This window comes from Paracidovorax cattleyae (assembly GCF_900104515.1).
Classification (GTDB): domain Bacteria; phylum Pseudomonadota; class Gammaproteobacteria; order Burkholderiales; family Burkholderiaceae_C; genus Paracidovorax; species Paracidovorax cattleyae.
The window spans coordinates 112232-166976 of sequence record NZ_FNJL01000009.1 but is presented as its reverse complement, the minus strand read 5'-3'; the positions used below and the strand labels follow the sequence as shown (position 1 = coordinate 166976).

Below are 54745 nucleotides of genomic sequence, written 5' to 3'. Positions count from 1 at the left end.
GCTGGCGAAGCGCTCGATGCCGATATCGGCCTCCAGCATCCTGTCCATTACCGACTGGAAGTGCCCGATGCCCGGCGCGACGATCTTCAGAAGGTAGTCGTACCCGCCACCGCCGCTCACGTTGTACGACTCGACGATTTCCCGGTAGCCGGCGACCGCCTCCTCGAACCTGCGGAAATCGTGCCGCCAGTGATTGCCAAGGGTGATCTCCGAAAACACGATGACGTGCTCGCCCAGCTTGTCCAGCGCGGTGTCCGCGCCGTAGCTGCGGATCACCCCGGCCTCCTGCAGCCTCTTCGTGCGCAGCAGGCAGCGACCGCCAGGGCGGCCGCGCACGACACGGCGTTGCCGGCGAAGGTGTTGAAGTAGCGCGAGTACCTGCCAAACTCCGCCAATGCGTCGGCCGTGGCGAGAACGCCCGCGATCGGCTGGCCGTTGCCCATTGGCTTGCCCAGGGTGACGGTGTCCGGCGAGAGGTCGAGGCGCTGGAATCCCCACAGGTACCCGCCGGTGCACCCGAAGCCGGGCTGTACCTCGTCGACAATGAACAGGCCGCCGGCCCTCCGGATCACATCCACGGCCTCCTTCAGGAAACCCGCCGGTCCGGGCAGGATGCCGTCGCGGGTGAACAGCGAATCGACGATCAGGGCCGCCGGGTGGATGCCGTGCCGCCGCAGGTCGGCCGCCGCCGCCTCGACGTCGCGCGTGAATCGCTCCGCCAGGTCGGTGCCTTCGGCGTGGTAGAGGCGCGGCGCCCACACAAGGCGCACGTGCGGACCGAGATCGACCGTCACGCCCCGCGACGGCGAGAACTGCGGCAATCAGTGCCGGGCACGGTAGCGAGCGTGCGCACCTGGCGGCAGATCGCGTCGGCCACGGCGGGATGGCAGTGCCCGAGCGAGGTCACGTTGTTGTAGGCGTCGAGCTAGCGGCGGCCTGCGGGGTCTTCCAGCCATGCATCCTCGCCGCGCACGATATGCAGCGGATGCTCGTACATCAGCCGATAGGCCGGGCCAAGCAGCGCATTCCGGCGAGCGATCATCGCCCCCGTGGCGGGCCCACATCGGCCGGGCCGGGGAAGTAGGCATTGGCCATGTTGGAGTCTTCGGTGGTTTTCATGGAAAGATGGCGGTGGGTGCGGGACTCAGCAGGCGGTCGCGCGCTGCGTTGAGGGAGATGTCCGCCATCTGCGACAGCGCCTCCCAGGCAGCGGGGTTGTGGCGCATGATGCAGGCGCGGTTTTCGGGATAGCGCACGGCGCGCCATTCCGATGCCAATGCCGTGCTTCGAGATAGTTCATACGCACCACGCTTTCTATGGTGCCTTGGAGAAGATCGCGGTGATCAATCGGACCACCGGGAAAATCTACGAACAGGCCGATCGATAGCAGGAAGCGGGGTTCCATTTCAGAACAGAAGCACGCCGGCGCAAATCAGCGCAGCGTGCTGTAAGTGCGGCCGTCCAGCTCGATCGAGACAACCCTGTCGCCGCAAGTCTGCGCGGAAATGGTATGCCCTACCCTGCTTTCCAGCAGTCCGCGGTACGGATAGGTCTTCGTGCATCGCTCACGACTCCTGGCCGCACACGCGAATCAATCGTTCTCCACTTTTCGTTGACCAGCATGAAGGAGCCCCCTGCCATACGCACCGTACCGGTCACCGATTGGAGCGAAGGGCCGCTGTTATCGCATTTCCAGCGAGGATCCTCCCTCTTGCTCAGGGTATGGATCATCGCCGCAAACCCTGGCACACACGCGAAGAGCAAGCCTCCCAGGACTTTCATTTCGATCGGAGTCTTGGCCTGAGGGGCCTCGGCAGTGGCGCGACTCATTGAAGTTCCGCCGAAGGACAGCGCCCCGTGCACCGGATTTTTCTGCGGTGCATTGGATCCAGGCCCTCGCACAAGAAAGTGAAGAACATGGATCCCCAAAAGTTCGCAACCAGCGTTTCTGGATGTGGAAAGGAAAAAGCCCCAAGCAGACAAACTGCTCGGGGCTTTTGTACCTGGCGGAAACGGAGGGATTCGAACCCTCGATGAGGCTCTACACCCCATACTCCCTTAGCAGGGGAGCACCTTCGGCCACTCGGTCACGTTTCCAATCCCGCCATTCTACCCCAGAACCGGGGCAGTTTTGGAAGTCAGGCGGCGGCCGCTGCGGGCTGGTCGAGCTCGAAGGCCTTGTGCAGGGTGCGCACGGCCAGTTCAACGTACTTCTCGTCGATGACGACGGAGGTCTTGATCTCGGAGGTGGAGATCATCTGGATGTTGATGCCCTCTTCGCTCAGCACGCGGAACATGCGGGCGGCCACGCCGACGTGGCTGCGCATGCCGATGCCGACGATGCTCACCTTGCAGATCTTGGCGTCGCCCACGACTTCCTGGGCGCCCAGGACGGGCACGACCTTTTCCTTGAGCAGATCGACGGTGCGCGCGAAGTCGTTGCGGTTCACCGTGAAGCTGAAGTCGGTCTTGCCGTCCTTGCTGAGGTTCTGGATGATGACGTCCACCTCGATGTTCGCGTCGGCCACCGCGCCCAGGATCTGGTAGGCGATGCCGGGCTTGTCGGGCACGCCCAGCACGGAGATCTTGGCTTCGTCGCGGTTGAAAGCGATGCCGGATACGACGGCTTGTTCCATTTTTTCGTCTTCCTCAAAAGTGATGAGCGTGCCGGAGCGGGCCTCTTCCTCGATGTCGATATCCCAGGGCGTGAAGCTGGAGAGCACGCGCAGCGGCACCTTGTACTTGCCGGCGAACTCCACGGAGCGGATCTGCAGCACCTTGCTGCCGAGGCTGGCCATCTCCAGCATTTCCTCGAAGCTCACGGTGTGCAGGCGGCGCGCCTCGGGCACGACGCGCGGGTCGGTGGTGTACACGCCGTCCACGTCGGTGTAGATCAGGCATTCGGCGGCCTTCATCGCCGCCGCCACGGCCACGGCCGAGGTGTCGGAGCCGCCGCGGCCCAGCGTGGTGATGTGGCCTTGCTCGTCGATGCCCTGGAAGCCGGTGACGATCACGACCTTGCCGGCGGCGAGATCCGCGCGCACGCGCTGGTCGTCAATGGATTCGATGCGGGCCTTGGTGTAGGCGCTGTCGGTGCGGATGGGCACCTGCCAGCCGGCATAGCTCACCGACTCCATGCCTTCGGCCTGCAGCGCGATGGCCAGCAGAGCGGAAGAAGCCTGTTCGCCGGTGGCGGCGAGCATGTCGAGTTCGCGGTGGTAGGCGGAGGAGGCGCGCGAGGGGGCGAGGTCCTTGGCCAGGCCGAGCAGGCGGTTGGTTTCGCCGCTCATGGCGCTGGGCACCACCACCATCTGGTGGCCCGCCCGTGCCCACTTGGCGACGCGCTTGGCGACATTGCGGATGCGCTCCGTGGAGCCCATCGATGTGCCGCCGTATTTGTGAACGATCAATGCCATTGGATATCCGGGGTGACGGTACGAAGGCCGCGGCGCGAAAGGAGGGAAAGGCACAGGAGCGGACCTGCGGGATGGAAGGCCCCCTGCGCCTCACAGGCCCCGGGACCTCGTAGGCACCCTATGCTCTGTGGCTGAGGTGTTTTGGCGCGCCGCCGTGTTTCGTGCGAATGAGAGAGAAGACCAAAACCTGTCAATTGTACCAACCGAGTTCGCCGCCCTGGCGCACCACGAAGCCCCGTCCCACTCTGATGCGGATGCGGTGCCCGCGCGTGGCGCAGGCGGCGATCTGGTCGAGCAGCTCACCGAGTTGCGCGGCCGTGGGCGTGGTGGCGTGCACCGTGCGCAGCCAGTGGCGCAGCGCATTGGCCTGGCGCTCGCGGCCGAGGGCGCGCAGCGCCGCGATCCGCGGCGGCTGCCCGATGGCTTGCAGATCGGCCTGGGCCAGTTCGCGCAACAGCACGGCAGCTTCCGCCGCATGCGAGGCGCTGCGCGCGAAGGTGTCGCGAAACTGCGGGAACGCGGCCTGCAGCACTGGCAGCAGCCGCGCGCGGATGCGGTTGCGGGTGTAGCGCTCGTCCGTATTGGTCGGATCCTCGACCCAGCTCCCGCCGCGTGCCGACAGCCAGGCGCGCACCTCGGCCCCGGCGACCTCCAGCAGCGGCCGGTGCCAATCGATGCCGCCGCGTCGCCAGAAGACCGGCATGGCGGCGAGTCCCGCCACCCCGGCACCGCGCGAGAGTGCGAGCAGCACGGTTTCCACCTGGTCGTCGGCATGCTGGGCCAGCGCGATGGCGGCCAGCGCGGGCCGCGCGACTGCGGGCCCGTCCCTCCCATCCTCACCCGATGGACCGCCCTGTCCCGCTTCCGTTGCCGGCATCACCCCGTCCGCACCTGCCTGATGGGTTGGATGGGTTCCCTGCAGGCCGCCGGCCAGGCCCCGCAGGGCGTCGTAGCGCCGCTGCCGGGCCGCATCCTCGGGGCTCTCACCGGAAGCATGGCGCGCATCCACCCGCGCAATGCGCAACGGCACGCCCAGCCGCCCGCACAGCGCGCGGCAGTGCTCCTCGAAACCATCCGCCGCGACCTGCAATCCATGGTGCACGTGCAGCGCATGCACCTGCCCCGGCCAGCGCTGTGCGCAGGCGTGCAGCAGCGCGGTCGAATCCGCCCCGCCACTCAGCGCCACGCCCAGGGGCAGCGCCGGCCGGAAACGATCCATGGCCGCATCGAATGCCCGCGTCATCGCGCCGCCCCTTGCCCAGGGAAAACGAAAACGGCCCCGAAGGGCCGCGCAGCAGGCATGGATACCGATGTCCCGGACATTTCAGTCAACCACGGCGCAACGCGCCAACCTCGCCGACCCGACGGAGGGAGCCGGAACGCTCGGCGGCCTCGAAGCTGGCCAACTGCGCAGGCAACCGCCTCGTTTCAACATCCCATGGGCGAGCGAAGATCCGCCCCCCTGAACGCCAAGCGGCCTCACCCGTCGCAAGGCCGCGGAGCAGGCCACGCCAGCAGACGCCGTGGAACCGGCTCCGCCGGGCCACGGGCGTCCAGCCCCTTGCCAGAGGCAAGGGGCGTTCGGCCCGTCCACGCCCGCGCAGGCGGGCGTGGAGCCGCGGCCCTCACTCCACCCTGCCCGCCGTGCGCAGCACGGCGAGAGCGGGGGGAAGGCCCGAAAGGCCTCAGGGGGGTGCCTCACCTTTCAGCGCGGGTATCGTTGAACCGGCCGTAGCTCTGCAGGCGCTCATAACGGCGGTCCAGCAGCTCGCGCGGCTTGAGGTCCGCCAGCTGGCGGTAGGCATCGCCCAGCGCGCGCTTGAGGAAGGCGGCCATCTGCTTGTGGTCGCGGTGCGCACCGCCCACGGGCTCGCTCACGATCTTGTCCACCAGGCCCAGGGCCTTGAGGCGGTGGGCGGTGATGCCCATGGCGTCGGCCGCGTCCTGGGCCTTGTCGCCGGTCTTCCAGAGGATGGAGGCGCAGCCCTCGGGGCTGATGACCGAATAAATCGAATACTGCAGCATGACGACCTGGTCGGCGACGCTGATGGCCAGCGCGCCGCCGGATCCGCCTTCGCCGATCACCGTGGTGATGATGGGTACTTCCAGCTGAGCCATCTCGAAGATGTTGCGGCCGATGGCTTCGGACTGGCCGCGCTCCTCGGCGTCGATGCCGGGGTAGGCGCCGGGCGTGTCCACGAAGGTGAACACGGGCAGCCGGAATTTCTCGGCGGTCTTCATGAGGCGCAGGGCCTTGCGGTAGCCCTCGGGGCGGCTCATGCCGAAGTTGCGCGCGGCGCGCTCCTTGGTGTCGCGCCCCTTCTGGTGGCCGAGCACCATGCAGGCATGGCCATTGAAGCGCGCGAGGCCGCCGATGATGGAGAGATCGTCGGCGAAGTGCCGGTCACCGTGCATCTCGACGAAGTCGGTGAAGATCTCGCGCACGTAGTCGAGGGTGTAGGGCCGCTCGGGGTGGCGGGCGATCTTGGTGATCTGCCAGGGAGACAGTTCACTGTAGATGTCCTTGGTGAGCTGCTGGCTCTTGCGGCTGAGCTGGTCGATTTCCTCGGAAATATCCACCGCGCTTTCGGTCTGCACGTAGCGCAGTTCCTCGATCTTCGACTCCAGCTCGGCGATGGGCTGCTCGAAGTCCAGAAAAGTCTTTTTCGCCAATTGTTTTCTCCTTGGGCTGTAGCCTCGGCCCACGCGGAACGCGCGGCACGCAGTGTCCTGGCGGACGGTCAATAGTCCACCGGCAGGGGGGCGAGCGACCGCCAAATATACCAACTCGCCACGCTGCACCAGGGCTTCCAGGCCTCCGCGACCTCGCGGGCATCGCTGCGGCTGACCGGGTCGCCCGAAAAATAGTGCTGGCTGATGCCCTGCAGCAGGGTGGCGTCGTCCAGGGGCAGCACGTTGGGTCGCGCCAGATGGAAGATCAGGAACATGTCGGCCGTCCAGCGGCCGATGCCGCGGATGGCGACCAGCTCGGCCGCGATGGCCTCGTCATCCATCGCGTCCCAGTCCTTGACGTGCAGGCGGCCGGTGTCGAAATGCAGCGCCAGGTCCACCAGGTAGTCCACCTTGCGGGCGGACAGGCCCGCGGCGCGCATGTCGTCCACCTTGAGCTTGAGCACGGCGGCCGGCGTCATGCTGCGGGGCAGCGCGGCGAATTTGTCCCAGACCTTCTGGGCGGACGCGACCGAGACCTGCTGGCCCACGATGCTGCGCGCCAGCGTGGTGAAGGCGTCGCCGCGGGCCACGAGGGCCACGTCGCCGAGCTGCGGGATCAGACGCTTCATGACGCGGTCCTTCTTGACCAGGTGGCGGCAGGCATCCGCCCAGTAGCCAGGGGCGGTGGACGGCTCGGCCGTCCCCGCTGTTTTCTTGCTGGGGGCCACGGTTTACCTTGTCTGGAGGAGAGACGACCGGCGATGCGGGAAACGGAAGGGGCGGCTCGGGCTCACTGCGCGGCCTCCCAGGTCGTGCCCGCGGGGGAATCCTTGAGCACGATGCCCTGCGCGAGCAGGTCGTTGCGGATGCGGTCGGCCTCGGCGAAGTCGCGCGCGGCCTTGGCGGCCGCGCGCGCGGCGATGCGCGCCGCGATCTCGCCGGCGTCCAGCCGGGCGCCCTGCCGCAGGAAGGCCTGCGGATCACCCTGCAGCAGCCCCAGGCAGCCGCCCAGCGACTTCAGCAGGCCGGCCAGGCGGGAGGACCGCGTGCGGTTCACTTCGCCGGCCAGCTCGAACAGCACGGCCACCGCTTCGGGCGTGCCGAAGTCCTCGTCCATGGCCGCCTTGAAACGGGCGGCATGCAGATCGGTCCAGTCGATCGCGCCGGTGTCTTCCGGCGCCACCAGCGAGAGCGCGGTGTAGAGCCGCTTGAGGGAGGCGCGCGCGTCCTGCAGGTGCACGTCGCTGTAGTTGAGCGGGCTGCGGTAGTGCGTGCGCACGATGAAGAAGCGCAGCGTCTCGGCATCGACCTGCTGCAGCACCCCGCGGATGGTGAAGAAGTTGCCGAGCGACTTGCTCATCTTCTCGTTGTCCACGCGCACGAAGCCGTTGTGCATCCAGAAGCGCGCCAGCGGCTTGCCGGTGGCCCCCTCGCTCTGGGCAATCTCGTTCTCGTGGTGCGGGAACTGCAGGTCCGCGCCGCCACCGTGGATGTCGAAGCTCTCGCCGAGCGTGGCGCAGCTCATGGCCGAGCACTCGATGTGCCAGCCCGGCCGGCCGGTGCCGAAGGGGCTGTCCCATTTCGCCTCGGGCGGCTCGCCGGGCTTGGCGGCCTTCCAGAGCACGAAGTCGAGCGGATCCTGCTTGTCGTCCTGCACAGCCACGCGTTCGCCCGCGCGCAATTCGTCCAGGGACTTGCCCGACAGCTTGCCGTAGCCCTCGAACCGGCGCACGGCGTAGTTCACGTCGCCGCTACTGGCGCGGTAGGCCAGGCCCTTGCGCTCCAGCGTGCCGATGAGCGAGAGCATCTGGGGCACGTATTCGGTGGCGCGCGGCTCGACCGTGGGCGGCTCGATCGCCAGGGCGCCGATGTCCTCGTGCATGGCGGCCGTCATCTCGTCCGTGAGCTGGCGGATGGTGATGCCCCGCTCCACCGCGCGGCGGATGATCTTGTCGTCGATGTCGGTGATGTTGCGCACATAGGTGACGCGCAGGCCGCTGCTGCGGAGCCAGCGCTGCACCACGTCGAAGGCCATCATCATGCGGGCGTGGCCGATGTGGCAGAGGTCGTAGATGGTCATGCCGCAGACGTACATGCGGACATGGCCGGGCTCGAGCGGGGAAAAGTCCTCCATCGCACGCGACAGCGTGTTGTAGATGCGCAAACTCATGGAATATCAGTGAAGAGGGGGTGTTGGACTGCAGGCCGACGGCCCCGGCCGCAGCGGGCCGTGGCGCCGGACGGGCCGGCGTGCGAGGTATGCGCAGCATCTGCGCGACACGCGAATCAGGAGCGGCAACAGCGCACCGGCATGGCAAAACCCCTCGGCTACAATCCGCCGCAGTATAAGGCCCGTTACCGATCGACACTTTCATACCCGTTGCCACCATCCATGACGCACGCCCGCCGCCCACTCCCCCATCTCCTGCGACTGCTGGTGCTGTCGGCCTTGCTGGGGGCGCCGCTGGCCCACGCGGACGACTACGCCGAGATCACCCAGCTGCTCAAGTCCGGCAAGAGCCAGGAGGCGCTGGCCAAGGCGGACCAGCGCCTCCTGGCCAACCCGCGCGATCCCCAGCTGCGCTTCCTGCGCGGCGTGGCGCAGGCGGATTCGGGCAAGCAGGCGGATGCGGTGGCGACGTTCACCAAGCTCACCGAGGACTACCCCGAGCTGCCCGAACCGTACAACAACCTGGCCGTGCTCTACGCGAACCAGAACCAGCTCGACAAGGCCCGCACGGCCCTGGAGATGGCGATCCGCACGAACCCGAGCTACGCCACGGCCCACGAGAACCTGGGCGACATCTACGCGAAGCTCGCCAGCCAGGCCTACAACAAGGCTCTGCAGCTGGACGCCTCCAATGCCAACACGCTGCGCCCCAAGCTGGCCCTGATCCGCGACCTGTTCTCGGGCGACGCCGGCAAGTCCGCCGCGGCGAAGTCGGCCACCCCGGTGGCGACCGCGACGGCCCGCGCTCCCGCGCCGTCGCCGGCCCCCGCACCGGCGGCATCGCCGGCACCGGCACCGACGCGTGCCGCCGCACCGGCTCCCGCACCTTCCACGCCTCCTGCCCCGGCCCCTGTCAACGTGCCGGCCGCTGCGCCGGCCCCTGCTGCAGCTCCGGCCCCTGTGCCCGCTCCTGCACCGGCACCTGCCGCGGCATCGTCGTCGGCCGCGGCCGAAAAGGAAGTCGCCGCCGCCGTGCGCGCCTGGGCCAGCGCCTGGGAAGGCCAGGACATGCATGGCTACCTCGGTGCCTACGACCCGTCCTTCAACCCTCCAGGCAAGCAGAGCCGCGCCGCCTGGGAGAAGGAGCGCCGCGACCGCATCGTGGGCCGCGCCAAGATCAACGTCAGCATCAGCGACCTGCAGGTCACGGTCAAGGACAACAAGGCGCAGGCACGCTTCCGCCAGGGCTACAGCTCCGGCTCGTACAGCGTGAACAGCCGCAAGACCCTTGATCTGGTGCATACCGGCGGCCGCTGGCTGATCGTGCGCGAGTCCACCGGCGGCTGATGGCGGTCCGGCGGGCACCCCGGCCCTTTTTCCCCCAGGTAACGTGCGGCGGAACCGGCCCTGGCCTGCCGTCGGCCTGCACGGCGCGGCCGTGGCGTGCCGCGCCCTGGCACTCCCTCCGCTGAGCGCCGATGTCGATCGCGATTTCCTTCCGTAGCCGCGCGCTCGCGGCGGCAACCGCTTTGTCCGTGGCCTGCGGCGCACTCGGCGCGCCCGCGGTGGCCCTGGCCCAGGGCGACAAGGAGCGCGCCCTCGCCCGCAACAAGCGCCCTGCGGCCAAGCCGGTGCCGCGCGGCCAGCCGGCGCCCCTGCGCGACGGCCAGGCAGAGCAGCGCCTGATGGAGGTCTATCGCCTCACGGGCGAAGGCCGCAGCCGCGAGGCGCTCGCCAAGGCCGAAAGCCTGGCGCGCGACTATCCGAATTTCCAGCTGGCGCAGCTTGCGCTGGGCGACCTGCTGTCCGCCCGCACCCGGCCGGTGCGCCAGTTCGGCGACGTGCCGGCGGGCCAGGGCGATGCGCCCCAGCCCCCCTCGCCCAACGCCGCGGAGGCGCTGGCCGAACTGCGCGCGGAATCCCGCCAGCGATCGGACGCATTGCGCGTCCGCCCCGGAGCCCGCGCCATTCCCGCCCAGTTCATCGAACTCTCGGCGCGATCCCGCCACGCGATCGCCGTGGATGCCTCGCGCTCGCGCCTGTACCTGTTCCAGAACACCGAACAGGGCATGGAGTTGATCGCCGACTATTACGCTTCGGTCGGCAAGCTCGGGATCGAGAAGGCGCTGGAAGGCGACCAGCGCACTCCGCTGGGCGTGTACTTCATCACCAGCCGGCTCGATCCTGCGACGCTCAAGGATTTCTACGGCGCCGGCGCGCTGCCCATCAACTACCCCAACCCGCTGGACTTGAGCCGGGGCAAGACGGGCAGCGGCATCTGGTTGCACGGCACGCCGCCCGAGCAGTTCTCGCGCGCACCGCTGTCCACCGACGGCTGCCTGGCCCTCGCCAACCCCGACCTGGAGCGCATCCTGCGCACCGTGGAGCCCCGCTCCACGCCGGTGGTGATCGCGCGCCAGATCCAGTGGGTACAGCCGCAGGCGGTACAGGCCGAGCGCCGGCAGTTCGAGGCCGTGCTCGATGCGTGGCGAGCCGCCAAGTCGCAGGGCGACGTGCGCCGCCTGCTGTCGTTCTATGCGGCCGATTTCCAGAGCTACGGCAAGATGACGATCGCCGACTACGCCAGGAGCCTCGAAGCCGAGGCCCGCGCGCTGCGTGGCCGCCCGCTGCATCTCAAGGACCGGACGCTGCTGCGCTGGACGGATGCCACCGAAACCATGGTGGTAACGTTCGGCGAGGTGGCCGAAGGGGCCCGCACCGGCCCCGTCAAGCGCCAGTACTGGACGCGCAAGGGCCAGCAATGGCAGATCTTTTTCGAAGGAGTGATTGGATGACGACCCTGATTTCCAGACGATTCGCCGCCCTGGCGCTGGCCGGTGCCGCGTTCGCGGCACTCGCGCCCGCCGCCTCCGCGCAGACCGCCGCAGCCGCGCCGAAGGTCAAGCTGGCGACCAGCCTGGGCGACATCGTGCTGCAGCTCGATCCCGCCAAGGCGCCGAAGACGGTGGAGAACTTCCTGCAGTACGTGAAGGACAAGCACTATGACGGCACGGTCTTCCACCGCGTCATCGACGGCTTCATGATCCAGGGCGGCGGCTTCACGCCCGACATGCAGCAGAAAACCACGCGCCCACCGATCCCGCTGGAAGCGGGCAACGGCCTGAAGAACGACGCTTACACCATCGCCATGGCGCGCACCGGCAATCCGGACTCGGCCACCTCGCAGTTTTTCATCAACGTGAAGGACAACGTCGCCCTGAACGCGCCCAACCCCGATGGCCACGGCTACGCCGTGTTCGGCAAGGTCGTGGGCGGCAAGGACGTGGTGGACAAGATCAAGGCCGTGGAGACCGCCAACCGCGGCATGCACCAGAATGTGCCCTCGACACCGGTCGTGATCAAATCCGCCACCGTGGTGCAGTGAGCCACCCTCGCACGCATCTCCCACATCCCCACCCCGGATCCCCATAAGGAAACGCAATGAGCAACCCGCAAGTCGAACTCCACATCGCCGGCCACGGCGTGATCGTTCTCGAACTCGACGCCGAGAAGGCGCCCCAGTCCACTGAGAACTTCCTCGCCTACGTGAAGAAGGGCCACTACGACAACACGATCTTCCACCGCGTGATCCCCGGCTTCATGATCCAGGGCGGCGGCTTCGAGCCCGGCATGAACCAGAAGGGCACCGATGCGCCCATCGAGAACGAGGCCCAGAACGGCCTGAAGAACGATAACTACACCGTGGCCATGGCCCGCACCAGCGATCCGCACTCGGCCACCGCGCAGTTCTTCATCAACGTGGCCGACAACGGCTTCCTGAACCACACCGCTCCGTCCGCCCAGGGCTGGGGCTATGCCGTGTTCGGCAAGGTCGTGAAGGGCACCGAAATCGTGGATGCCATCAAGGGCGTGAAGACGGGCCGCAAGGGCTTCCACGACGACGTGCCGAAGGACGACGTCATCATCGAAAAGGCCGTGCTGGCCTGATTCCCCCCTGAGTCGCTTCGCGCCTTCCCCCTGGGGGGACAACGCCAGCAGCCCGGCAAAGCCGGTTCTGCGGCGTCTGCTGGCGTGGCCTGCTCCGCGGCCTTCCGAACCGCGAGCGCCGCCCGGGTGGGAGGGCCATAGGCTTGGCGCAAGCGCATTCCTGCTCCCGTATGGTCATGAGCATGCCTGCACCCGACATCCGGGAGTTCGTTGCGCCCGGCGCGTGGCGCACGGTGGATTTCATTTCCGACCTGCACCTGGAGGTGGACCACCCGGCCACGGTGGATGCCTTCTCGCATTACCTGGACACGACGCCCGCTGACGCCGTGTTCCTGCTGGGCGACCTGTTCGAGGTCTGGGTGGGCGACGACGCCATCCAGGAGCCCGGCAGCTTCGAGGCTGCATGCTGCGGGCTGCTGCGCCGCGCGGCGTCACGCAAGGCCCTGTATTTCATGCACGGCAACCGCGACTTCCTGGTGGGTGCCGGGTTCACGGAGGCGACGGGCATCCCCGTGCTGCAGGACCCCACGGTGCTGGTCTTCGCCGGCGGCCGCTGGCTCCTGAGCCATGGCGATGCGCTTTGCCTGGCGGACGTGCCCTACCAGAAATTCCGCGCCGTGGCGCGCGACCCGCAATGGCAGGCGCAGTTGCTCGCACTGCCGCTGGCTGCACGCCGCGCCCAGGGCCGCAGCGCGCGCTCGGAAAGCGAGGCCCGCAAGCAGTCGGGCACCGCCTTCTATGGCGACGTGGACAGCGCTGCCGCCGTGCAGTGGCTGCAGGCTGCGCAGGCGCGCGCGCTCATCCACGGCCACACCCACCTGCCTGCCGACCACGTGCTGCAGGGAGCCGGCGACACTGCCCTCGCCCGCCACGTGCTCACCGACTGGGATCTGTCCGCACGGACACCGCGCGCGGAGGCACTGCGCCTCACGGGCGCGGGCTTGGAACGCATCTGCCTCGTCCCCAGATAGCGGCATGGCCCCTGCCTCCGCTTTCACGCGCCTGGTGCGCAAGTTCTCCCGCCGCGTGCGCTCGACGTTCGCCCCGGTGCCCGACATTCCCGCCGCGCTGTGGCTGCAGACGGTATCGCGCTACCGCTTCCTCGCGGAATTGCCACTCCACGACCAGGCCAAGCTGCGTGCCTTGAGCGCCCTGTTCCTGCAGCGCAAGGAGTTCACCGGTGCCCACGGGCTGGAAGTAACGGATGCCATGGCGGTGGCCATCGCAGCCCAGGCGTGCCTGCCACTGCTGCACTGGGGCGAGCCTGCCAGGGCACTGGCCTGGTACGACGATTTCGTGGGCATCGTCGTCCACCCCGGCGAGGCCGTGGCGCGCCGGCAGTCGGTGGACGAGGCCGGCGTGGTCCACGACTACGACGAGGTGCTGCTGGGCGAGGCCATGGACCGGGGCCCCGTGATGCTGAGCTGGCCCGCGGTGGATGGCGCCGGCCGGCCCCTGGCGGACGGCGACCAGGGCAGCGGCACGAGCGTGGTCGTGCACGAGTTCGCGCACAAGCTGGACATGCGCAACGGCGGCGCGGACGGCTACCCGCCCCTGCCCGCAGGCTTCCTCGGCACGCACGGCGCGCGCGAGGCACGGGAGCAGTGGCGCGCCGCCTGGGAGCCCGCCTACCGGGACTTCCGCGAGCGCGTGATCATCGCCCAGCGCTTCGGCGGCGAGCGGCCGTGGCTCGATGCCTACGGCGCGACCGCACCGGCGGAATTCTTCGCCGTCGCCTGCGAGGCCTATTTCGTCAGCCGCGAGCGCTTCGCGCAGGAGTTTCCGGCGCTGATGCCCCTGCTGGATGACTATTTCCGGCCGGGAGGCTGATGGACTGCCGGCACGGGTTCAGAACGCGGGCACCATGATCGCCACGCGCCGGTTCTCGCGGCGGCTGGCGGCGGAGGTGCCCTGCATGAGGGGCCGGGAAGCCCCCAGGCCCACCGTGTCGATGCGGCCCGCGGAAAGGCATGATTCGGCCAGGACCCGGGCCACGGCCTGCGCGCGCCGCAGCGACAGGCGCTCGTTGTAGGTGCGTGCACCCTGCTGGTCGAGCAGCGGCGCGAACGCCATGGCCAGAAAATTGCCGTGTCGCTGCGCCTTCACCCCGGTATATGGCCATGTCGGCGAAGCGCATCAGTGCCCCCATGTCACCGGCATGCAGGGGGAATATGGCGACGCCGATGCTGACGGCGGGCTGGAGCTGCACGCCGCTCTCCAGCATGACCGGATCGCGCATGACCTCCTGCACGCGGCAGACCGTGCGCTGCGCATCGCGCAGGCCGCCCACCGGCGACATCACGATGGCGAATTCATTGCCACCCAGCCGTGCCACGAGATCGGTGTCCCGGGCCTGCGCGCACAGGCGCTGCGACACGGCCACCAGCAGGGCATCCCCGGCCGCGTGGCCGTGGGTGTCATTGACGGCCTTGAAATAGTCGTTGTCCAGGAACAGCAACGCGAGCGAGGTACCGGCGCTGATTGTTGCCCGCGTACACGCGCAGCGCCGCCAGCCCCGCCATGAGCAACAGCGCCCCGGCCAGCGCGACGGCCAGCAGCGCCATGCTCAGGCGGGCACGGTGCACGACGGAGCGCAGGGTATCGCCGGGACCGGCCGCGCCGGCCCGCTTCATGGCCCGGCCTTCCTGCGCGAAAGTTGCAGGACGCGGGGATTGACGTGCACTCCGCTGCGGGCCACCGAATCCAGATTGCTTTCGAATCCGACGCCGTCCTGGCGCACTTCCAGGCAGAACATGCAGCCGATGCGGCAGAGTTCGCGCCGCTCGCTGATCGACAGCGGGGGACGCGATCCCACCTTCTGGAGGAGCTGCCGCCATTCGGCATCCTCCAGGTGGCCGGCATAGACGCCGGCGCATGCCGTGGGGAGCGCGGCATCCGGCCGCCACGGCCCATGCGCGGCGCCCCCCCCCCCCCCCCGCAGGCAGGGCGGGCAGCGGCGCATCCAGGACAGCAGCAGGCGAAGCAGGGGCGGGGGCTCAGCGACTCCCGCAGTGGGCGTGAACGGGTCGGACAATCAGATGCGGCCGAGTGTAGCGGCCCTGCCCCCGTCAGGCCACGGCCGTGTGGTAGGCCACCCCGTCACGCCCCGGATCGGCGCCACCATGCAGCCCGCCATCCGCCCCGACCTGCACGCCGTGCACCCAGCCGATGGTGTAGTTGTACGGGTTGCGGAACACCTCGTAGCCATCGGCCTGCAGCGCACGCGTGACGTGGCGGGGAATGCGGTTGCAGACGTCGATGGAATTGCCCGTCGATGAGAAGCGCGGTGCCGAGACGGCCTCCTGCATGCCCATGCCATGGTCGATCATGTTGAGCAGCACCTGCAGCACGCCCATGGCGATCTGCGTGCCGCCCGGGGCACCCAGCACGGTCTCCGGCCTGCCGTCCCGCAGGACGATGCTCGGGCACGACGAGGTAAAGCGGCTCTTGCCCGGCTGAATGCTGCCCACGCGGCCCGGCCGCGGATCGAACACGCCCATGCAGCCGTTGTAGAAGAAGCCCATGCCCGGGGTGATCACGCCCGAGGGCATGGCCAGCGAATGCGTCATCGATACGCAGTTGCCGTCGCCGTCCACCACGCTCAGGTGGGTGGTGTCGCGCGGCACGGGTGCGCCCGGGTTCACGCGTTCCACGCGGTGGCGCCTGCCCGCACGGATGTCATCGGCCACGCGCGCTGCGGCCTCCTTCGAGAGCAGTTCATCCAGCGGCACCTCCACGAAGGCCGGATCGCCGATGTGCCGGTCCTTGTCCGAGGTGGCCTTCTTCATCGCCTCGCTGAGCAGGCGCAGGTAGGCCGGGCCGTTGTGCTCCATCTCCGCGAGCGGGAAATTCTCCAGGATGTTCAGCATCTGCAGCAGCATGGCGCCGCCGCCCGGGGGCTGGTTGGTGGTGACCGTGCGGCCGCGGTAGCTGCCGAAGAGCGGCGCCGTGCGGCGCACCGCGTAGCGCCGCAGGTCGTCCAGCGAGAGCAGGCCGCCCAGCGACCGCACGTGCTCCACCATGCGGCGCGCCAGCTCGCCTTCGTAGAACGGGGCGATGCCCTCCTGCGCCACCTGCTCCAGCACGGCTGCCATACCGGGGTTGTCCAGGGGCGCGCCGATGGGCTTGGGCGAGCCGTCCGGGCGGCAGTAGAGCGCCCGGCCTTCGTCGCTGTAGCGCAGGCGGTCGAGGTTGCTCACGCGGCCCATGGTGGGCTCGTCGATCCAGAAGGCGTGCATGCCGGGCCGCACGAAGAAGCCTTCGCGCGCCCAGGCGATGGAGGGTGCCACCACCTCCTTCCACGGCAGGCGGCCGTGGGCACGATGCATGGCCTGCAGCCCCTTGAGCGTGGCCGGCGTGGCGATGGACTGCGGGCCGATGTCGTTGACGCGGCCCTTCAGGATGAATCCGAAGCCGTCCCGGGTCTCCCCTTCGAGCAGGTCGGCCCACATGTCCTCGCGGCAGGCGAGCGGCGCGGGAGCGTGGAAGTCGAAGTATTCATGGGTCGCGGGGCCGCCGGTACCCTGCATGTACACGGCCGCCGTGCCGAAGCCGGCGATGCCGCACATCAGCGGGTCCACGACGGTCTGGGCCAGCGCGGTGGCGACGGCGGCGTCCACAGCGTTGCCGCCCGCGCGCAGGATCTCGATGCCCGATTCGGCCGCTTCGGGCTGCGGGCAGGACACCATGGCTTGCTTGTTCAGGGACATCGCAGGCCTCACTTGCCGCTCAGGTTCAGCGCATCGAGCGTCGGGCCCCAGGCCTGGGTGTCGCGGCGCGTCACCTCCATGAGCTGGCTGGCGGGGCCGGCCATCGGGATCGCGCTCATCGCGCGCAGCTTGGCCTGCACCTCGGCGCTGGCGTGGAAGGCGCGTGTGCCCTCGTGCAGCCTGGCGATGATCGCAGGCGGCGTGCCGGCCTTGGCGACGATGCCGCTCCAGCCCATGGTGTCGAAGTCCTTGACGCCCAGTTCGTTGGCAGCCGGCACGTCGGGCAGGTCGGCCAGGCGCGACGGGGCCAGCACCACCAGCGGCACCACTTTGCGATTCCTGACGTGCGGCAGCACGGTGCCGGCCACCGGCGCCATCACCTGGGTCTGCCCGCCGATGGTGGCCATGAGCCCGTCGGGCTCGCCCTTGAAAGGCACGTGCGTCATCGAGATGCCCAGCTTCTTCTGCAGCAGCTCCACCGCCAGTTGCGTCGAATTGCCCAGGCCGGAGGAGGAGAAGTTCAGCTCGCCCGGATGCGCCTTGGCGTATTTCACGAGGTCGTCCAGCGACTTGAAGCCCGTGGCAGGATTGGCCACCAGCACGAAGGGCACCGTGCTCAGCATGCCCACGCCGATGAAGTCCTTCTCGGGGTCGTAAGGGAGCGGCTTGTAGACGAAGCGGTTGAGCACCATCTGCGACACCCCGCCGAACATCAGCGTGTAGCCGTCCGCCGGCTGGCCGAGCACCTGCTGCGCCGCGATGATGCCGCCTGCGCCGGGCTTGTTCTCGACGACGATATTGGCGCCCAGCGCCTTGCCCGCGTGCTCGGCCCACAGGCGGGCCACCGTATCGGAACTGCCGCCGGCCTGCTGGGACACGACCAGGCGGATGGGGCGGGTGCCGGGGTACCCCGCGACATCCTGCGCGAGGGCCGGGGCGGCGGCCAGGGCCCACGAGAGCGCCACGGCGGCCCACCGGGCCAGGCAAGAATTTTTGTTCATGGTATGCAATCTCCGGAGAAACAGGTTGCGTGCAGCCGCGCCCACGCCGGCCTTCCTGTAGCGATTATTCGGAGGTGCATGCCCCGGGACCAGCGAATTCGCCCGATGGATCCATTAGCATTTACTCATGTCTCTTGAACACGTGGCCTGGGCACGCCGGTTGAAGATCCGGCACCTCGAATCCTTCCTCGTGCTGGACGAGGCCGGCACCCTGACCGAGGCGGCCGCGCGCATGCACATGACGCAGTCGGCCATGTCGCACTGGCTGGCGGACCTGGAGGAACTGGTGGGCATGCCCCTGGTCACGCGCGGGCGGCGCATCCAGCTCACGCCGGCCGGGGTCATCATGAAGCGGCTGGCCGTGGGCGTGCTGGGCGACATCTCGCGCACGCAGCTCGAGCTGGGCGCGGTGGCCGCGGGCCGCAGCGCGCGCCTGCACATCGGCAGCGTGTGGGCCGGCGTGGCGCGCGGGGTGCCGCAGGCGCTGGCGCAGTTCCAGGCCCTGCACCCGTACATCTCGGTCACCGTGTCGGAGAGCCCGTTCGGGAACCTGCTCGAAGGGCTGGAAAACAGGCAGCTGGACGTGGTGGTTGGCTCGCTGGATGCCCGGGCGTACCAGGGGCGGCTGGAGCACCGCGAGCTGTTCGAGGACAACGTCTGCCTGGTGGTGGGCCGCGCCAGCCGCTTCTGGGATGCGGGCGGGCCGGTTCGCCTGGCGGACCTGCTGCAGGAGAACTGGATCATGCCGCCCAAGGGCACGCTGATGCGCTCGCAGCTGGACACGGCCCTGCTCGACAGCGGCGCCTCCTGGCTGCTGCCCAGGGTGGAGACTGCCGCCATCACCACGCTGCAGGCCCTGCTGCACCAGGGCGACTACGTGGGCGTGTGCTCCGGGGCCATGGCCGAATACCAGGCCACGCTGGGCAATCTGCGCGTGCTGCCGCTGGACCGCGTCATTCCCTTCGGCCCGGTGGGCGTGGTCTGGAGCCGCGACCATGCCTCGGAGGCCGTGCGGCTTTTCGTGGAGCACCTCACCGAGGCCACTACGGCGACGTAGTGTGCAGCAGGCTGCGCGCGGCACCGGCCACGCTGGCCGCATCCACGCCGAAATGGCTGCGCAGCGCCGCGCGCGTGTCGCTGCGGCCGAAGCCGTCCGTTCCCAGGATGAGGTAGCGGCGGCCTTCCGGCACGAAGGCGCGCACGCTCTCGGGCACGGCGCGCACATAGTCGGTGGCGGCCACCACCGGGCCCTGGGTGCCTTGCAGCACCCGGGTGAGCCAGGGCGTGCCCGGCCGGTCTTCGCCCTGCAAAAGGCGCCGCTCGCAGGCCACGCCGTCGCGCGCCAGTTCACTCCAGCTGGTCACGCTCACCACCGTCACCCGCACACCCTCGGCCGCCAGGGCCTGCGCGGCTTTCACCACTTCGGTGAGGATGGCGCCGGAACCCAGCAGGGTGACTGCGGGCGCATCGACCGGGCCTTGCGGGGGCGCCAGGGCAGTGAACACATAGCAGCCGCGCAGCACGCCCTCTTCCGCGCCCGCCGGCAGGTCGGGCTGGGCGTAGTTCTCGTTCATGAGCGTGACGTAATAGAACACGTCGCGCTGCTCCACCAGCATCTCGCGCATGCCGGCATCGATGATGACGGCCAGTTCGCCGGAGAAGGCCGGATCGTAGGCCTTGCAGTTGGGGATGGTGGCGGCCACCAGGTGGCTCGATCCGTCCTGGTGCTGCAGCCCCTCGCCGCCCAGCGTGGTGCGGCCCGAGGTCGCGCCCAGCAGGAAGCCCCGCGCGCGCTGGTCGGCCGCGGCCCAGATGGCGTCGCCCACGCGCTGGAAGCCGAACATGGAGTAGTAGATGTAGAACGGCAGCATGGCCAGGCCGTGCACGCTGTAGCTGGTGGCGGCGGCCGTCCAGCTGGCGATGGCGCCGGCCTCGCTGATGCCCTCTTCCAGGATCTGGCCGTCGAGCGCCTCGCGGTAGCTGAGCACCGAGCCGATGTCCTCCGGCGCATAGCGCTGGCCCAGGCTGCTGTAGATGCCCACCTGCTTGAAGAGGTTCGCCATGCCGAAGGTGCGTGCCTCGTCGGCCACGATGGGCACGATGCGCGGGCCCAGCTGCGCGTCCTTCAGCAGCGTGCCCAGCATGCGCACGAAGGCCATGGTGGTGCTCATCTCCTTGCCCTGGGCCTGCAGCGCGAACTGGGCGTACTGCGCGACGGGCGGCACCGGCACCACGCCGCAGGCGGTCTCGCGGTGCGGCAGGGAGCCGCCCAGGGCGGCGCGGCGCTCGCGCAGGTAGCGCATTTCGGGGCTGTCCCCGGCCGGGCGGTAGAAGGCCAGGCCCGTGGCCTGCGCATCGGTGAGCGGCAGGTTGAAGCGGTTGCGGAATTCCAGCAGGTCGGACTCATCCAGCTTCTTCTGGCTGTGCGTGGTCATCCTGCCCTGCCCCGCCGTGCCCATGCCGTAGCCCTTCTTGGTGTGGGCCAGGATCACCGTGGGCTGCCCGCGATGGGCGGCGGCCGCGGCGTAGGCGGCGTGGATCTTCACCAGGTCGTGGCCGCCGCGCTTGAGGCGGTCGATCTGCTCGTCGGTCAGGCCCTGGGCCAGCGCCACCAGCTCCGGCGACTGGCCGAAGAAGTGGTCGCGGTTGTAGCGCCCGTCCTTGGCGGCGAAGGTCTGCATCTGCCCATCGACCGTGCCGCCCAGGGTGCGCGCCAGCGTGCCGGTCAGGTCGCGCGCGAAGAGGCCGTCCCAGTCGCTGCCCCAGAGCAGCTTGACCACGTTCCAGCCCGCGCCCGCGAAGAGGCGCTCCAGTTCATCGACGATGCGGCCGTTGCCGCGCACCGGGCCATCGAGCCGCTGCAGGTTGCAGTTGACGACCCAGACGAGGTTGTCCAGGCCCTCGCGCGCCGCGAGGGTCAGTGCGCTCATGCTCTCGGGCTCGTCCATCTCGCCATCGCCGAACACGCCCCAGACTTTCCGCCCCTGGCAATCGAGCAGGTTGCGGTGCGTGAGGTAGCGCATGAAGCGCGCGTGGTAGATGCTGCTGATCGGCCCGATGCCCATGGAGCCCGTGGGAAACTGCCAGAAGTCGGGCATGAGCCAGGGATGTGGATAGCTGGAGAGGCCCTGCGCTCCCGCTGCGGGCGCGGTGATCTCCTGGCGGTAGTGCTGCAGGTCGTGCTCGGTCAGCCGGCCTTCGAGAAAGGCGCGCGCATAGACGCCCGGCGCGCTGTGCGGCTGGAAAAACACGAGGTCGCCCCGGTGCTGGCCCGGGCCCGTGCCCTCGCGGGCGCGGAAGAAGTGGTTGAAGCCGGCCTCGAACAGGTCGGCCGCGCTCGCATAGCTGGCGATGTGGCCGCCGAGTTCGCCATAGGCCTGGTTGGCGCGCACCACCATGGCAAGGGCATTCCAGCGCATGAGGGAGGCCAGCCGCTCCTCGATGGCCAGGTCGCCGGGGAACACGGGCTGGGATTCCACGGCCACGGTGTTCACATAGGGCGTATTCAGCGTGGGCTGCCAGCCGGTGTGCTGCCGGCGCGCCAGGGCAGCGAGTTCGTCCAGAACGAAGCGGGCGCGCCCCGGCCCCTGGGTGGCGACCAGGGCCAGGAAGGCGTCGCGCCATTCGGCGGTTTCCCGCGGATCGGCGTCGGGGGCGCCGGGATGATCGGCAGCGTCGCGGACCAGGGCGTGGAGTGGCAGGGCGGCATTCATGCGTGCCACTTTATCGGCCGGAGCGCAGCATGAGCGGCCGTTGATACCCATGAAAAACCCGAAGTTGCAGCACGACATGCTGCTTTTTCCATAAAATTCGGCACATGAAGCTGGACACCATGGACCTCCGCATCCTGGCGGAACTGCAGGCCGACGGATCGCTCTCCAACGTCGAGCTGGCGCGGCGCGTGCACCTTTCGCCATCGCCGTGCCTCGCGCGCGTCAAGGCACTGGAAGCCACGGGCGTGATTGCGCGCTATGTGGCACTGGCCAACGCGGCCACACTGGGCCTGGGGCTGAACGTGTTCATCAGCATCAGCCTCAAATCGCAGGCCAAGGAGGCGCTGGCGCAGTTCGAGCGCCGCATCGCCGAGCACGACGAGGTCATGGAGTGCTACCTGATGAGCGGCGACTCGGACTACCTGATCCGCGTGGCCGTCGCCGACATCGGCGCGCTGGAGCGCTTCATCCTGGAGCAGCTCACGCCCATTCCGGGCATCGAGAAGATCCGCTCCAGCTTCGCGCTCAAGCAGGTGCGCTACAAGACCGCCCTGCCCTTGCCGCTGCCGACCGCCTGACGGCGCACCACCGGGGCCGCCGCGCCCTCACCACGCGGCGTCGAACAGCTCGAGCTGCGGCGGGCCCAGGTACAGGTCGCGCTTCTGGCCGGCATTCGCGTGCGCCGCGCGGAAGGCCTCCGAGCGTGTCCAGTTCTCGAAGTGCGCGCGAGACGCCCACACCGTGTGGGACGCGAACAGCGTGTGCTCCGCGGTGGTCTCGCCACGCAGCAGGTGGAACGACTCGAAGCCGGGTACCTGGGCCAGGTGGCTGTCGCGCTGGCGCCAGATCTCGACGAATTCGTCCTCGCGGCCGGGGACGATGCGGAAGCGGTTCATGGCGATGAAAAGAGGCATGGTTGGGCGTTGTGGGTTGATCAGGGCGCGGCGCTCGCGGCCACCGACGGTGCAGGCACGGCCATGGCCTGGGCAGGCGCGTTGGCCGATACCAGCCGGCGGCGAATGTCGGCCAGCACGGCCTTGACGCGGCGTGCGTTCTCCGGCCCGATGCGCAGCATCATCTTCTGGCCGCTGGACAGTGCCTGCAGGTGCGGATCGGCGAACTCGTAGCGCACCCAGGGCCGGGTGGACGGCACGTCGCCCTGCACGCGCGTGAGCTGCAGGCGCAGCGGCCCGCGCGGCTCGGGCGTTTCCTGCAGGTGGCCCAGCACGGCCACGAGCCGGTCGTTGAAATAGCCCTTCGGATAGCCCAGCTCCACATAGGTCTGCTGGAACAGCGGATAGAGCTGCCGGTAGAGGTCCACTGCACGGTCGCGCGGCACTGCTTCCACCAGGGCGACGAGGGCCTGGTAACGCGCGGCATTGGCCGGAGCGATGGTGGCGTGCAGCGGCGCGCCGTTCTCGTCCACCGCGCTGCCGGGCTCTGCCTGCACGGCCAGGTGCTGCGGCGCAGGCTGCACGGGCCACAGGCGCGATGGTGCCTGGGGCCTCGGCAGGTTGTCCACCGTGACCACGATGCGCCGCACGATGTCGTCCAGGGGCAGCAGGGCCGCGATGCGATCGCGCCCCAGCCATTCGCCCAGCGCCTGCGCGATGAAGGCGTCGGAATCTTTCAGTGCAGGCGGTGGTGGAGCCTGCGTTGCATCCACGGGATGCTGCGGCCCGGAGGCCACGGACTCCGGCTCGGGCGCAGGCGCCGCAGCCGCCGGGGGCTCCGGCGCCTGGGCGGCCGGCGCCGGCCCGGCCGTGCGCGCGGAGGGCGGAATCCACCCGAACCACCAGGCGGCACCCGCCAGCGCCGCGGCGCCGGCCACGCCCGCCAGCACCCGGCCCACGGGGGACGCACGGCGCGGCAACGAGGACGGAGGGCGGAAATCCTGGGGATCGGTATCGGGCATGCGGAAGTCTTTCGCGAACGGGGGCGCGGCGCGCGCCGCGGCGGAATGCGGGGCCTGCGGAGACAGCCCCGCCACCGGCCATTGTGGAGCCGTGCCGCGCGCCGCCAGGTAAGCGCATGTGACCGGACGCGGAAAGCCGCCGCGGCGGAGAGGTCAGCGCGCGAGCGCCTCGGTCGCGCCCAGGGCGGCCAGCCAGTCCATTGCCTCGCGCAGTTCGCCGGGCCGGATCTCGTGCATGCCGGGGTACTCCCGGTAGGTCAGGGCCAGCGGAAGGCCTCGCGCATGGTCACGGAGGGCGCGGGCGCTCGCCAGCGGAATCACGTTGTCCTGCTCGCCATGGCTCACCCAGAGTGCACGGCCCCGGAGTGCAGCCGGCTCGACCGCATGGGGCAGCACCTGGGGCAACAGCCGGCTGTGCCAGACCATGGCGGCCTGCAGCAGGTCGGGCCGGGTAAGCAGCAGGGACAGCGCCATGATGCCGCCCTGGCTGAAGCCGCCCACCACCACGCGCTCCGAAGGCACGCCGAGCTGCGCGGCGGCGCTCTCCACCGTGCGCGCCAGCAGGCTGCGGCTGGCGATTTCCTGGGCTTCGTGGATGGTGCGGCTGCCGTCGGGCTCCACCGAGAACTCGAACCAGGTATTCGCCCCCTGCCCCATGGCATAGGGTGCGCGCAGGCTCAGCACGTGGAAGTGGCCGGGCACGGCGGGTGCGAGCGAGAAGAGGTCTTTTTCATGGCTGCCCACGCCGTGCATGAGCACGAGCAGCCAGGGCTGCACCGTGTCCGGCGCGGCAGCGCGGCCGAGGAAGGCGAGCGGCAAATCCAGCAGGGGGGGCGGCGCGAAGGAAGTGGTCTGGGTCATCGGCGCTTGGAGCGGTTGGCGGCCCAGGAGTTTCACGCGGCCGCGGCTTCGGGCTCCAGGGCGAAGGCGTCCATGGCCAGGGAGCCATGCATCACTTCCCTGCTCAGGTAATCCGGCGCGCGGTCTTCACCGGCTGCGCCGAGCGCGAAGAACAGCGGCAGGAAATGGTCGTCGCCGGGATGCGCGCGCATGGCGTGCGGCGCACGGCTGCGGTATTGCAGCAGTTCCTCCACGTCGCCCCGCTGCAGGGCGCTCTCCACCCAGCGAGAGAACTCGGTCACATAGGGCTGCGCACCGCGCGCGCCGCCGGATAACTCGGAGAGGTTGTGCGTCATGGTGCCCGATCCCACCACCAGCACGCCGTGCGAGCGCAGGCCCCGCAGAGCGGCGCCCAGGTCGTACACCTCGCGCGGGCCGGCATCGGCGGGCAGCGCGACCTGCACCACCGGCAGGTCCGCCGCCGGGAAGAGGTGCATCAGGGGCACCCAGGCGCCGTGGTCGAAGGGCCGCTGCGCATCCCCCTGGGCATCGGAGCCGGCCGCCTGCAGCAGCGACACCACCTCCCGGGCCAGCCCGGGCGAGCCGGACGCCGGATAGCGCAGCGCATAGAGCGGCTCCGGAAAGCCTCCGAAATCATGCCAGGTGGCCGGCTGCGCGCCGGTCATGACGCGCACGCCGCGCGCCATCCAGTGCGGCGACATCACCACCACGCCGCGCAACTCGGGGAACCGCTGGCGCAGCACGTCCGCCCAGGCGCGCAGGGCCGGGCCGGTCTCTCCCGCTTCCAGGGCGAACATGGGCGAGCCGTGGGAAACGAAAAGCGCGGGCACCTCGCGCCGCGGCACGGTGGCGGGCGAAGCGGAAGGCGTGGCGAAGAGCGGTGCGGTCGAGGACATGGCGGTTCGGTCGGCGTGGCGTGGCAATGGAAGAAGGCGCGGGACAGTGCCGTGTCCTGAATGTATGCGCGCGCAGCCGCAAACCCAAGGCCCGCGCGGCAGACACATCGTTGCAGGCGTTGCACCAATCCGTGCAGGAAAGCAGCCCGGGCCGGACCGCCGGGGCCGGGATCAGCCGGCGTCCCGCACCCGGCCGCGCAACGCCTTGGTTCCGGAGCGCTCGCGCTTGTCCTGCAGGCGGCGCTGCCGCTCGCCGTAGGACGGCTGGGTGGCCCGGCGCACGCGGGGCGGCCGGGCGGCGCGCGCCACCAGGGCGTTTAGCCGCTGCAGCGCATCCAGCCGGTTGGCCTCCTGCGTGCGGAACTGTTGCGCCTTGATGACCACGACGCCCGCCTGCGTGATGCGGGCATCGGGCAGGGCCAGCAGCCGGGCCTTGACGTCCTCGGGCAGCGACGAAGCCGCGATATCGAAACGCAGTTGCACCGCGCTCGACACCTTGTTCACATTCTGGCCGCCCGGCCCCTGGGCGCGCATGGCGGTGAAGACGATCTCGCGCTCGTCCACCCGCAGCGGCGCGCGGCCCGCCAGGGGAGGCATGCGGGGCGTACCGTCCGCCATGGCGTCAGGCACCCGCGGCGCGCGGGGCGGCCGCGGCACCGGCGTGCAGCGCGGCGCGCAGGGCGTCCTCGAAGGGCCCGGGCCGCTCGAACTGCACCCAGTGCCCGGCGTCCGGCACCAGGGCCAGTCCCCGGAAATCCGGTGCGGCCGCCCGATAGGCGCCTTCCAGCGCCGCGATCCACTCGCGGTACAGCGTGTCGCGCGCGCCGTAGATCGCATGCACCGGGCAGCGCACGGCCGGCAGGGCCCGGGCCAGTGCGTCGGTATGGGCCAGGCGCCGGCGCGGCATGCGGTCGCGCACGACATTCGCGCGATGCAGGTCCAGCGCCAGCCCGTCGACCAGGGATGCGTCGTGCAGCATCAGTTCGGCCAGGTTGTGGCGGTGCGCGGCCTCCTGCGCCGCCGGGGACGCCAGGTGCCTCCAGCCCTTGAGCGTGATCTGGCGCTCCGGCACCACGCCCATGGCGGGCGCGCCCACCAGCACCAGCTGGCGGGCCAGCGCCGGCTCGGCCGCCAGCAGCAGCCCGGCCGTGAGCCCCCCGAAGGAAAAGCCCACCAGATCGCAGGGCGCACCGCCCCACAGCGCGCGCATGCCGTGCGCGAGCGGCACCACCAGGGCGTCGGCATCGGCCCCGCCCGGCGGCACGGCCGAATCACCGAAACCCGGCAGGTCGGGCACCCAGACCGTGCGGCCCCAGGAGCGCAGCGTATCGATGTTGCGCACCCAGTGGGTCCAGCTGCCGCTGCCGCCGTGCAGCAGCACCAGGGGCGGCGCTGCAGGCTTCGGCTGGCCGGTCGCCTGCCAGACGTTCCAGACGATGGCGCCGCCGCCGCAGGGCGTGGTGCGGATGCCGGCCTGCGCAGCGAGCGCGGCCGCCTCGGCGGGCATGGGGGGTACAGGCAAGGCAGCGGCCCCCTGGTCGGCCACGGCGGCGGCCATCACCAGCCGGCCACCGCGTCGATCGCCAGGGCGTAGCCCGGCACCCCGAACCCGCACATCACCGCGCGTGCCGCGCTGGCGATGTAGGAATGGTGGCGGAAGCTCTCGCGCGCATGGACGTTGCTGATGTGCAGCTCGACCAGCGGCACCCCGGAACCTTTCACCGCGTCGAGCAGCGCCACGCTGGTGTGGGTGTAGGCCGCGGCGTTCAGTACCACGCCGGCGAGCTGGCCCGCGGCGTGCAGGCGGCCGGCCTCGTGGATCCAGTCCACGAGGTCGCCTTCGTGGTTGCTCTGGCGGAACTGGAGCGCCAACCCATGGCGGGCGCAGGCGGATTCACAAAGTTGCTGCACATCGGCGAGGGTCTGCGAGCCGTACACGGCGGGCTCGCGGGTGCCGAGCAGGTTCAGGTTGGGGCCGTTGAGAACGAAAACGGAACGGGGCGTGGTCACGGGGCTTCACTCCAGGGAACGGACGCCGGCGCCCTGCCGACCGCGGCACGGCCCGCCGCGCGCATCCGTCGCCCTTGATTATCCACGCCGCAAAAAAAGAAGGGCCCCCTTGCGGAGGCCCAAGCGGGCGGCCGTGGCGAACGGGCCACCCGGGGAGGATGGGCAGGCCGGGCTCAGCGCCAGTAGCCGCCGCGGTGCCAGTGGGGGGGACGGTTGTAGTAGCCGTAACCGCCGTACACCACCGGAGGGGGCGGCGGCGCGTAATACACAGGCCGGGGAGGCGGCACGTAGGCCACTGGCGGCGGAGCGTAGTACACGGGCGCCGGGGGCGAGTAATACACGGGTGGCGGGGCCACGTAGGTCACGGGGGGGCTGTAGATGACACCCGGGCCGGCGCCCACGCCCACCGAGACGCCGGGGGAATTGACACCGATGGACCAGAATACGTCGCGCGCCTGCGCGGCACCCGAGGCGGCCAGCAGGGCCAGCCCGACGCCGGCCGCAGCGGCGATGGCTGCGAAGGAACGGCTTTTGGTCATGGAAGTTCTCCTTGGAAACGGGTCCGGCGCCGCCGGGAAGGCGGGGGATGGACCTCATGCGCTCTATAACGCGCCACATGCCCTGCAGGATGGCACAAAAGCCGAACAATCTTGTTTCCGGACGTAGCGCCGTTTGTTGCAGGGGGTTACCGGCTGGAGCGGCATCCTAGAATGCGCCCATGAGTTCGCATGCCCCCTCCCCCGCGACGGCCGAGTCCGCCAAACCGAGCAATTTCCTGCGCCAGATCATCGAATCCGACCTCGCCCAGGGCACCTACGCCCTGGCCCGCTGGGCCGGCACGCCGGGCGACGCCGCCCACCACGCCGCCGGCCAGCCCGACCCCGCGAAGATCCGCACCCGCTTCCCGCCCGAGCCCAACGGCTACCTGCACGTGGGCCATGCCAAGAGCATTTGCCTGAATTTCGGGCTGGCGCGCGACTATGGCGGAGTGTGCCACCTGCGCTTCGACGACACCAACCCCGAGAAGGAAGACCAGGAATACGTCGATGGCATCATCGACGCCGTGCGCTGGCTGGGCTTCGACTGGACGCAGATCGGCCAGGCCCCCGGCACGGCCGCGCCCTATCAGGCCAGCGACTACTTCGACTTCATGTACCGCGCGGCCGAGCACCTGATCGAGACCGGCCACGCCTACGTGGACGAGCAGAGCCCCGAGGAGATGCGCGCCAACCGCGGCGACTTCGGCAAGCCCGGCGTAGACAGCCCCTTCCGCGCCCGCACGCCCGCCGAGAACCTCGCGCGCTTCCGCGCAATGCGCGATGGCCGACTGCCGGATGGGGCAGCCGTGTTGCGCGCGAAGATTGACATGGCCTCGCCCAACATCAACCTGCGCGACCCGGCCATCTACCGTATCAAGCACGCCGAGCACCACCACACCGGCAACAAGTGGTGCATCTACCCGATGTACACCTTCGCGCACCCCATCGAGGACGCGCTGGAGCGCATCACCCACAGCATCTGCACGCTGGAGTTCGAAGACCAGCGCCCCTTCTACGACTGGCTGCTGGACCGCCTCGCCGAAGGCGGCCTGATCGCCACGCCGCAACCGCGCCAGTACGAATTCGCGCGCCTGAACCTCACCTACGTGTTGACCAGCAAGCGCAAGCTCAAGCACCTGGTGGACAACGGCATCGTGAACGGCTGGGACGACCCCCGCATGCCCACCATCGTCGGCCTGCGCCGCCGCGGCTACACGCCCGAGGCCCTGCAACTGTTCTGCGAGCGCATCGGCGTGACCAAGGACTACTCCTGGATCGACTACGCCACGCTGGAAGGCTGCCTGCGCGAGGACCTGGAGAACCAGGCCCACCGCGGCATGGCCGTGCTGGACCCGGTGAAGCTCGAGCTCACCAACTGGGACGGGCTCTTCGGCGCCGGCCATCTCGAGCCCTGCCAGCTGCCCGCCCTGCCCCATCCACCCGAAGGCACGGAAGCGCCCGTGCGCCACTTCACGCTCGGCAAGGAAGTCTGGATCGAGCGCGAGGATTTCGAGGAAACCCCGCCCAGGGGCTACAAGCGCCTCTTCCCGGGCAACAAGGTGCGTCTGAAGGGTGGCTATGTCATCGAATGCACCGGCTGCGAGAAGGATGCCGAAGGCCAAGTGACGAAGGTGCTCGCGACCGTGGTGCCCGACACCAAGAGCGGCACGCCTGGCGCCGACAGCGTGAAGGTGAAGGCCGCCATCACCTGGGTGGGCGTGGCCGACGGCGTGCCCGCCGAAGTGCGCCTGTACGACCGCCTGTTCACGGACGCCCAGCCCGATGCCGGCGGCAAGGACTTCCTGGCGCTGCTCAACCCGGACAGCCTGAAGGTGGTGACCGCCTACGTCGAGCCCTCGCTGGCCGGTGCGCAGCCGGACGACAAGTTCCAGTTCGAGCGGTTCGGGTACTTCGTGGCGGACCGCAAGGACCATGCCCCGGGCAAGCCGGTGTTCAACCGGGTGACCGGCCTGAAGGACAGCTGGGGCAAGTAGCCTCGGCGATACCCGCAGAACGCACGAATCTCCGCCATGCTGGCCGACCTCACGCCCTTCCTGCTTCACTGGGCCATCACGGCATTCGCGCTGTGGGTGGCCAGCCATGTGTTCAAGGGGCTGCGGTTCGGCAGCACCGGGGCCCTGGTGGTCGCCGCCCTGCTGCTGGGCCTGGCCAATGCCGTGGTGCGGCCGCTGCTGGTGGTGCTGACGCTGCCGCTCACGCTGCTGACCTTCGGGCTCTTCCTGCTGGTCATCAACGCGCTGGTGCTGATGCTGGTGGGCAAGCTGGTCCATGGCTTTCACATCGACGGCTTCTGGACCGCCTTCTGGGCCAGCATCTTCATGGCGCTGCTGAGCCTGCTGCTGGGCAGCTTCGTACTGGGCGGATCGCCGGAATTCACGATCCAGAGGGGGCCCGCGGCAGGGCCGTTCTGGCTATAGCGCGGGAAAACGACTATGCATAGTCGGAAAGCTTCTGCCGTGCGCCGGTACTGAAGGGCCGGTTGCCTCTATGGTGGGTGGTTTGCCTTTTCACGCGACCACCATGCCTGCCCTGCCCCTTTCTGCATCCGGATCCGCTCCGCCCCCGACCGTCAGCACCGCCACGGCGCGCACCTGGCTCAACGATGGCCAGGAGATCGCCCTGCTGGACGTGCGCGAAGCCGGCCAGTTCGGCGAAGGCCATCCGTTCTTCGCCGTACCGGCTCCCTACAGCCGCCTGGAGCGGGACGTGCCCCGGCTGGTGCCCCGCCGCGGCACGCGCACCGTGCTCATCGACCATGACAATGGCGTGGCCGCGCGTGCGGCCGCCCGCCTGGCCGGGCTGGGCTACACCGATCTGCACGTGCTGGAAGGCGGAGCGCCAGGCTGGGCGGCGGCCGGCTACACCCTTTTCCAGGGAGTGAACGTGCCGTCCAAGACCTTCGGGGAACTGGTGGAGCATGCCTTCGGCACGCCGCACATCGGCGCGGCCGAACTGCAGCGCCGCCAGCAGGCAGGCGAGCCGCTGGTGCTGCTGGATGGCCGCACGGTCGAAGAGCACCACAAAATGACCATCCCGGGGGCCCTGCCGGTTCCGAACGGTGAACTGGCACGCCACTGGAGCGCGCTCGCGCCCGACCCGGCCACGCCCATCGTCATCCACTGCGCCGGCCGCACGCGCAGCATCATCGGCGCACAGATCCTGCGCAGCCTGGGCGTTCCCAACCCGGTGCTGGCCCTGGAGAACGGTACCCAGGGCTGGGCCCTGTCCGGGCTGGCGCTCGAGCACGGCAGCCGGCGCGCGTCCCCCGCCCAGCCCGAGGCGCAGGCAGCGGACCGCGACCGGGCCGCCCGTGCCGCAGCGGAGGCCGGCGTTCCGAGGCTGGATGCCGCCTCAGCGCAAGGCTGGATCGACGATGCCGGCCGCACCACCTACGTACTCGACGTCCGCACGGCCGGCGAGTTCGCGGCCGGCACGCTCGCGGGGGCCCGCCATGCGCCGGGCGGACAGTTGCTGCAGGCCGCGGACCAGACCATCGGCGTGCGCCGCAGCCGCGTGCTGCTGCTGGACGACGATGGCGTGCGCGCACCGGTCGTGGCCGCGTGGCTGCAGCGGCAGGGCCATGAGACGGCCACCGTGGAAGGCGGCATACACGCTCCGCTGAAGCTGCCGGCCCCCGTCGGCGTGGCGTTGCCGGACCCGGTGCCGCAGATCGCGCAGCAGGCCCTGCCTGCGTGGCTGGAAGCCCAGCCGGCGGCGCCGCTGTTGCTGGACGTGCAGCCTTCGCAGGCCTACCGCCGGCAGCACGCCCGCGGCGCGCTCTGGTCCGTGCGCCCGCGCGTGGCTGCGGACGTACGGTCCGCCGCGCAGGCACGCCGCGCGCCGCTGCTCATCCTGGCAGCCGACGCCGAAAGCGCCGCGCTGGCGGCCAGCGAGATCGCATCCGGGGAGGCGACCAGCGTGCAGTGGGCACTGGCGTCCGACTGGGCGGCCGCGGGGCTGCCCGTGGAAAGCTCGCCGGGGCTGCCGGCCGATGGCGACGCGATCGACTATCTGTTCTTCGTGCACGACCGCCACGACGGCAACCTGGAAGCGGCACGCCGCTACCTGGCATGGGAAACCGGCCTGATCGCCCAGTGCGCGCCCGACGAGTTGTCCGGCTTCCAGTTGCCGAATGCCGTGCCGCACGGCGCGTGACCCGGCCGCACCGAAGGCACGCCCGCCGCATATCGATCCTCGGAAACGTTTGTTGCCGCATGCCGCGTGGCGCCAGAAGATCGGCACCTGTTCGCTCTCCCATGGGCGCCTTTTCCGCTCCGCCTCCCTTCTGCCAACGATGCACCACGCCATGCGCCACGCTCCCGCCGCCCCCCGCTTCCACGCCCCGCTCCTGGCCGGCATCGCTGCCGTGCTGACCCTGATGGCAGGAACTGCCCATGCCGACGCCACGCTCGACAAAATCCGGCAGCGCGGAAAAGTCTCCATCGGCGTGCTGGTCAACGGCGGCCCCTTCGGCTCCATCGACCCGGCCAGCCAGCAACTGGTGGGCTGGAACCCCGACCTCGCCCGGGCGCTGGCCAAGGGGCTGGGGGTGGAGGCCGACCTGGTGCAGGTGCAGACGGCGACGCGCGTGCAGTTCCTGCAGGCCGGCAAGGTCGATCTGCTGATCGCATCGATGGAACTGAACCCCGAGCGCGCCGCCATCCTGGGCTACGCGCCCACCCCGTTCTACCGCGTGGGCGGCACGGCCGCCGTGCGCAAGGACAGCGGCATCCAGAAATGGGAAGACCTGCGCGGAAAGCCGGTGTGCCTGTCGCAGGGCAGCAGCTACGCCAGGCCGCTCACCGCCGAGTACGGCGCGCAGGTGCAGGGTTTCAAGACCGCCTCCGATTCGCTGCTGGCGCTCCGGGGCGGCAACTGCGTGGCCGCCGTGCACGACAGCACGCTCATCCATCCGCTGCTGCGCACCAACGCCGAGTGGAGCCAGTACGCCGCGCCGATCACCACCGAGCTGCTGCCCGCCCCGTCCGTGGTATGGATCCGCAAGGGCGAGGCCGACACCATCGCGGCGGTGGACAAGGTGGTGCAGGACTGGCACCGCAGCGGCTGGCTGATCGCCACCGAAAAGCGCCTCGGCATCGAGCCGGCCAACCCGCTGCTGCCCGAACTGCAGGCGAAGTTCCAGGCCGGGGCTCACTGAGCCCGGCAACGCCCCGCCTTTTCCACCCCAGCCTTGCCCCCGGCTGCCACAGTCCCGCCTGCGCGGGGCGGGGCAGCGCTTTGCCCGGATACCTGCCCATGCCATCCCGCCGCCACGCCCGCTTCGCATCCCTCGCCCCCCTCGCTGCCGCGCTGGCGATGGCCACGCTCGCCAACGCCGCGCATGCCGACGCCACGCTCGACAAGGTCCGGCAGCGCGGCAAACTGGCCGTGGGCATCGACGGCGCCAGTCCGCCCTTCGGCCGCCTCGATCCCGCCACCGGCAAGACCGGCGGCTACCAGACCTCGCTCGCGGCCGACATCGCGCGGCGCCTGGGCGTGCCGCTGGAGACGGTGCCGGTCACCGCTTCCACGCGGGTGCAGTTCCTGCAGAGCGGCAAGGTGGACCTGCTGATCGCCAACATCCAGTGGACGCAGGAGCGCAGCGAGATCCTGTCGTTCGCGCCCACGCCCTACGACCTGGTCGGCGGCGCGGCGCTGGTGGCCAAGGCCAGCGGCATCACGAAATGGGAAGACCTGCGCGGCAAGGTGGCCTGCGTATCGCAGGGCAGCAACTTCGCTAAACCCCTGGCCGAAGCCCACGGTGCCGTGGTCAAGGGCCTGCGCGGCATTCCCGAATCGCTGCTCGCGCTCAAGGGTGGTACCTGCGCCGCATCGGTGCACGTGCAACCCGCGCTGTACGAAACCCTGAACGGTCCCAACGGCGGCGAATGGAAAGACTTCGCGCTGGTCGGATCGCGCGACCAGCTGATCCCGTCGCCCACCGTGGTGTGGACGCGCCACGGCGAGGCCGACACGCAGGCCTTCGTGGACCAGGCCGTGCAGGACTGGCACCGCTCGGGTTTGCTGCTGAAGCTGGCGCGCGAGAACGGCGTGCCTGACACCTGGATCGCCGAGCGCCACCAGCGTGCGCTCCAGGGCCGGTTCGACCGCGCGCCCTACGACTTCGCGGTGTATGCCACCGCGCAGGCCGCATCCACCGAAGCGAGGAAGCCATGAGCCGCGCCGCGGCATCCCTCGCGGCCCCGGCCCGGGAAGGTGTCGGCACGGCCGCTCCGCTGCTGGCGGAATTGCGCGATGCCCTGGGCGCCGCCCATGTGCTCAAGGGCGCGGATGCAGAGGGCCACCTGACCGACCAGCACCGCCGCCTGACGGGCCGCGCGCTGGCCGTGGTGCGCCCGGCCGACACGGCCCAGGTGGCGCAGGTGGTGCGGCTGGCGCGGCGCCACCGCACGCCCATCGTGCCGCAGGGCGGCAACACCGGGCTGATGGGCGCGGCCACGCCGGACGGCAGCGGCCGCGCCATCGTGCTCTCGCTCGCGCGGCTGAACCGCGTGCGGGCCGTCGATACCGACAACGACACGCTGACCGTGGAGGCCGGCGCGGTGCTGGCCGCCGTGCAGCAGGCCGCGCGCGAGGCCGGCCGCTTGTTCCCGCTCAGCCTGGGCTCGGAGGGCAGCTGCACCATCGGCGGCAACCTGGCCACCAACGCGGGCGGCACGCAGGTGCTGCGCTATGGCAACGCACGCGAGCTGGTGCTGGGCCTGGAAGTGGTCACGGCCGAGGGCGAGGTGTGGAACGGCCTGCGCGGCCTGCGCAAGGACAACACCGGCTATGCGCTGCGCGACCTGTACGTGGGCAGCGAAGGCACGCTGGGCATCATCACCGCCGCCACGCTCAAGCTCTATCCGCTGCCGCAGTCGCAGCACACCGCCCTGCTGGCCTTCGGCTGCATCCACGATGCGGTCGCCTTCCTCGGCGCGGCGCGGGCGGGTTTCGGCGCCGGCCTCACGGCATTCGAGCTGATATCGGACACGGCACTGGGCCTGATCGCGCAGCATGTGCCGGAGCAGCCGATTCCCCTGGACCTCGGGGCGCCCTGGTACGCACTGATCGAGCTGTCGGACAGCGAGGGCGAAGCACACGCGCGAGAACGCTTCGAGTCCGTGGTGGGCCAGGCCTTCGAGGACGGCCTAGTGGCTGATGCCGCCATCGCCGAGAGCCTGGCGCAGAGCGAGGCGCTCTGGCGCCTGCGCGACGAGGCCCTGGGCGAAGCGCAGAAACGCGACGGCCGCAACGTCAAGCACGACGTGTCGGTGCCGATCTCGCGCATCCCTGATTTCCTCGCGGCGACGGCCGCCGCGCTGCAGGAGCGCTTTCCGGGCGTGCGGCCCGTGGCCTTCGGGCACCTGGGCGACGGCAACCTGCACTACAACGTCTCGCACCCGGCAGGCGGCTCGCCGGCCGACGTGTTCGCCGTGGAGGACGCGATCCACGAAACGGTGCACGACAGCGCCCACGCCCACGGCGGCTCGATCAGCGCGGAGCACGGCATCGGCCAGACCAAGCGCGACCTGCTGCCCCGCTACAAGAGCGCGGTCGAGCTCGACCTGATGCGGCGGCTGAAGGCCGCGTTCGATCCGCTCGGCCTGCTCAATCCCGGCAAGGTACTGCCGCCCGCCGCATCGCCGCTGCGCCTGCATTTCGACGAAATCCCTGCTCCATGACCTCCGCTCCTGCCTTTCCGCTCTCGCAGCGCGTGCAGCGCGCCCGCCTCTCGCCCAACGCCGCCGCCAGCGCCCGCGCCGCCGCCCTGGTGGCCCAGGGCCGCGACGTGATCAGCCTCACCACCGGCGAGCCCGACTTCGACACGCCCGAACCCATCAAGCAGGCCGCCATCGCCGCCCTGCAGCGCGGGGAAACCAAGTACACGCCCACGGCCGGCACGGCGGCGCTGCGCGAAGCCATCCGCGCCAAGTACGCGCGCGACAACGCGCTCGACTACTCCGCCGGCCAGATCATCGTGAGCAACGGCGGCAAGCAGGTGATCTACAACGCCTTCGCCGCCACGCTGGACGCGGGCAGCGAGGTGATCGTGCCCGCGCCCTACTGGCCCTCGTTTCCGGACATCGTGCACGTGAACGACGGCACGCCCGTCATCGTGCCCTGCGACATCGGCGCGGGCTTCAAGCTCACGCCGGCCGTGCTGGAGGCGGCCATCACCCCGCGCACGCGCTGGCTGGTGCTGAACACGCCGGGCAACCCTTCGGGTGCGCTCTACGACGCGGCCGAACTCGCCGCCCTGGCGGAGGTGCTGCGCCGCCACCCGCAGGTGCTGGTGCTGCTGGACGAGCTGTACGAGCACATCTGGTTCACGCCCGAGGCGCCGGCGCACTGGCTGCAGGCAGCCCCCGATTTGAAGGAGCGCACGCTGCTGGTGAACGGGGCCTCCAAGACCTATGCCATGACGGGCTGGCGCATCGGCTGGGGCGCCGGCCCTGCCGCCCTCGTGCAGGCCATGGTGGTGATCCAGTCGCAGGCATCGTCCGGCCCCAATTCGGTGGCGCAGGCGGCCGTGGCGGCGGCGCTGGAGTCGGCCGACCAGTCGTTTCCCGCCCAGGCACGCGGCGCCTACGCACGCCGTGCGGAACTCGTTACGCAAGCGATCAATGCCGTGCCGGGCCTGTCGCTGCTGCCGCCGGGCGGCTCGTTCTTCGCATTCGTGCACTGCGGGGGCCTGATCGGCCACGTGCGGCCGGACGGCCAGGTGATCCGGACCGACTCGGACCTGACCGAGTGGCTGCTCGAATCGGAAGGCGTGGCGGCCGTGGACGGCCCGTCCTATGGCCTGTCGCCCTACTTCCGCATCTCCACGGCGGCGAGCGACGCGGTGCTCACGGACGCCACCGCCCGCATCGCCCGCGCCGTGGCCGCGCTGCGCCCGCCGCAGGCCGCACCGGCGTCCGCCCCCCCGGTGGCGCGCGTGCCGGACGCCGAGGCCGCGGCATGAGCGACCCGAGCCTGCTCGCCCACGGCGTGGACGCGCTCCGGGGCATCGGCCTGAACTACGCCTTCGTGCTCGACGCCACCGAGCGCCATGCCTTCGTGCGCGGCATGGGGGTGACGGTGCAGCTGGCCCTGCTCACCATTCCCTGCAGCCTGGCGGCCGGCGTGGTGCTGGCGGCCTGCATGGCCTCGGGGCGTGCCTGGCTGGCTCGCCCCGCGCGCGCCTTCGTCGAGGTGACGCGCAACACGCCGACGCTGGTGCAGCTGTACTGTGCCTTCCTCGTGCTCAACATGCTCATCACGCAGCAGTTGCACGACTGGGGCGCGGGCCAGAACCCGCTCACGCCGTTCGTGTGGGTGGTGGTGGTCGTCTCGCTGCACAAGGGCGCGTTCCACGCCGAGGCGCTGCGCGCCGGCATCGAGGCCGTGCCCGCCACCACGCTGGAGGCCGCGCGCTCGCTGGGCTTTTCGCAGCGCCAGTTGCTGGCGCGGGTGCAGCTGCCGCTGGCCACCCGCTTCGCCCTGCCCTCCCTGGTGAACAACCTCGTGGACCTGGTGAAAATGACGGCCGTGGCCTCGGCCATCGCCGTAGGCGACGTGACCTATGAATCGATCATGATCTGGTCGCAGCGCGACAACGTGCTGGAACTGCTGCTGCTCATCCTGATCTGGTTCGGCCTGCTGACCTGGCTGGTGAGCCTGGCGGGCCGCTGGCTCGAAGAACGCTGGAGGATGCCCGGTTATGGCCAATGACGCCGTCCTGGGGCCGGTGCCCGCCGCCCCTCTGCTGAATGCGGTGCGCAGCGGGGCGCGCAACCCGTGGCTGGTCGGCGCCGTGGCGGCGCTGGCCGTGGTGGCCACGTGGAATGCCACCGGCACCACGCCGCGCGCTTTCGGGCACCTGTGGAACTGGCTGCCCGCGTTGCTGCGCGGCCTGTGGGTGAACATCGAGATCAGCGTGCTGGCGGTGGCACTGGGCACGGCCGTGGGCCTGGTAGTGGGCGCGCTGTCGCTGTCGCCCGTGCATGCCGTCCACATGGCGGCGCGCTGCTACGTGCAGGTGTTCCGCAACGCCCCCATCCTGGTGCTCATCTACTTCACCACCTATGTGTTCCCGTTCGAGGTGCACCTGGTGCAGTGGACCTTCCCCTTCCCCGACTGGGTGAAGGTGGTGCTGGGCCTGGCCCTGCCCACCAGCGCCAACGTGGCGGAGATATTCCGCGGCGCGATCCAGTCCATACCCGCCGCGCAATGGGAGGCCGCGCAGTCGCTCGCCTTCCGGCGCAGCCAGATCTTCCGGCTGGTGATGCTGCCGCAGTGCGTGCGCCGCATGCTGCCGCCGTGGATGAACCTGTACGCCAGCATCACCATGAGCACCTCGCTGGCCTCGCTGGTGGGCGTGCACGACGTGGTGGACACGGCCCAGATCGCCAGCAACACGGTGGCGCGCACGGACTTCACCATCCTCGTGTATTTCACGCTGCTGGCGCTGTTCTTCGCCTACTGCTATCCCATCGCCCGCGCCACGCGCGCCCTGGAAAAACGCCATGAACGCCACTGACGCCTTCCTCGCCTCCCTGAAGCCCCCTGCGGAGGAGGCCGCCGCCCCCCTGGTACACCTGCAGGACGTGCACCTGTCCTTTGGCGACAACGCGGTGCTAAAAGGCATCGACGTGCAGGTGCGCCGCGGCGAGGCGGTGTCCATCATCGGGCCCTCGGGCTCGGGCAAGTCCACCATCCTGCGCTGCATCACCGGCCTGCTGCGGCCGCAGCGCGGGGAGATCGTGGTGGGCGGCACGCGCGTGGACCGGCTCAGGACGGAAGCGGACCTGATCGCGCTGCGCAAGCGGGTGGGCTTCGTGTTCCAGCAGTACAACCTGTTTCCCCACCTCACGGTGCTGGAGAACCTCGTGATCGCGCCCACCCGCGTGGTCGGCCGCGACCGCGCCGCGGCCGAACGGGAGGCGCGCGCCCTGCTCGACAAGGTGCGGCTGTCGCACAAGGAAAACGCCTACCCGGGCGAGCTTTCGGGCGGCCAGCAGCAGCGCGTGGCGATCGCGCGGGCGCTGGCCATGCGGCCCGAGCTGATCCTGTTCGACGAGGTGACCTCCGCCCTGGACCCCGAGACCGTGGGCGAGGTGCTGACCGTGATCCGCGACCTGGTGAAGGACGGCATGACCTGCGTGCTGGTCACGCACGAAATGCGCTTCGCCGAAGAGGTGAGCGACCATGTGTACTTCACCGAGGCAGGCCGCATCGTCGAGCACGGCCCCGCCGCGCAGCTCTTCGGCCAGCCGCACAGCGCCCGCACCCGCGAGTTCCTGCAACGCGCGCTGGGCGAAGGCACCCGCACCCGCGAGGTGCCCGCCGCCCCCACCCCGCCGCTGGCATTCAACCAGCTGCGCTTCGCCCTCTGACCTGCCAACGCCATCCTACGGAGACCACCACCATGACCACGACCTCCGCTGCCACTGCAGCCACCCCCACCTCCGCCTCCACCGCCGAACGCCGCCGCCAGGCCGTCGATGCGGCCCTGGCCGACGTGCGCCGCCTCGCCGCTCAGGGCACGCCCGACCGCGCCGCGCTCTCGGCCATCACCGAACGGCTGGAGCAACTGGCCGCGCACAAGGACCTGTTCAGCCGCGCGGACTTCCCGCCGCCCGCCGAGACGGCCGGCGTGGGCGCCTCCACGCGGTACCGCCTCAACCCCGCGGACGGGGACGGCGGCCTGGCGCTGTACCTGAACTCCATCAACCCCGGCAAGACCACCGCGCCGCACAACCACACCACCTGGGCCGTGATCGTGGCGGTGGAAGGCCAGGAAGTGAACCGCCTCTACGAACGCACCGACGACCGCAGCGACCCCGCCCGCGCTCGCATCCACGTGGCACGCGAATTCACCGTGCAGCCCGGCGCGCCCATCGCCTTCCTGCCAGACGACATCCACAGCATCGCCGTGGTGGGCACAGAGCCCACGCTGCATTTCCACCTGTATGGCCAGCCGCTGGAAACCCTCACGGGCCGCGTCGCGATCGACCCCGACACCGGCGAAGTGAAGAACTACAACGCCGCCTACTTCCGTCCCAGCGAGGCCGTGGCATGAGCGGCCCGGAGTTCCGCCAGCACGGCAACCCACACCCCGCGCCGCTCGGCGCCGCCACCCGGCTGCTGCATGCCGGCGCGCCCGCGCTGCGCGGCGGCTCCGGCCCCGTGAACGTGCCCGTGGTGCGCACCAGCACCGTGCGCTTCGGCAGCACCGCGGACTATGCGGACCACCACCACCGCCGCACCGCGGGCGAGCGCGTGGCCTCGTACGGCCGCCACGGTCTGGACACGCACCGCGCGCTGGAAGATGCCGTCACCGCACTGGAAGGCGGCCACCGCGCCTTCCTCGCGCCCTCGGGCCTGGCCGCCATCACGCTGGTGCTGGTCGCCCTGCTCTCGCCCGGCGACCATGCCCTGGTGGCCGACAGCGTGTACTCGCCCGTGCGGCGCGTGGACGCCACGCTGCTGCAGCGCCTGGGCATCACGCTCGAATACTTCTCGCCCTTGCAGGGCGACCTGGCCGCGAAAATCCGTCCGAACACCCGGCTGATCTACGTCGAATCACCCAGCTCGCTGCTCTACGAGGTGCTGGACCTGCCCGCCATCGCCGTCGTGGCACGCGCCCGCGGCATTCCCGTGGCCACGGACAACACCTGGAGCGGCGGCTGGTTCTGCCAGCCCCTGCGGCTGGGCGCGAACATCTCGATCCAGGCGGCGACCAAGTACATCGCCGGCCACTCGGACGTGATGCAGGGCATCGTCGTCACCGACTCGGAAGAACTCACCGGCAGGATCGCCACCGCCTACGAAGCGCTGGGCCTCACCGTGGGTGCCGATGACGCCTACCTGGCCCTGCGCGGCGTGCGCACCCTGCCCGTGCGCCTGGCCCAGCACCAGCGCCATGCCACGCGGGTGGCCGAATGGCTGCAGGAGCAGCCGCAGGTCGGGCGCGTGTTCTATCCGGCCCTGCCCTCCGACCCCGGGCATGCGCTGTGGAAGCGGGATTTCAGCGGGGCGAGCGGGCTGGTATCGTTCGCGTTCGCGAACGGCAACGGGGCGAATGGCCATGGGGGCGTGGATGCGCGGGGCGCGAATGCGTTCGTGGATGCCCTGCGGTTCTTCGGCATCGGGGCGTCGTGGGGTGGGTACGAGAGCCTGGCGCTCGTGGCCCAGCCGGAGCGGCTGCGGGAGCACAGCGCGTGGACGGGGAGCGAGCCGGTGGTGCGGCTGCATGTCGGGCTGGAGGATCCGGAGGATCTGATCGGGGATCTGGAACAGGCGTTTGACCGGGTGGCAGTGAGAGGGAGGTTGGTGGCTGCCTGAGGGGATGATGGCTGCTTTGCCGCAGTGGCTGCGGTGATGCCGCCGCCGCAGCCGGCTACAGCGATTGGATCTCGCGCGCGAGCAACTCCATCATCACCTGTACCCGCATCGGCTGGCGGCTGCGGCGTGGGTACACCATGTATGCGTTCTGGGCAGGCCCGGTCCACTGCGGCAACAGCCGCACCAGTTGTTTGCGCTGGATCAGGTCGTTGACCATCCAGCAGGGCTGGAACGCGACGCCTGCGCCGTCGCGCACGGCATTCAGCAACGCTACCGCATGGTTGATGCGGTAGCGCGAGTGGATCGGGAGGTTCACTGCTCCGTCGGGGCCGAACAGGGTCACCGAGTCATCCGCCCACAACGGATAGCGCAGGAAGCAATGGCGCGCCAGTTCGTCCAGCGCGCGAGGCCGCCCGTGCCGCTTCACGTATTCGGGAGAGGCCACGATGTAGCGCGGCCAGTGGGCCAGTTCACGCGCTACCAGGTCGGGCGGCAGCGTACCGCCGATGCGTACCGTGATGTCAAAGCGCTCCTCCACCGGATCGACGAAGCGGTCATCCAGCATCAGGTCGACCTGCAGCTCGGGATACTGCTGCATCGCAAGCAGCATCAGCGGACTGAGCTTCAGTTCGCCCAGCGCCACAGGCGCCGAAATGCGCACCAGTCCGCGCGGCTGCCGCGTGCGCTCGTCGAGGTCGGCCACCGCTTCCTCGTAATCATCGAGCAGTTGGCGCGCTCTCTCCAGGAAGCGCAGGCCCTCCTCGGTAAGCACCACGCGCGCAGGCCCGCGTTCGAGCAGCCGCACGCCGAGCGAAGCCTCCAGCGACGCGATCAGCTTGCTGACCGTAGGCTGCGTGGTCGACAAGGACCGCGCCGCAGCCGAAAGGGTGCCCAGATCCGCCGATCTCACGAAGGCATCCATCGCACGCAGCCGATCCATTGCATTCCAATTTCGAATAGCCAGGCTTCCATTTTGCCATCTTCCCATCGATACTGGAATTGGCGAAAGTAGGGCCATGAAACAGCTCATCGCCTCTGCGCTCCTGTCGGCCGTGGTTGCCGCTGCCGCGACGGCCCTTCCGGCGGCCGCGCGCACCGAACACTGGCAACCCACCTGGATCTCCAGCCCGCAGCCCCTGTGGGGTGAGGATTGGGTTCTGCCGCTCGGCATGCCGCGCAGATTCCGCGATGTAACCCTGCGGCAGTCGGTGCGCACAGCCCTCGGCGGCAACCGCGTACGGCTCGTGATCAGCAACGAGTACGGTGCGACGCCCTTGGAAGTCGGCGCACTGGCCGTGCGAAGGGCAACGAATGGGCCGGCCGTTTCCGTGCGTTTCCAGGGCCGCGATACCGTCACCGTCGCGCCCGGGGCTCGCGTGACCAGCGACGCGGTACCGCTTCCGCTGAGCGCGGGTGATCGGCTCCAGACGGAGCTCTACCTTCCAGAAACCACGGCGGTCGCAGGCTTCCACTGGAACGCGCAGGACACTCTGTCGGTACTGCCCGGCAACGCGATCGACCGTGGCGAGGTCGAACCAGCGAAGACCTTCACCACGCGCGCCTTCATTGCCGAAATCCTCGTCGCTGCGGATCGCGCACCGCAGACCGTCGTCGCGATCGGCGACTCCATCACCGACGGCAACGGCTCGACCGTCGGCCGCGACCAGCGCTGGCCCGACCACCTTGCGCGCCGGCTGGCGCCGCGGGGCGTGGCGGTGCTCAATGCCGGCATTGCAGGCAACCGGCTCCAGCGCGGCGGCTGGGGCGATAGCGCGCTCGCGCGCTTTCAGCGCGACGTACTGCGGCACCCGGGCGTCCGCGCGGTGGTCGTGCTCCTGGGCACCAACGACATCGGTTTTCCAGGCAGCCCCTTCGCGCCGGACGAGGCACCGGCGTCGCTGGAGACACTGACCGACGCGTTCCACCAACTGGTCGAGCAGGCACATGCACGGGACGTGCGCGTGATCGCAGCCACCGTGCCGCCTTTCGAGCACGCATTGGAGGGTACGCCACTGCAAGGCCACTACAGCCCGCAGAAAGAGGCGCTGAGGCAGAAGCTGAACGCATGGATCCGCACGGCGGGCGCGTTCGACGCCATCGTCGATTTCGATGCCGTGCTGCGCGACCCTTCGCATCCGTCACGCCTGGACCCGGCGCTCGACTCCGGCGATCACCTGCATCCCGGCGATGCCGGCTATCGGCGCATGGCCGAGGCCATCGACTAGCAGGCGCTGCTTGGCACCGCAGGCAAGGAGGTGATCCGATGAACATCCGGCAAAAGGAAGTGCCGGAAGTGCCGGCACGCACCTCCATCCCGCTGCCCCTGCTTGCGCTGGCGTTGGCGGCCTTCGCCATCGGTACTACCGAGTTCGTCATCGTCGGACTGCTGCCATCAGTCGCGGCCGACACGGGCACCAGCCTGCCGCAGGCCGGCCTGCTCGTCACCGGCTACGCACTGGGCGTCGTCATCGGTGCACCGCCACTGGCCGCGCTGACGGCGAGGGCCATACCGTACAAGGCGCTGTCGGGCCTGATGCTGCTGTTCATCGCAGGCAATGTGATGTGCGCCGCCGCACCCAGCTACGGCTGGCTGATGGCCGGCCGCATTGTCGCGTCGCTGACGCACGGCGCCTTCTTCGGATTGGGCGCGATGGTGGCTACCGCGCTGGTACCGCCGCAGCGGCGCTCGGCCGCGATTGCACTGATGTTCAGCGGACTCACGCTGGCCAATGTGCTCGGCGTGCCGGCAGGTGCGTGGATTGGTCAGCACGCCGGCTGGCGCGCGACGTTCTGGGTGGTGAGCGGACTGGGGCTGCTCGCGCTGGGGGCGCTGCTGGTGCTGGTGCCGCGCGGGCTGCGCCTGCCGTCGCCGGAGGGCGGGTCCAGCGGCTGGGCGCTCCTGCGCCGCCCGCGACTGCTTGGTGCACTGGGCCTCACCGCGCTCGGCTTTGGCGGCATCTTCACGACGCTGACCTTCCTGTCGCCGCTGCTGCAGGCGGAGAGCGGCTTCACGGCCACGGAGGTCAACGGCCTGCTGCTGTTGTTCGGCCTGGGCCTCACCGTGGGCAATCTGCTGGGCGGCTGGGCGGCCGATCGGTGGCCCGTGCGCTCGATGTTCGTCTTCCTCGCGGCGCTGGTCGCGGTGGAACTGGCGCTGCACTTCGGGCTGAAGGTACAGGCATGGGTCATGACCTGCATGGTGCCATGGGGCATGGCCGCGTTCGCAACCGCGCCCGGGCTGCAGAGCCGCGTGCTCGGCGAGGCTGCCGGGGCACCGGCGTTGGGCTCGACACTCAACATCGCGGCATTCAACCTCGGCAACGCGGGCGCGGCCTGGCTGGGGGCAGAGATGCTGGGCGCAGGCCTGGCATTGTCGTGGCTGCCAGTGTTGTCGGCGGGGCTGGCAGCAGCGGCGATAGCGCTGCTCGTAGCCATGGAGAGGGGCCGATAGCAGCACGCGGCGGCATGGCGACCCGCCGTGGACCCGCGGCATCGCGATGATCACCCCTTCCCCCCCTCACCCCGCGCGCGTCACCCCTCCATCCACCCGCAAACTCTGCCCGGTGATGTAGCCCGCCCCCGCCGACGCCAGGAACGCCACCGTCGCCGCCACCTCCTCCACCCGGCCATACCGGCCCAGCGGGATCGCCGCGCGGCGCTCTTCCCATTCGGGCAGGCTGTCGATCCAGCCCGGCAGGACATTGTTCATGCGGATGTTGTCGCGCGAAAAGCTGTCCACGAAGATGCGGGTGAACGAGGCGAGGCCCGCGCGCATGACGGACGAGGCCGGGAACAGTGCGCTGGGCTCCAGCGCCCAGGCGGAGGAGATGTTGATGATCGCGCCGCCCCGGCCCTGCCGTTGCATGAGCGGCACCACGAGCCGTGTGGGCCGCACCACGTTCAGCAGGTAGGTGTCCATGCCCTGCAGCCAGTGCTCGTCGGAGAGTTCCAGCAGCGGGGCCCGGGGACCATGGCCCGCGCTGTTGACCAGCACGTCGATGCGGCCCCACTGTTGCTCCGCGCGCTCCACCAGGATGCCGAGGTCTTTAATCGACTGGTTCGATCCGGTCACACCCACGCCGCCGAGTTCCTCGGCCAGTGCTTCGCCCTTGCCGGACGACGAGAGGATGCCGACGTGGAAGCCGTCCGCCGCCAGCCGGCGTGCCGCTGCGGCTCCGATACCGGACCCGCCCGCGGTGACCAGTGCCACCTTTTTTTCTACTGCCATCACCATCTCCGTCATCGCCATGACCGTTCTTGCATGCCCCAAGGGGGAGTCCGCTGATTGTGGAATCGCGCGGCACTTTCAGGGCAGGAGATTGCGGCAGGCAGGCTGCTTCGATCCAGTAGAAAATCTACACCCATGATACCCCCCCTGGACCGCCTTCCCTCGCTCAATGCCCTGCGCGCCTTCGAGGTGGCGAGCCGCCATCTCAACTTCCGGCTGGCCGGGCAGGAACTGGGGGTGACGCAGGGCGCGGTGGCGCAGCAGATCCGCGCGCTGGAAACCGAGCTGGGCATGAAGCTGTTCGAGCGGCATCCGCGCACGCTGGTGCTGACGGCCAACGGGCAGCGCTACGTGGTCGGCGTGCGCCGTGCGTTCGACCTGCTCGCGGAGGCCACCCGGGGCCTGCGGCCCGAGCCGGGGCACCTGACGGTGAGCGTGACGCCGACCTTCGCCACCAAGTGGCTCATGCCGCGGCTGGGGGCGTACACGCACGCCCATCCGGCGACGGAACTGCGCGTGCTGGCGACCGAGCGGATCTCGCACTTCCAGACGGAGGCGATCGACCTGGCCGTGCGGTACGGCCGCCCGCCGTTCGGCCCGGGGCTGCAGGCCGACCTGCTGTTCGAGGAGTGCCTCGTGGCCGTGGGAAGCCCGCAGGCACAGGCACATTGGGCGGATTCTGGCCGCACCACGCTGCTGCACGACGGGCAGTCGTCCTGGGAGGAGTATTTCGAGCGGTGTGCGCCCGGCAACTTGTTGCCCGCGAACACGGCGCAGGCGATCCGGTTCAACCAGACGACGCTGGCGATCGACGCCGCGCTGATGGGCCAGGGCCTGGCCCTGGTGCAGGAGCAATTCGTGGCGCAGGACCTGGCCGCGGGGCGGCTGGTGCAGCCGTTCCCGGACAAGCTCCGCACCGATGCGGGGTATTACCTCGTGCATCCCCGCAGGCAGCGCCACCCGGAGGCGGTGGCGCAGGCGAGGCGGTGGTTCCTGCGGGCCGCGCAGTGATTCCGCTGTGATCCTGCGGCCACTGCGCGGCGATCGATCGGGCAGCCCGTCAGGCGCGGGCTACGCAGTCGCTCCCAGGAGCCGGATACCCGTCTGTCCTTCCCGCTCCAGCTGAGCGACCAGGCCCAGTTCCCAGTCCAGGTATTCACGGAAGCCCGCGTCCCGCCGTTGCAGGTCGCGGTGCGCATACGGGCTGTACCAGTGGTCGTCGTCGCCGGTGAGCACGCCGGCATCGCCCGCTTCCACCGGCAGGCCGGCAGCAGCCCAGGCCGCGGTGCCGCCGGCGATGGCGCGCACGTCGCAGCCAGTGCGCGCGGCCAGCTCGGGCGCCACGGTGCGGGGCAGCAGGCCGTCGGGCGAGGTGAGCAGCACCACTTCGCCATCAGGCAGGTCGGCCACGAAGGCCGCGAGACGGTCGGGCACGGCGAAGCGCGCGCCGGCGATGTGCTGGCGCTCGAAGGCGGCGCGCCGGTCCACGTCGAAGACGGCGGCACGGCCCTGCTCAAGCAATGCCTGGGCCTGCTGCGGCGACACCAGCGGCACAGGGGCATGGGATGCAGGCACGCGCACCGGTTCGGGGCCGGTTTCCAGCGTGGACAAGGCCGGCGGAGCGAACACGAATACTTCGTGGCCGCCCAGTTGCGCGAGCCAGGCGCCGGTGGTGAGGGCACGCACGCCGTCCCAGTCGGCCAGCACGATGCGCGCGCCGCGCGTACCGGCGTACTCGTCGGTGGCCTGCACCAGTTGGCCACCGGGGGCCCAGCGCCAGTCTTCCAGGTGGCCGGCCTCGTATTCCTCGCGCGTGCGCACGTCGAAGCGGTAGAGCGTGCGCTCATGGGCCTGGGCCTCCAGGCGCGCCAGGCCGGCAGCATCGATGCGCTGCACCCCGGCACGCTGCGCCACGGCGGCCGCGCGCTCGCGAGCGACCGCAAGGGTGTCTGGCGAGGGCTCTGGCAGCGGCGTGGCGCGGCCGTGCGCGAGCGTGCGGCCGGTGAGCAGCCAGTCCATGGTGCCGTTGCGCAGCGAGGCCACGCGGTTGGGAATGCCGGCATCGATCAGTGTCTGCGCGCCGACGATGCTGCGCGTGCGGCCTGCGCAGTTCACCACCACGAAGGTCTCGGGGTCGGGCGCCAGCTCGCCGATGCGATAGACCAGTTCCGCACCCGGCACGCTGTGCGCGAAGGGCAGGCTGAAAGCCGCGAACTCCTCGGGCGTGCGGCTGTCCACCACCACGATGTCGTCGCCGCGCGCGATGCGCTCGTGCAGCTCGCTCGCGTCGATCCAGGGCGTGTGTTTCTCATGTTCGATGACTTCGCCGAAGGCCTTGCTGGGCACGTTGGTGCCGCTGAAGATTTCATAGCCCGCGGCGGCCCAGCCATCGGTGCCGCCTGCCAGCACGGAGACGTTGCGCCAGCCCAGGCGCACCAGCTTGGCGGCGGCCTCGTGGGCCAGCGTTTCGTCTCCGTCCACCAGCACGGTGCGCGTGCCGCGGCGTGGCACCAGCCGGTCGATCAGCAGCTCCAGCCGCCACGCCGGTGCGGAGGCCGCGAACAGGATGTGGCGGTGCGTGAACACGCCGGTCTCGCGCACGTCGAGCACGGCGATCTCTTCGCCGTCGTGCAGCGCGGCCTTGAGCGCCTGAGGGGTGACGAGCGCATGGCGGATGGATTTCGGGGGGCCGAAGGTGCGGTAGGTGCCGCCCTCGCGGGTCTCGAACACCACGCGGCCGGGCATGCGGTCCAGCGCGCGGCCGTAGAAGTGCAGGTGCAGGCCGGGCTCGCCGCCCACGAGTTCGATGGTGTGCACGTCGGTGGGCGAGAGCTGCACCGAGACGCCCGGGACCACGTCCACGGTCTTCTCCGCCGCGAGCGCGTCGCGCGCCGGGTCGGCCGTAGTGGCGCGGCGGTAGAACACGTTGCGCTCGTTGCCGGAGATGCCGGCGATGATCGCCCAGGTGGTGTGGTCGTGCGGCGGCTGGGCCTTGCCCGGCAGGCCGGCCGATACGTAGAGCGCGTGGCGCCCGCCCGGCTCTTCGCTGAGGCGGTACACCTGGGCAGGATTGTCCTCCGACACCGGGAAATGCGCGGCAGGGAACAGTTCGCGCTGCAGCCCGAGCTGCTCGAGCGCCGCGGCCACGGCGCGCAACTGGTCGGGCGTGGCGGCTTCGGGGTCGGGCACCAGGCGGCGCGCGGTGGCGATGAAGGCCGCCACGGCGGCGGCGCGGCGGCTGGCGATGTCGCTGCCGGAGAAGTCGATGGAGAGAGAGGTCTGGGTCATGGGGGGCCTTTGGCAAGAGCGACCCGTACGTTAGGCATCCGGCGCACCGTTCGCCAACGAAGGAAACCGGCTATCGATATGCGGCAGGCGGGATGGCCTTCAGCGGCGTGCCTGCCCGCATGGCAGGCACGCTGGCGTCATATCCATAGTCGCGAATCTTCGTTCCCCCGCGGGGGATGCAGGCCTAGGCTGAACGCAGGCTCCCGGCCCGTCCGGGCTGTTTCGTTTCCCTTGCCATTCGCCCAGGTCCGCACCATGCTCCCCTCCCGAAAGACCGTGTTCACCGCCGCCACGGCAGCGCTCGCGCTGGCCGCCTTCGCCGCCACCACCCTGCATGCCTCCCGTTCGCACGCCGCATCGGACGCGGCGGCCGGGTTCCCCTCCAAGCCCGTGCGCATCATCGTTCCGGTGGCGCCCGGCGGCAGCGCGGACAAGCTCACCCGCACGCTGGCCGACCGGCTCGGCGCACTCTGGGGCCAGAGCGTGATCGTGGAGAACGTGGCCGGTGCCAGCGGCACCATCGGCGCGGCCCGGGTGGCCAAGGCAGCGCCGGACGGCTACACGCTGCTGCAGCAGGGCGAGGGGCTCACGCTCAACGGCATCCTGTTCCGGGGGCTGCCCTACGACACGGACAAGAGCTTCACGCCCATCATCAAGGCGGTGGTGAATCCGCAGATCCTGGTGGTGCATCCGGCCACCGGCATCACCAGCCTGGCCGACTACGTGGCAAGGGCCCGGGCCCGGCCCGAAAGCATCAGCCTGGGGTTGCCGGGCAATGGCGGCATCGCCCACGTGGCGCACGAGATCCTGTCGCAGGAGACGGGGGCGCGGGTGAACTACATCCCCTACCCCGGCGGCGGCCCGGCCACCGTGGACGTGCTGGCCGGCCACACGGACGCGACCCTGATCACCCTGGCCGCCGTGACCGACCATGTGCGCGCCGGCAAGCTGCGGGCCCTGGCGGTGACCACCAGCTACCGGTCCCCCGCCCTGCCCGCGGTGCCCACCGTGGCCGAGGCCGGAGGGCCTCCCGGGTTCTCGGTGGAGAGCTGGCAGGGCTACTTCGCGCCGGCCGGCACGCCTCCCGCCATCGTGGCCAAGATCAACCGCGATATCGCTGCCGTGCTGCAGGCGCCCGACGTGCGCGCGCAACTGGAGTCCCAGGGCTTCCAGGTGGCCGGTGGATCGCCCGGCGACCTCGCGCAGAGCCTGCGGGCGGAGCAGCCGCGGTATGCGCAGGCGATCAGGACGGCGGGACTGGCGTTGCGCTGAGGTCGAGGGCCCTCCTCTTCCCGGGCGGAGGTACGATCCAGCGGTCGTTTTTCTTCCCCCTTTTTTCCTCAGCATGAATTTCTCCGAGCGCCTGAAGCAACTTCCCTCCGTCGCCCATCTTTCCGCCCTGCATCTGCTGGGGCCCGACGGCGGGATCGCCGCCACGCTGGAGAACAAGCCTGGCCAGGCCGGCTCGCTGGCCGTGTACCACGCGCTGGGCCAGCTGTACGGTGGGCGCATCACGCCTGCCGCTGCCGCGCTGGGACTGGAGTGGTACGCGGAGCACACGGCGGATGCGCAGGCGCATCCGGGCAAGCATCCCAACATCGACCGGCTGGTGGAGTGGGCGAAGGGCGACGTGGCCTATGGGGTGCGGCTGGTGCCCGCGGTTTCATCCTGATGAAGCGGCTCGGGCAACTGCCCTGCCATCACGATGTTGCCGGGGTTAGGCAGTGCGCTCCGGTCGATGGCTTCGTCAGACAAACCTTTGTGGCATGAAAATAAATGCCGTGGCGATGTTGGATACCAGCAGCAGCCAGGCTGCGGTTGCGAGCGCTGAAAAACGCCAAGCGGAGGCGCGCTGCACCAAAACCGACCCACGGAAGAAACAACCCACGACGGGAATTATCGCTGCGCTGGCTACAAGCCACACCAGCGCGAAGCTCCCGAACCGCGCAAACCCGGTCTGCAAGCGCATTCCTGTCAGCATGGCTCCCAGATAAAACAATATGATCCAGGCGGCAGCCTCGACCCACCAAAGACGGGGCGCGCCGGCCCAAGTGGGATTTCCATGGGGCAGCAGTCGCAGGCAAATGAAACCAAGACAAACCAAGGCGACCAGGAAAACCGTCGCACTCGCGATGATCGACAACTCCTGCCATGCACCGATACCGAGATAGAAAAACGGCACGATCGCCAAGCCAAGCATGACGGAAGCCAAGCCAAGTGCGCCCCACCGGTCGCAAGAATGTTGTTGCATCATTTCTTTCATACTGCAGGCACTTCGTAGCTTCTGGTCAATACCACCCGGGTGACCAACGGAGGGTAGGTGAATTGATGCTGGAGTTGCCACCAAGCCGTGATGCCGACTCTTTGGGCGAAAGAAAAACCATCGTCGGATTGAGCGCCATACTCTCTCAAGTCATCATCATCCAGGCCAAAAACGTCGTACAAGACAAACTTCAATGTTATTTGATACTGACCCTTCTCACGATTATAGCGATAAGCAGTGGCTATAACATAAACATGCTGGACGCCGTTGATCATCAGACCGAGGCCGTTGCCATAGTCCTGGGTTGCGAAAAATTGGCTGCCGGCATTAAACGCAGGCACCCCCAAGTCCATCGGCACCTGCAGATTCCTGATGTTCCAGTCAGCATTCTTGAGCCACTCCGGTCGTATCTGCCTTGGCAAAAATTCCCAACAATTTTTCCATCTTGGGTTTCAGCGCATCCACCGTGTCCCCGACACTCTGCCGCTGCGGCGCCGATGCTCTACAGCCATAGGTGATATCCTGTCCATATCGAGGAGCGGGAACTGAAGGGAGATGCACACCGTCGGCAAATGGATGAATGGGGGAGAGATATCTATCTTTAGCGACCGCCACAACTATGGGTTCATTTATTTCGCTGATGAATTTCATTGTCAACAATTGTGCCAGAGAGGTGCACATCCTTCACAAATATTATTTCCCAGCTTTTACCCAGTCCATCAAGCATCGAAGTATGTTTATAAAAAATTTAATCAATTAATTCATAAAACTTATTTATAAATCAACCTCGATCACAAAAGTTTGGAAAACCCGGTCATTCATAATACTTTTCGTCAATGGAATGAAACAAAATTTTTCATTCAAAAATCCAAAATTCGGCAGAGAACGTACAAAGCTGTGAACCCCTTGCATGGGAAACTCACGTGCCTCCTATATTTTCGCCCCCTACGTATTTCTGGAAACGCACTGCCCGCCTGGCCGGCCTCCTGGCCCTGGCCGCCTGGCTGAGCGCCTGCTCTGGCGTAGGCACCCTGAATGCGCTCACGCCGCGCAGCGCCGCCGCGGTGGACACCGGCGTGGCCTACGGCCCCCTGCCCCGCCAGCGGCTGGATGTGTACCGCCCCTCGGTGGCCGCCCCGGCCGGCGGCTGGCCGGTCGTGGTGTTCTTCTATGGCGGCACCTGGCACAGCGGGGAACGGGGCGATTACCTGTTCCTGGGCCAGGCGCTGGCGTCGCGCGGGGTGCTGGCGCTGGTGGCGGACTACCGGCTGTATCCGGAGGTGCGTTACCCGGATTTCGTCGCCGACAGCGCGCGGGCGGTGGCCTATGGGCTGGAGCATGCGGCGCAGCTCGGCGGCAATCCGCGCCGGGTGTTCGCGATGGGGCACAGCGCGGGCGGGTACAACGCGGCGATGGTGGCGCTGGACCCGCGCTGGCTGGCGGCCACGGGGCATGCGCCGCGCGAGCTGGCCGGCTGGATCGGGCTGGCGGGGCCGTACGACTTCTTTCCCACGGACAACCCGCAGGCGCAGCCGGTGTTCTTCCATCCGAACTACCCCGCGCGTGCGCAGCCCATCGAGTTCGCGCATCCTGCCGTGCCCGCGCAGGTGCCGCGGGCCTTCCTGGGCGCGCCGGAGAAGGACCGGCTGGTGAGCCCGCAGCGCAGCACGCTGCAGCTGGCGCAGGCGCTTCGGGCGGCGGGCGTACCCGTGGTACTGGAGCTGTATCCGCGCGCCAGCCACACGACGCTGGTGGGCGCGTTCGCGTGGCCGCTGCGCTGGGTGGCGCCGGTGCTGGACGATGTGGCCGGGTTCATCGACTCGGCCCCGCCCGCAGCGCCGGCACCCACGCTCCGGGATGCCCCGCTTGAAGGAGCGCGGGCAGGCGGCTAAGTTGGCGGCTTTCCCGTTCTGCACGCCCTGCGCAAGGAGAGACGCATGCCTGCTTCCAGCCACGACGCCCCCGCCGGTACCGGCACCGTGACCCTGCACCGCGTACTGCGCGCGCCGGCCGAGCGGATCTACCGCGCCTTCCTGGACCCGGACGCGATGGCGAAGTGGCTGCCGCCGCACGGCTTCACCGGCCGGGTGCTGGAGATGGACGCCCGCGTCGGTGGCCGCTACCGCATGCAGTTCACGCACTGGGGCAACGGGCAGGTGCATGCGTTCGGCGGCGAGTACCTGGAACTGGTACCGGGCGAGCGCATCGTGCACACCGACCGCTTCGATGCGACAGGCCTGCCCGGGGAGATGCGCACCACGGTCGAGTTCCGTGCCGTGTCCGTGGGCACGGCGTTGCGGGTGGTGCAGGAAGGCATTCCCGCCATGATTCCCGTCGAGGCCTGCTATCTCGGATGGCAGGAGTCGCTGCAGTTGCTCGCACAACTGGTGGAGCCGGAGATTCCCGGCTGAGCGCGGCCGGCGCCATCCTGCCGGTGCCGGCCCGCGCGCTCAGAGTTGCGATCCGAGCAGGCCGGTGATGCGCTCGGCGATCCGCTCCCGCAGGGGCCGGTTCAGCCATTCCTGGTGGGTCACCCGGCGGGACTGGCGGATGTCCTGCTCGAAGACCTCGGTCTGGCGACGGGCGAAGGCCTCGTCATAGACGTTGAGGTTGGCCTCGTCGTTGAGCCGGAAGGAGCGGTTGTCGAAATTGGTGGAGCCGACCGAGACGATGCGCTGGTCCACGATCATGACCTTGCAGTGGTACATGGTGGGGCCGTAGGTGTAGATCTCCGCTCCCGCCTTCAGCAGCGGGCCCCAGGTGCCGCGCGATGCAGCCTTGACGGTCTCGGTATCGGTGTGCTCACCGGGGGTGACGATGCGTATGCGCACGCCGCGGCGCAGCGCGTCCAGCAGCAGGTTGCGAGTGAGTTCGTCGGGCACGAAATACGCCGCGGAGAGGTCGATGCTGCGCTCGGCCGCGGTGACGGCCATGTGGTACATGAGCTGCATGCTCTCGCTGCCGCTCGACGGCGAGCTGGAGAACATCTGCGCGCGCTGCGTGCCCGCGGGCGCGAGCCTGGGGAAATACGCATCGCCATGCAGCACCCTGCCGGTGACCTTGAGCCAGTTGTCCAGGAAGGTGGCCTGCATGTGCGCCACCCCCGGGCCACGCACGAGGTAGTGCGAATCGCGCCAGTGGTCCGGGTCCTGCGCGTTGCCGGTCCACTGGGGCGCGATGCCCACGCCGCCCGTGAAGCCGGCCACGCCGTCGACGATGAGCAGCTTGCGGTGCGTGCGGTTGTTGAGCCGCGCGAGGTTGTACCAGTGGGGTTTGTGGAATTTCTCGATCTCCACGCCGGCGGCGCGCATCTCGTCGAGGTAGCTGTCTTCCATCCTGGAGCTGCCCACCCAGTCGAGCAGCACGTGCACCTTGACGCCCGCGCGGGCGCGTTCGCTCAGGGCGTCGGCGAACTGCTTGCCGATGTCGCCGGACCAGTAGATGTAGGTTTCGAAGGTGATGGAGCGGCGCGCGGCGCGGATGGCGGCGAGCATGGGCGGGAAGATGCGATCGCCGTTCTGCAGGTCCATCACGTCGTTGCCCTCCACGATGGAACGCCCCAGCAGGTTGCCCATGGCCCGCTCGAACTGGGGACTGGAAGTGCCGTACAGGCGCGGCAGCTGCTGGCGGACCTGCGGCTCGCCCGCAGTGAAATTGAGTGCCAGCAGCGCCGCGGCGGCGGTCGCGACGAAGGTGATCAGCGCTGTGCGCAGCGTGCGGCCGGGGTTCTGCATGGCAGGGGATTGTCGAAGCCGCCGCGGG

General features: G+C 69.5%; 54 protein-coding genes, 1 tRNA gene and 2 pseudogenes (1 of these 57 only partly in view). 27 read left to right on the top strand and 30 right to left on the bottom strand.

What is annotated here, in order from left to right:
- The 9 genes and pseudogenes from BLR05_RS27130 to cysS all read right to left on the bottom strand — a co-directional run.
- Positions 1–219 (bottom strand): annotated as a pseudogene (locus BLR05_RS27130) (Lrp/AsnC ligand binding domain-containing protein); its annotated part reaches 6 nt to the left of the window's first position; the annotation flags it as partial.
- A gap of 53 nt (positions 220–272) precedes the next feature.
- The gene (locus tag BLR05_RS27125; protein ID WP_225978889.1) at positions 273–794 is read right to left on the bottom strand and encodes an aminotransferase class III-fold pyridoxal phosphate-dependent enzyme; all 522 of its coding nucleotides are present in this window, start codon (positions 792–794) and stop codon (positions 273–275) included.
- A 321-nt stretch (positions 795–1115) separates the two neighbouring features.
- A complete protein-coding gene (locus tag BLR05_RS26510) occupies positions 1116–1256 on the bottom strand; it encodes a hypothetical protein (RefSeq protein ID WP_167361224.1) in 141 nt (46 codons plus the stop codon).
- A 748-nt stretch (positions 1257–2004) separates the two neighbouring features.
- Positions 2005–2097: transfer RNA gene (locus BLR05_RS09585), tRNA-Ser, on the bottom strand.
- Between the two features lie 41 nt (positions 2098–2138).
- The gene (locus tag BLR05_RS09580) at positions 2139–3416 is read right to left on the bottom strand and encodes an aspartate kinase (protein WP_092834047.1); all 1278 of its coding nucleotides are present in this window, start codon (positions 3414–3416) and stop codon (positions 2139–2141) included.
- 190 nt (positions 3417–3606) lie between these two features.
- Entirely contained in the window at positions 3607–4659 is a 1053-nt protein-coding gene (locus BLR05_RS09575; RefSeq protein WP_092834045.1) for a tRNA lysidine(34) synthetase, read from the bottom strand.
- 455 nt (positions 4660–5114) lie between these two features.
- Positions 5115–6089: an acetyl-CoA carboxylase carboxyltransferase subunit alpha gene (locus BLR05_RS09570; RefSeq protein ID WP_092834043.1), complete on the bottom strand. Its 975-nt coding sequence runs from the start codon at positions 6087–6089 to the stop codon at positions 5115–5117.
- Positions 6090–6157: 68 nt separating this feature from the next.
- Positions 6158–6817, bottom strand: coding sequence for a DNA-3-methyladenine glycosylase family protein (locus BLR05_RS09565; RefSeq protein WP_013595209.1), 660 nt, complete (start codon positions 6815–6817; stop codon positions 6158–6160).
- Between the two features lie 62 nt (positions 6818–6879).
- Positions 6880–8259, bottom strand: coding sequence for a cysteine--tRNA ligase (gene cysS, locus BLR05_RS09560; RefSeq protein WP_092834041.1), 1380 nt, complete (start codon positions 8257–8259; stop codon positions 6880–6882).
- A gap of 222 nt (positions 8260–8481) precedes the next feature.
- On the opposite strand from cysS, the gene BLR05_RS09555 reads away from it, so the two are divergent.
- The 6 genes from BLR05_RS09555 (at position 8482) to BLR05_RS09530 (ending at position 14037) form a co-directional block, all read left to right on the top strand.
- Positions 8482–9606, top strand: coding sequence for a tetratricopeptide repeat protein (locus BLR05_RS09555; protein ID WP_092834039.1), 1125 nt, complete (start codon positions 8482–8484; stop codon positions 9604–9606).
- 131 nt (positions 9607–9737) lie between these two features.
- Entirely contained in the window at positions 9738–11054 is a 1317-nt protein-coding gene (locus tag BLR05_RS09550; protein WP_092834037.1) for a L,D-transpeptidase family protein, read from the top strand.
- A complete protein-coding gene (locus tag BLR05_RS09545; protein WP_092834035.1) occupies positions 11051–11644 on the top strand; it encodes a peptidylprolyl isomerase in 594 nt (197 codons plus the stop codon). The genes BLR05_RS09550 and BLR05_RS09545 overlap by 4 nt, the downstream gene beginning before the upstream one ends.
- A gap of 56 nt (positions 11645–11700) precedes the next feature.
- Complete coding sequence (locus BLR05_RS09540) at positions 11701–12207, top strand: peptidylprolyl isomerase (RefSeq protein ID WP_092834033.1); 507 nt, start codon at positions 11701–11703, stop codon at positions 12205–12207.
- A 176-nt stretch (positions 12208–12383) separates the two neighbouring features.
- Positions 12384–13178, top strand: a complete 795-nt coding sequence (locus tag BLR05_RS09535; protein ID WP_092834109.1) for a UDP-2,3-diacylglucosamine diphosphatase — start codon at positions 12384–12386, stop codon at positions 13176–13178.
- A 4-nt stretch (positions 13179–13182) separates the two neighbouring features.
- Complete coding sequence (locus tag BLR05_RS09530) at positions 13183–14037, top strand: M90 family metallopeptidase (RefSeq protein ID WP_092834031.1); 855 nt, start codon at positions 13183–13185, stop codon at positions 14035–14037.
- 18 nt (positions 14038–14055) lie between these two features.
- Here the strand turns inward: BLR05_RS09530 and BLR05_RS09525 are convergent, their stop codons facing one another.
- The 5 genes and pseudogenes from BLR05_RS09525 to BLR05_RS09505 form a co-directional block, all read right to left on the bottom strand.
- Positions 14056–14280 carry an OmpA family protein gene (locus BLR05_RS09525; protein WP_225978891.1) on the bottom strand — a complete coding sequence of 75 codons (225 nt, stop codon included), beginning with the start codon at positions 14278–14280 and terminating at the stop codon, positions 14056–14058.
- 91 nt (positions 14281–14371) lie between these two features.
- Positions 14372–14665: pseudogene (locus BLR05_RS27120) on the bottom strand (diguanylate cyclase); the annotation flags it as partial.
- Between the two features lie 171 nt (positions 14666–14836).
- On the bottom strand, positions 14837–15169 hold the full coding sequence (gene yfiR / locus BLR05_RS09515; protein ID WP_244160072.1) for a regulatory sequestration protein YfiR: 333 nt from the start codon (positions 15167–15169) through the stop codon (positions 14837–14839).
- Between the two features lie 106 nt (positions 15170–15275).
- On the bottom strand, positions 15276–16910 hold the full coding sequence (gene ggt, locus BLR05_RS09510) for a gamma-glutamyltransferase (protein WP_092834108.1): 1635 nt from the start codon (positions 16908–16910) through the stop codon (positions 15276–15278).
- 14 nt (positions 16911–16924) lie between these two features.
- Positions 16925–17917 (bottom strand): Bug family tripartite tricarboxylate transporter substrate binding protein, encoded by a 993-nt coding sequence (locus tag BLR05_RS09505; RefSeq protein ID WP_092834026.1) that lies wholly within the window; start codon positions 17915–17917, stop codon positions 16925–16927.
- A gap of 127 nt (positions 17918–18044) precedes the next feature.
- On the opposite strand from BLR05_RS09505, the gene BLR05_RS09500 reads away from it, so the two are divergent.
- Positions 18045–18974 carry a LysR family transcriptional regulator gene (locus BLR05_RS09500; RefSeq protein ID WP_092834024.1) on the top strand — a complete coding sequence of 310 codons (930 nt, stop codon included), beginning with the start codon at positions 18045–18047 and terminating at the stop codon, positions 18972–18974.
- Here BLR05_RS09500 and mdeB read toward each other — a convergent pair.
- Entirely contained in the window at positions 18961–21630 is a 2670-nt protein-coding gene (mdeB, locus tag BLR05_RS09495) for an alpha-ketoglutarate dehydrogenase (protein ID WP_092834022.1), read from the bottom strand. The genes BLR05_RS09500 and mdeB overlap by 14 nt on opposite strands.
- Before the next feature lie 104 nt (positions 21631–21734).
- Here mdeB and BLR05_RS09490 point away from each other — a divergent pair, with 104 nt between their 5' ends.
- Positions 21735–22208 carry an Lrp/AsnC family transcriptional regulator gene (locus BLR05_RS09490; protein ID WP_092834020.1) on the top strand — a complete coding sequence of 158 codons (474 nt, stop codon included), beginning with the start codon at positions 21735–21737 and terminating at the stop codon, positions 22206–22208.
- Between the two features lie 27 nt (positions 22209–22235).
- Here BLR05_RS09490 and hmuQ read toward each other — a convergent pair whose 3' ends face one another.
- From hmuQ to BLR05_RS09450, 8 genes are all read right to left on the bottom strand, one after another.
- Entirely contained in the window at positions 22236–22544 is a 309-nt protein-coding gene (gene hmuQ, locus BLR05_RS09485) for a heme-degrading protein HmuQ (protein WP_092834018.1), read from the bottom strand.
- Positions 22545–22564: 20 nt separating this feature from the next.
- Complete coding sequence (locus BLR05_RS09480; RefSeq protein ID WP_092834106.1) at positions 22565–23545, bottom strand: DUF3014 domain-containing protein; 981 nt, start codon at positions 23543–23545, stop codon at positions 22565–22567.
- Positions 23546–23698: 153 nt separating this feature from the next.
- Positions 23699–24406, bottom strand: coding sequence for an alpha/beta hydrolase (locus BLR05_RS09475; RefSeq protein WP_092834016.1), 708 nt, complete (start codon positions 24404–24406; stop codon positions 23699–23701).
- A gap of 32 nt (positions 24407–24438) precedes the next feature.
- Positions 24439–25302: a DODA-type extradiol aromatic ring-opening family dioxygenase gene (locus BLR05_RS09470; RefSeq protein WP_092834014.1), complete on the bottom strand. Its 864-nt coding sequence runs from the start codon at positions 25300–25302 to the stop codon at positions 24439–24441.
- A gap of 171 nt (positions 25303–25473) precedes the next feature.
- Complete coding sequence (gene arfB / locus BLR05_RS09465; protein WP_208605997.1) at positions 25474–25920, bottom strand: alternative ribosome rescue aminoacyl-tRNA hydrolase ArfB; 447 nt, start codon at positions 25918–25920, stop codon at positions 25474–25476.
- A 4-nt stretch (positions 25921–25924) separates the two neighbouring features.
- Positions 25925–26809: an alpha/beta fold hydrolase gene (locus BLR05_RS09460; RefSeq protein WP_244160070.1), complete on the bottom strand. Its 885-nt coding sequence runs from the start codon at positions 26807–26809 to the stop codon at positions 25925–25927.
- A gap of 50 nt (positions 26810–26859) precedes the next feature.
- Positions 26860–27312, bottom strand: a complete 453-nt coding sequence (gene aroQ, locus BLR05_RS09455; protein WP_092834010.1) for a type II 3-dehydroquinate dehydratase — start codon at positions 27310–27312, stop codon at positions 26860–26862.
- A gap of 173 nt (positions 27313–27485) precedes the next feature.
- Positions 27486–27851, bottom strand: coding sequence for a hypothetical protein (locus tag BLR05_RS09450; RefSeq protein WP_092834008.1), 366 nt, complete (start codon positions 27849–27851; stop codon positions 27486–27488).
- Positions 27852–28030: 179 nt separating this feature from the next.
- On the opposite strand from BLR05_RS09450, the gene BLR05_RS09445 reads away from it, so the two are divergent.
- The 12 genes from BLR05_RS09445 to metC all read left to right on the top strand — a co-directional run bounded on the left by BLR05_RS09445 (position 28031) and on the right by metC (position 41204).
- A complete protein-coding gene (locus tag BLR05_RS09445) occupies positions 28031–29845 on the top strand; it encodes a glutamine--tRNA ligase/YqeY domain fusion protein (RefSeq protein ID WP_092834006.1) in 1815 nt (604 codons plus the stop codon).
- A 36-nt stretch (positions 29846–29881) separates the two neighbouring features.
- A complete protein-coding gene (locus tag BLR05_RS09440; protein WP_092834004.1) occupies positions 29882–30289 on the top strand; it encodes a phage holin family protein in 408 nt (135 codons plus the stop codon).
- Positions 30290–30392: 103 nt separating this feature from the next.
- A complete protein-coding gene (locus BLR05_RS09435; protein WP_092834002.1) occupies positions 30393–32027 on the top strand; it encodes a rhodanese-like domain-containing protein in 1635 nt (544 codons plus the stop codon).
- A 151-nt stretch (positions 32028–32178) separates the two neighbouring features.
- A complete protein-coding gene (locus BLR05_RS09430) occupies positions 32179–33030 on the top strand; it encodes a transporter substrate-binding domain-containing protein (RefSeq protein WP_092834102.1) in 852 nt (283 codons plus the stop codon).
- A gap of 98 nt (positions 33031–33128) precedes the next feature.
- Complete coding sequence (locus BLR05_RS09425) at positions 33129–34049, top strand: transporter substrate-binding domain-containing protein (protein ID WP_092834000.1); 921 nt, start codon at positions 33129–33131, stop codon at positions 34047–34049.
- Entirely contained in the window at positions 34046–35557 is a 1512-nt protein-coding gene (locus tag BLR05_RS09420; protein ID WP_092833998.1) for an FAD-binding oxidoreductase, read from the top strand. The genes BLR05_RS09425 and BLR05_RS09420 overlap by 4 nt, the downstream gene beginning before the upstream one ends.
- Entirely contained in the window at positions 35554–36840 is a 1287-nt protein-coding gene (locus tag BLR05_RS09415) for an aminotransferase class I/II-fold pyridoxal phosphate-dependent enzyme (protein ID WP_092833996.1), read from the top strand. Before BLR05_RS09420 ends, BLR05_RS09415 begins: the two co-directional genes overlap by 4 nt.
- The gene (locus tag BLR05_RS09410) at positions 36837–37589 is read left to right on the top strand and encodes an amino acid ABC transporter permease (protein WP_092833994.1); all 753 of its coding nucleotides are present in this window, start codon (positions 36837–36839) and stop codon (positions 37587–37589) included. Before BLR05_RS09415 ends, BLR05_RS09410 begins: the two co-directional genes overlap by 4 nt.
- Complete coding sequence (locus tag BLR05_RS09405; protein ID WP_092833992.1) at positions 37579–38397, top strand: amino acid ABC transporter permease; 819 nt, start codon at positions 37579–37581, stop codon at positions 38395–38397. The genes BLR05_RS09410 and BLR05_RS09405 overlap by 11 nt, the downstream gene beginning before the upstream one ends.
- A complete protein-coding gene (locus BLR05_RS09400; protein WP_092833990.1) occupies positions 38384–39253 on the top strand; it encodes an amino acid ABC transporter ATP-binding protein in 870 nt (289 codons plus the stop codon). Before BLR05_RS09405 ends, BLR05_RS09400 begins: the two co-directional genes overlap by 14 nt.
- A gap of 32 nt (positions 39254–39285) precedes the next feature.
- Positions 39286–39939 carry a cysteine dioxygenase family protein gene (locus BLR05_RS09395; protein WP_092833988.1) on the top strand — a complete coding sequence of 218 codons (654 nt, stop codon included), beginning with the start codon at positions 39286–39288 and terminating at the stop codon, positions 39937–39939.
- Positions 39936–41204: a cystathionine beta-lyase gene (metC, locus tag BLR05_RS09390; protein ID WP_092833986.1), complete on the top strand. Its 1269-nt coding sequence runs from the start codon at positions 39936–39938 to the stop codon at positions 41202–41204. The genes BLR05_RS09395 and metC overlap by 4 nt, the downstream gene beginning before the upstream one ends.
- 55 nt (positions 41205–41259) lie before the next feature.
- Here metC and BLR05_RS09385 read toward each other — a convergent pair whose 3' ends face one another.
- A complete protein-coding gene (locus BLR05_RS09385) occupies positions 41260–42222 on the bottom strand; it encodes a LysR family transcriptional regulator (RefSeq protein ID WP_244160069.1) in 963 nt (320 codons plus the stop codon).
- Here BLR05_RS09385 and BLR05_RS09380 point away from each other — a divergent pair.
- A complete protein-coding gene (locus BLR05_RS09380) occupies positions 42221–43429 on the top strand; it encodes an SGNH/GDSL hydrolase family protein (protein ID WP_092833982.1) in 1209 nt (402 codons plus the stop codon). The genes BLR05_RS09385 and BLR05_RS09380 overlap by 2 nt on opposite strands.
- An 86-nt stretch (positions 43430–43515) precedes the next feature.
- On the top strand, positions 43516–44655 hold the full coding sequence (locus tag BLR05_RS09375) for an MFS transporter (RefSeq protein WP_092834100.1): 1140 nt from the start codon (positions 43516–43518) through the stop codon (positions 44653–44655).
- A gap of 66 nt (positions 44656–44721) precedes the next feature.
- On the opposite strand, the gene BLR05_RS09370 is transcribed toward BLR05_RS09375, so the two are convergent.
- On the bottom strand, positions 44722–45432 hold the full coding sequence (locus BLR05_RS09370) for an SDR family oxidoreductase (RefSeq protein WP_092834098.1): 711 nt from the start codon (positions 45430–45432) through the stop codon (positions 44722–44724).
- 135 nt (positions 45433–45567) lie between these two features.
- On the opposite strand from BLR05_RS09370, the gene BLR05_RS09365 reads away from it, so the two are divergent.
- Complete coding sequence (locus BLR05_RS09365) at positions 45568–46443, top strand: LysR substrate-binding domain-containing protein (RefSeq protein ID WP_092833980.1); 876 nt, start codon at positions 45568–45570, stop codon at positions 46441–46443.
- Positions 46444–46503: 60 nt separating this feature from the next.
- Here the strand turns inward: BLR05_RS09365 and BLR05_RS09360 are convergent, their stop codons facing one another.
- Positions 46504–48720, bottom strand: a complete 2217-nt coding sequence (locus BLR05_RS09360; RefSeq protein ID WP_092833978.1) for a rhodanese-like domain-containing protein — start codon at positions 48718–48720, stop codon at positions 46504–46506.
- Between the two features lie 255 nt (positions 48721–48975).
- Between BLR05_RS09360 and BLR05_RS09355 the strand changes: the two genes are divergently transcribed.
- Both BLR05_RS09355 and BLR05_RS09350 read left to right on the top strand, forming a co-directional pair.
- Positions 48976–49992 (top strand): tripartite tricarboxylate transporter substrate binding protein, encoded by a 1017-nt coding sequence (locus tag BLR05_RS09355; protein ID WP_092833976.1) that lies wholly within the window; start codon positions 48976–48978, stop codon positions 49990–49992.
- 73 nt (positions 49993–50065) lie between these two features.
- Positions 50066–50392, top strand: a complete 327-nt coding sequence (locus tag BLR05_RS09350; protein ID WP_092833974.1) for a DUF2322 family protein — start codon at positions 50066–50068, stop codon at positions 50390–50392.
- A 75-nt stretch (positions 50393–50467) separates the two neighbouring features.
- Here the strand turns inward: BLR05_RS09350 and BLR05_RS09345 are convergent, their stop codons facing one another.
- Genes BLR05_RS09345 through BLR05_RS25815 form a run of 3 tightly spaced genes read right to left on the bottom strand, consistent with a single transcriptional unit; the run spans position 50468 to position 51634 of the window.
- Positions 50468–50983: a hypothetical protein gene (locus tag BLR05_RS09345; protein ID WP_225978895.1), complete on the bottom strand. Its 516-nt coding sequence runs from the start codon at positions 50981–50983 to the stop codon at positions 50468–50470.
- A complete protein-coding gene (locus BLR05_RS09340) occupies positions 50980–51336 on the bottom strand; it encodes a hypothetical protein (RefSeq protein WP_092833972.1) in 357 nt (118 codons plus the stop codon). Before BLR05_RS09340 ends, BLR05_RS09345 begins: the two co-directional genes overlap by 4 nt.
- Before the next feature lie 28 nt (positions 51337–51364).
- Entirely contained in the window at positions 51365–51634 is a 270-nt protein-coding gene (locus BLR05_RS25815; protein WP_143015883.1) for a hypothetical protein, read from the bottom strand.
- Positions 51635–51906: 272 nt separating this feature from the next.
- On the opposite strand from BLR05_RS25815, the gene BLR05_RS09335 reads away from it, so the two are divergent.
- Together BLR05_RS09335 and BLR05_RS09330 are read left to right on the top strand one after the other, a co-directional pair.
- Entirely contained in the window at positions 51907–52875 is a 969-nt protein-coding gene (locus tag BLR05_RS09335; RefSeq protein WP_208605995.1) for an alpha/beta hydrolase, read from the top strand.
- A 45-nt stretch (positions 52876–52920) separates the two neighbouring features.
- Complete coding sequence (locus BLR05_RS09330) at positions 52921–53394, top strand: SRPBCC family protein (RefSeq protein ID WP_092833970.1); 474 nt, start codon at positions 52921–52923, stop codon at positions 53392–53394.
- Between the two features lie 39 nt (positions 53395–53433).
- Here BLR05_RS09330 and BLR05_RS09325 read toward each other — a convergent pair whose 3' ends face one another.
- Entirely contained in the window at positions 53434–54717 is a 1284-nt protein-coding gene (locus BLR05_RS09325; protein WP_092833968.1) for a phospholipase D-like domain-containing protein, read from the bottom strand.
- Between the last annotated feature and the right edge of the window lie 28 nt (positions 54718–54745).

Excerpts from the sequence above, each read along its gene's own strand:
- cysS (WP_092834041.1), bottom strand. The coding sequence starts at position 8,259 with ATGAGTTTGCGCATCTACAACACGCTGTCGCGTGCGATGGAGGACTTT.
- BLR05_RS09550 (WP_092834037.1), top strand. The coding sequence starts at position 9,738 with ATGTCGATCGCGATTTCCTTCCGTAGCCGCGCGCTCGCGGCGGCAACC.
- BLR05_RS09575 (WP_092834045.1), bottom strand. The coding sequence starts at position 4,659 with ATGACGCGGGCATTCGATGCGGCCATGGATCGTTTCCGGCCGGCGCTG.
- BLR05_RS09535 (WP_092834109.1), top strand. The coding sequence starts at position 12,384 with ATGAGCATGCCTGCACCCGACATCCGGGAGTTCGTTGCGCCCGGCGCG.
- BLR05_RS09325 (WP_092833968.1), bottom strand. The coding sequence starts at position 54,717 with ATGCAGAACCCCGGCCGCACGCTGCGCACAGCGCTGATCACCTTCGTC.
- BLR05_RS09350 (WP_092833974.1), top strand. The coding sequence starts at position 50,066 with ATGAATTTCTCCGAGCGCCTGAAGCAACTTCCCTCCGTCGCCCATCTT.
- yfiR (WP_244160072.1), bottom strand. The coding sequence starts at position 15,169 with ATGCGCCGCTGCCCGCCCTGCCTGCGGGGGGGGGGGGGGGGCGCCGCG.
- BLR05_RS09440 (WP_092834004.1), top strand. The coding sequence starts at position 29,882 with ATGCTGGCCGACCTCACGCCCTTCCTGCTTCACTGGGCCATCACGGCA.
- BLR05_RS09365 (WP_092833980.1), top strand. The coding sequence starts at position 45,568 with ATGATACCCCCCCTGGACCGCCTTCCCTCGCTCAATGCCCTGCGCGCC.
- BLR05_RS09385 (WP_244160069.1), bottom strand. The coding sequence starts at position 42,222 with ATGGCCCTACTTTCGCCAATTCCAGTATCGATGGGAAGATGGCAAAAT.
- BLR05_RS09345 (WP_225978895.1), bottom strand. The coding sequence starts at position 50,983 with ATGAAAGAAATGATGCAACAACATTCTTGCGACCGGTGGGGCGCACTT.
- BLR05_RS09555 (WP_092834039.1), top strand. The coding sequence starts at position 8,482 with ATGACGCACGCCCGCCGCCCACTCCCCCATCTCCTGCGACTGCTGGTG.
- BLR05_RS09380 (WP_092833982.1), top strand. The coding sequence starts at position 42,221 with ATGAAACAGCTCATCGCCTCTGCGCTCCTGTCGGCCGTGGTTGCCGCT.
- hmuQ (WP_092834018.1), bottom strand. The coding sequence starts at position 22,544 with ATGCCTCTTTTCATCGCCATGAACCGCTTCCGCATCGTCCCCGGCCGC.
- BLR05_RS09490 (WP_092834020.1), top strand. The coding sequence starts at position 21,735 with ATGAAGCTGGACACCATGGACCTCCGCATCCTGGCGGAACTGCAGGCC.
- BLR05_RS09330 (WP_092833970.1), top strand. The coding sequence starts at position 52,921 with ATGCCTGCTTCCAGCCACGACGCCCCCGCCGGTACCGGCACCGTGACC.
- BLR05_RS09340 (WP_092833972.1), bottom strand. The coding sequence starts at position 51,336 with ATGGACTTGGGGGTGCCTGCGTTTAATGCCGGCAGCCAATTTTTCGCA.
- BLR05_RS09405 (WP_092833992.1), top strand. The coding sequence starts at position 37,579 with ATGGCCAATGACGCCGTCCTGGGGCCGGTGCCCGCCGCCCCTCTGCTG.
- BLR05_RS09420 (WP_092833998.1), top strand. The coding sequence starts at position 34,046 with ATGAGCCGCGCCGCGGCATCCCTCGCGGCCCCGGCCCGGGAAGGTGTC.
- BLR05_RS09450 (WP_092834008.1), bottom strand. The coding sequence starts at position 27,851 with ATGACCAAAAGCCGTTCCTTCGCAGCCATCGCCGCTGCGGCCGGCGTC.
- BLR05_RS09545 (WP_092834035.1), top strand. The coding sequence starts at position 11,051 with ATGACGACCCTGATTTCCAGACGATTCGCCGCCCTGGCGCTGGCCGGT.
- BLR05_RS09360 (WP_092833978.1), bottom strand. The coding sequence starts at position 48,720 with ATGACCCAGACCTCTCTCTCCATCGACTTCTCCGGCAGCGACATCGCC.
- BLR05_RS09480 (WP_092834106.1), bottom strand. The coding sequence starts at position 23,545 with ATGCCCGATACCGATCCCCAGGATTTCCGCCCTCCGTCCTCGTTGCCG.
- BLR05_RS09430 (WP_092834102.1), top strand. The coding sequence starts at position 32,179 with ATGCGCCACGCTCCCGCCGCCCCCCGCTTCCACGCCCCGCTCCTGGCC.
- BLR05_RS09540 (WP_092834033.1), top strand. The coding sequence starts at position 11,701 with ATGAGCAACCCGCAAGTCGAACTCCACATCGCCGGCCACGGCGTGATC.
- BLR05_RS25815 (WP_143015883.1), bottom strand. The coding sequence starts at position 51,634 with ATGAAATTCATCAGCGAAATAAATGAACCCATAGTTGTGGCGGTCGCT.
- BLR05_RS09525 (WP_225978891.1), bottom strand. The coding sequence starts at position 14,280 with ATGGCGTTCGCGCCGCTGCTCGACCAGCAGGGTGCACGCACCTACAAC.
- BLR05_RS09400 (WP_092833990.1), top strand. The coding sequence starts at position 38,384 with ATGAACGCCACTGACGCCTTCCTCGCCTCCCTGAAGCCCCCTGCGGAG.
- BLR05_RS09580 (WP_092834047.1), bottom strand. The coding sequence starts at position 3,416 with ATGGCATTGATCGTTCACAAATACGGCGGCACATCGATGGGCTCCACG.
- BLR05_RS09415 (WP_092833996.1), top strand. The coding sequence starts at position 35,554 with ATGACCTCCGCTCCTGCCTTTCCGCTCTCGCAGCGCGTGCAGCGCGCC.
- arfB (WP_208605997.1), bottom strand. The coding sequence starts at position 25,920 with ATGGCGGACGGTACGCCCCGCATGCCTCCCCTGGCGGGCCGCGCGCCG.
- metC (WP_092833986.1), top strand. The coding sequence starts at position 39,936 with ATGAGCGGCCCGGAGTTCCGCCAGCACGGCAACCCACACCCCGCGCCG.
- BLR05_RS09445 (WP_092834006.1), top strand. The coding sequence starts at position 28,031 with ATGAGTTCGCATGCCCCCTCCCCCGCGACGGCCGAGTCCGCCAAACCG.
- BLR05_RS09435 (WP_092834002.1), top strand. The coding sequence starts at position 30,393 with ATGCCTGCCCTGCCCCTTTCTGCATCCGGATCCGCTCCGCCCCCGACC.
- BLR05_RS09475 (WP_092834016.1), bottom strand. The coding sequence starts at position 24,406 with ATGACCCAGACCACTTCCTTCGCGCCGCCCCCCCTGCTGGATTTGCCG.
- BLR05_RS09410 (WP_092833994.1), top strand. The coding sequence starts at position 36,837 with ATGAGCGACCCGAGCCTGCTCGCCCACGGCGTGGACGCGCTCCGGGGC.
- BLR05_RS09500 (WP_092834024.1), top strand. The coding sequence starts at position 18,045 with ATGTCTCTTGAACACGTGGCCTGGGCACGCCGGTTGAAGATCCGGCAC.
- BLR05_RS09505 (WP_092834026.1), bottom strand. The coding sequence starts at position 17,917 with ATGAACAAAAATTCTTGCCTGGCCCGGTGGGCCGCCGTGGCGCTCTCG.
- mdeB (WP_092834022.1), bottom strand. The coding sequence starts at position 21,630 with ATGAATGCCGCCCTGCCACTCCACGCCCTGGTCCGCGACGCTGCCGAT.
- BLR05_RS09470 (WP_092834014.1), bottom strand. The coding sequence starts at position 25,302 with ATGTCCTCGACCGCACCGCTCTTCGCCACGCCTTCCGCTTCGCCCGCC.
- BLR05_RS09530 (WP_092834031.1), top strand. The coding sequence starts at position 13,183 with ATGGCCCCTGCCTCCGCTTTCACGCGCCTGGTGCGCAAGTTCTCCCGC.
- BLR05_RS09425 (WP_092834000.1), top strand. The coding sequence starts at position 33,129 with ATGCCATCCCGCCGCCACGCCCGCTTCGCATCCCTCGCCCCCCTCGCT.
- BLR05_RS09395 (WP_092833988.1), top strand. The coding sequence starts at position 39,286 with ATGACCACGACCTCCGCTGCCACTGCAGCCACCCCCACCTCCGCCTCC.
- BLR05_RS09370 (WP_092834098.1), bottom strand. The coding sequence starts at position 45,432 with ATGGCAGTAGAAAAAAAGGTGGCACTGGTCACCGCGGGCGGGTCCGGT.
- BLR05_RS09460 (WP_244160070.1), bottom strand. The coding sequence starts at position 26,809 with ATGCCCGCCGAGGCGGCCGCGCTCGCTGCGCAGGCCGGCATCCGCACC.
- BLR05_RS09355 (WP_092833976.1), top strand. The coding sequence starts at position 48,976 with ATGCTCCCCTCCCGAAAGACCGTGTTCACCGCCGCCACGGCAGCGCTC.